Below are 57,671 nucleotides of genomic sequence, written 5' to 3'. Positions count from 1 at the left end.
CGTCTGAGCAGCGTCTGCCACTGCGAGGCGGCAGGCGGCCAGTCATGCGCCATTTCCGCTCTGACGACGGGCTGACTCAGCTTCTGATAGTAATTCATACGTGCTCCTGACAGCGCCTGCCTACAACGCGTACAGGCCGGATGACATCTCTGATATCAGTATAAGCCGCTATCCTTACAGCCACAGCGGGAGCTCACCATGTGTGGAAGATTTGCGCAGTACAGCAGCCGTGGTGAGTATTTTGACGCGTTGTGCCTGACATAGGACGAAATTACGCTCGACCCGGAGCCCATTAGCCGGTTCAACGCCGCGCCAGGCACGCGTGTGCTGCTCCTCATCGGGAGCAGGCCAGAAATGCTGAACCGGATTAAGGCCTAAGGAAAGCTGCCCGTAGTGGCTCTTAAAACCAATTATTTTAAAAGCCGATCAACAGGATTTTAAATGAGAAGTAAACAGTGTTATCAACGAAGGCCACAGCCGGGTTTCTCATTTTCAGTCATTATTCAGCTCTTTTGTATACGGGAGATCTCATGCCGTCTGAACCGGGTATCCGACACGATATTACGCTGGGGCTTTACTGCCTGCCCGCCATCATTGTTATCAGCGTTGCAGGCTATTTAACCGACCATGTTGCCGCAGCCAGTATCGCAACAGGTGGCGCGATTACCCTTGCTTTCGGAGCAAACAAAACATGGGGGGGGTCATCACTGTCATTGCTCGCAACCACTGTGGCGGGTCTTATTTTTTCTGCCTGGCTGGGTAGTCTGACTGGAAATATATTTTCCCTGTATGTGGCCGGTGCACTGCTTTTCACCGGCTTGTATGTGGTGATGGCTAACATCGATGTCAGTGCATGGTGGATGCTGCAGCAGTGGACAATTACTTACCTCGTGTCGGGCAGCTTTGCCGGAACCCCGGAGCATGCCCTTCTGCGTGCCGGCCTTGTCGGCGCAGGCGGAACACTACAGATGATAATTCTGGCAATAATCTTCCAGCGACGAAACTTTCAGCTTCGCGATTTCAGCCCGGGCACGTGGAAACGTTTTTTAATGCATTTTCTTGTTAAGTACAAACATCGTGTCCATCTGCAATGGTCAGTCATATGCGGCATGCTGGGGATGGCTGGTGCGCTGACGGCAGTTCATCTGCTAAACCTGACTAATGGCTACTGGGCGGGTATGACGCTGCTCATCTGCCTGCGAAATAATTACCGGGATACGTTATCAAGGGTGCAGGCACGTGTGCTTGGCACGCTGACAGGCTGCATTACGGCAGCCGGCCTTATCGATTATTGCAGCAGTTCGTTATTAATAATGGCTGGCTTTATTATCACCGGATTTGCTGCCTTCACCTTCTCTTATTCAATGATTAATCGCTCGTATGGCCTCTTCAGCTTTCTCATCACCACAATGGTGGTTTTCATGATCTCCGGATTCGGCATTCCTCAGACAGGTATTGCTCTGCACCGGTTTGAGTCGACTGCCCTGGGAGGGGCAACTGCTATTCTGGCGATCATACTTACCCGTATGGCCACGCGGGAACAAATTATGAAGGTTAGCCGCTCAGGGACAGGATGATTTTTTATCATTAATGCCATCCACTGGACGATGGGCGGGGCGCGTCAGCGTGACGCCCGTTACGAACGCCAGGATAAGTACCGAAAACATGCATGCCATGCAGGTCACCTGCGAGGACAAGTGCATAATGTCAGGCAGCAGAATCCTCCCGCCGATACCTTAAATGCAGGGAGCCATTCTGCAGAGCGATACCAGAGATAGCCTGTGGGCTCAGGCTATGCTCCCCCCTTAATGATCTTATCCACAAATACACAGGAGCGATCCAATAACAGTTCCACTTAGATCCCTTAAGTTCCATATAGATCCCGGCCCTCTGCAAACCCCGCCATCGCTGAAAGTACCGGCCGCTACCAGAAACGCCAGCCGGTCAGATGCAGCGCGCGGGCGATGCCCCCGAGCGCGGTGAGGATGAGCAGGCTAGCCAGCCCCGCCATGGCGCTGAAGCCAAACCGGACGAAAAGAAAATAGCCGGCCACGCACCCCGACAGGAACGAAACGATGGTCACGAGGTGCGTGCCGAGCAGCGCCCGGTGCGCGGGCGCGTCGGCCGCCTCGCGGCGGCTCACCGAAGCCCGGAGCCAGGAGCCCAGCGCCATGCCGGCATCGGTCAGGGTCCCGGTCACGTGCGTTGACCTGACCCGCCCGCCGGAAAGCTGCGTGGAGATGGCGTTATGCAGGCCCATCAGCAGCGCGAGCGTGACCAGCACCTCGCCGTTGTTGCGGATGCTGTACCAGCGGATTTCAACCAGCGAGGTGGCCAGCAGCAGCACGCCCTCACACAGCAGCACCAGGCAGAATACCGTGCGCACGTTACGCCGGAGGCCAAAGGCTACGGCGAGGCGCGCCAGCGTGGCGCCCGTCACGAAGGCCAGGATCAGCACCGCCAGAAAAAGCAGGCCGTGCAGGTCATAACTTCCCGCCTCCGCGGACAGCTGGGAGGTGTTACCCGTCATATGGGAGGGGAAGAAGCCAAATGCGCCGAAGGCCATGGCGTTGAGGACGCCAGCCGTGGTGGCAAGCGTAAGGGCGAGCAGGCGATCCTCACCGTGGGTACGGTGTTTTTTTCTCCTGAGGAGCATACGGTCAGATCCTGATGATAAACGGAGCTTTATTATGAGTAATCATGCGCCGTTAGCAATCAGACCCTTACGCCGGCCACTGCCTTTTTTCCGCCGGGCGCACGTCCCGCCTCCGTATTGGCCTGGCGGCCTAGACGACTGGCAGGAGCACGGCCAGCATCCAGACGCTGGCCAGCCCCGTCACCAGCGTCGTGAGCAGCAGCTCATGGCGAGATGCTGCTGCCATGACACTGCTTACGATACAGAGAATCAACTTTTCGGCAGGGAATCCCTTAGGTATCGTCAAGTCGATTAAAGATGTTAAATAAGGATTTTGGGGCAGCAGAGGCAACATTTTTCGGCTCGCACAATGCTATTTATGTATAATTATCAATTGATTATGAAAGTGCGCCAAATACTTATTATGTTAAATAAGGTGTCTGAAGGCGCACCAGAAGCTGTACACCATGCTCACCCGCTCTTCACTGTCTTGTCAGACTGCCTCGACTGCTAATCGACATCCTGCTGATCGTTTATGGCAATACAGGAATGGGTTATGTTCTATCTTTCAATCTTGATCAGTGATTCATAGCAACCGAATTCAGGGATTTTGTCATAATTTGTTGATATATCTGTATGTACTTCATACTTATTAATCGTTTTGTTGATGAAGTCTTCCTCTGTAATAAAGGTATGACCATCTTCTTTAAAAATGTAAGATGTGCCATTTGAGATAATATCAGTCTCTCCTATAAAATCTCGATGTACAGCCATAGTTAAAAAAACAGCATCATTTTTAATGATTTTGAATTGATAAATCAAATACTCCCTCTGAAATTTATCTAGAAAACCTACTCCTATCATCCCCTTATTTTTTATTACTTCTATAAATGAAGAAGGTTGCGACTCTGAATCTACAAGCACTGTATAAGGCTCATCAGCAAGATGTTTAGCATAAGCCATTTCTTCGCTCCAATGTTCTAAAGCTATTTTTTTAATCCTGAACCAGGATTTACAATAAAAAATTTTACTTTGCATCAATATATCTTCCCATTAGTATCACGGATTATTACGCCAGCTTTATTTGCAATATCTATAACATTTTGAGGCACTGGCTTCAACTGTGGCGGTACTTCTAAGATGTTTGAACCCTGAAGCTGTTTGCCTGACATTTCACCACTTGAAGGAACTTTCGCAATCGTTGCTCCTGCTGGATATTTTTTCATCGTTTCATTTATGTAATTTTTAGCCGTATTAATCTGTATGTCAGATAGTTGCGTGTATTTTCTAGATACTATCTCACCAGAGATCGGGTTGTAGGAATCCAATCGATAATATCCTTTTCCATCAGGTTTGTTTATATACACTTCATTATAAGGGTAATTTTTCGACTGTTCAGCATTAAACTTATTGCCTTCTTGTAGTCTCTGTAACCATGCGGGTTTGCTAGAAGCAGGTCCTTCATTCGGTTTAGTAGCGTCTTGTTTACTACTAACGGATTCTGATGTCACGCCAATCAGTCCAGCAATCGTGGCTGTAATCGCCTGCATTTGCATTGCTGTATCGTATTTTTCAGCAGTTTTGTTCCAGTCGTCCTGCGTCCAATCCTGTTTATTCGCTTGAGTTATGGCGGTGATAGCTCGGTCGCGAGATATGCTCCCTTCATCCAGGCCTTTTAAAATATCTTGAGCGTTTTTAGCATCTTCAGGATATAAGTCACTGAAAATTAGGCGATATCCAGCTGCACTTTCACCATAGCTATCAAGAGCCTTTTGCGCCTCAGCAACCAGTGCTCCGCAGGCATCTCCTCCTTTATTACCCTGAGTACAGATATCGTGAATTGCCTGGTCTCTGGCTTTATCCGTCTCACGGAGATCTGCCAGTTCTTTTGCTTCATTTTCTGAAATGCTCCCCGCTTTCTCCTTGCGTTCCAGGTTAGACTTAATTTGGGCTTCATTAGCGCTGAGATAGTTATTCTCAACCTCTGTCCTGCCAGCAGATCCCCCACTTCCCACTCCAGCACTGCCATCAACCGCACCGCCGGCAACTGCACCCGCCAGGGTCACAATATTCGCGACCAGCATCTTTTCATCAGCTGAAAGTTGATAAGCCTTTTTGCCGAACAACATTTCGCTGAGTGCATCACCAGAACTGAGCAACCCCGCCGTCAGGCCACCCGCTGCACCGCCAATTGCACTGCCGCCCTGGGCTTTAGCAATCAGCCCTGACGCCAGCGTGTGCAGCAGCACGCGCAATGGCTCATTTTCGCCAGCGGCTTGTTTCACCATCTGCGCCAGCAGTGGCGCTGCACCTGCCGCTACCGCACCGCTGACGTTACCGCCCGCCAGCCCGGCAAACAATCCGCTGATGGCCTGCGCCGCAATCTGCAGTTTTGAGCCAATGCCGTACATCTCTTCGGCCTTTGCTTTGTCCTTCTCCTGGGCCTTCAGGTAATCAAACGTCACCTGAATCGTTTGCTGTCCAAGCGCTGCTATTTCGCGCTGAATGGCCAGACTGTTTTCCGCCTTCTGCGCATCAAACTTATCCTTCAGCGCATTCTCCGCTGCGGCAGTGTCGCGGCTGATTTGCGACACGTCCTGCTTCTGGGCATGCGGGTTACGAATCTCGATCGTTCCCGGCGAGATAGCGCTGTAAGTGGTCGAGCTGGCGCTGTCTTGCGTCTGCTGCAACGTACCCATCGGCGGCGAGTTGCCGCCCGAAGGCTGGGGCTGGCCGGATTTCGGAATATTGTTGATAAAGCTGTCAGACGCCGGCGAGGTGGTTTTCCCCATGCTTCCGCTGACGGCCACGCTGAAGCCGCTGCCGCCCGAGTTGGCGTGGTTTTCAATATCGGTCCAGCCGAGCGTACCGGTGCTGAGGTGGTTTTTGTCCGGCGTCGCGGAGGAGGCGATGACCGCGCCATCCAGCTGCGTATGGTTGCCGACGTAAATGTTGTAGCCACCGTCACCTGCGCTGATGCCGCTCTGCTGCTGCACCGAGTCAAAATCGTTGTAGAGCTTGCTGCCGCTCATGCTGGCGCTGCCCTGCACCGGCACGCCCGCACAGATTGGCGGCACGCAGATGCTGGCGCTGAAGCCGGATGCGCTCTGATGGCTGTCGTAACTCGCACGGTCCTGCTGGCTGGCAATCTCCAGGTTGCGTCCCGCATCGAGGTCAACGTGATGGCCGTTGAGGTTCGCGCCGTTCAGCGTGACGTCCTGACCGGCTTTCACCGTCAGATCGCCTGCTGCGTTCACTTCACTGTTGTGGTGGGTAATGCTGCTGCCGTTGCCGTTTGCGCTGTTCTGGCTGGCGGCCAGCTCAATGGAGAAGCCGTTCTGGCTGCCGCCGAGACCAAAGCCCACGCCGACGCCATACTTGCTGCCGCCGCTGCTCGATTTCTGGCTGCTGCTGTCTGTGGCGCTGCTCAGGGCGATATCGCGGCCCGCACTCAGGGAGACGTTATCGCCGCTGATTTTGACGCCTTCGCCGGTGATGTCCTCCTTCGCCGTGACCGCTACGTCGCCGCCTGCTTTGAGCACGCTGCCGCTCTGCTGCGTGCTGCTCTGCTCCACGGACTGATGGCTGCTGCCCGCGGTGGCGCTGACGGTGACTTTGACGGCTGCGGTGTTCTGGGTATACGCCGACAGCGCGGTCATGGCCGCCTGCGCGGCATAAATCGCCTGCAGACGTGGATCGTCACTCTGTTTGTGCGACTGAGCGAACTTGTCTGCCGCCTGCGCCATGCTCACGCCGTAGCCGGAGACCTGCGCGGTGATGCCATACTGCGAGGATTTACTGCTGCTGCTGGCGTCGTGCGTATCTTTCGCCGGGTCGAGGTGGATGTTTTCGCCGTTGACGTTCAGCGCGTTTCCGGCATAAACGTCTGCGCCCTTCAGGTTGACGTCTTTACCGGCATTCACCGTTACGTTACCGAAATTACTGACGATGCCGCTGCGCACGGTGTTCTGCTGCGTGCCCGCGCTGGCGTTTTTCCAGCTGTTGTGGCCCACGCCCACCGTGCCGCTGTAGCCGTCGCCGCCCAGATCACCAATAGTATGATCCGACCCGCTGGCCGACGCCTGCTGGCGGTCTTCCCCCGCGACGACGCTGACGTTGCCCTGCTCCGCGTTCAGTGAGACGCCGGTAGTGCCGGTCAGGGTTGAACCCGTTATCCCGATATCACCCTTGTGGCTGGTGACATCGATGCTGCCGGCGGTAATCGATGACGTGTGCTGCGTGAGTATACTGCTGTCGCCGCTCATCTGGCTGTTTTTCGAGCCGTAGTTGGTGCCCGCCGAGCCGTTGTTCGGTGAACCGCCGCCGCTGCGCGCCAGCGCACCTATTGAGGCGGAGGTCGTCGCCGACCAGTTCTTACTGCTACTGCTGCTGGCCGCCTTCTGACTGTCGGCGGCGCTGGTGATGTCGATATTACGCGTGGCGTCCAGCGAGGCTTTACCGCCAGCGTTCAGGCTGCTGCCCTGCACCAGAATGTTGCCGGTGGCGGTATCCGCATCGCCACGGGCCTTCAGCGTCAGGTTGCCGGTGGCATTCAGCGTACTGCCACTCTGATAGACGCTTTCAGTGTTCTGGCTGGCTTTGCTGTCTGAACGGCCATAGGTCAGGCCCGGTGCGGGTGAATCCAGCGCGCTGGCGCCAAACTCGTTCCCCACCTGCTTGACCTGGTCGTACACTGAACTGGTGTTGCTCATGATGTCGCGCAGGTTGCGCACCGTGTCCAGCGGCCCCAGGTTCAGGCTCAGGCCAAACCCGCTGCTTTTTGACTCCTGTTTTGCGGTTTCGCGTACCTGATCCTGACCCGCCACGATGGCGATGTTCTTCGCCGTTACACTGATGTCGCCGTTCTGACCGCCCGCGACCACGTCACTGCCCTTAATCAGCGCGTTATTGCCCGCCGTCAGGGTCACCGCACCGTTGCCTGCGCCCACCAGGCTGCGCGCATCGCTCTGCGTGACCTGCTCGCCGTTGCGCTCGCTCTTCGCCGACTGTTTACCGTAGCTGAGGCCGAGTTTACCGCCCATCAGGCCGCTTTTTTTCACCTCTTTCAGGCTGTAGGTCGAATCGGTGTTGGTGGCGGTGACGATATTCAGGTCATGGCCTGCACTGAGTGCGACGCCCTTGTCACCGGCGATGGAAGAACCCTGTACGGTGAGGTCGTTACCGGCAATCACAGAGACCGTGTTGCCGCTCAGTTGTGAGGCTTTTTCACGGGTGACGCTGTCTTCCTGAATGGTGTGCGTGGTGGTTTTCTTAAGGAAGCCTTTTTTGGTTTTGGTCTCTTCGCGGTACGCATAGTCGCTTTCGGTCGCGGTGGTGAGATCCACGTTACGACCGGCTTTCAGAGACAGGTCCTGGTCAGCTGTGATGTTACTGGCCTGGCTGGTGATGTCGCGACCAGCCGTAAGGGAAGTGCTGCCCTTGCCAGTGATTTCAGTTCCCTGCTGACGCACCGTTTCGTTGATCACGGTTTTATTGCTGCCGCGTTCGCTGTTACCGGAACCCGATTCCGCGGCGTTCAGGTTAATATCGCGGCCGGCTTTCAGTCCGATATTACCTTCCGCCGCCAGCGCTGCTGCCTGGCTGGTAATGTCCTGTCCGGCTGTCAGGGTCAGGTTGCCCCCACTGGAAACGGTTGTGCTTTCAGCACCGGAGCTGTGCGTCTCCTTGTTACCGGTTTTGCGACTTTCGCTGGTGGCGATATTGTTGAGACTGAGGTCGTGCCAGGCATTGAGCAGCAAATCGCCGCCCGCGTTCAGTGAGGCGCCGGTGATGTTGATATCGTTTCCGGACTTCAGGCTGAGCGCATCAAGCGACGTAATCGCCGCCGTCTGGCCCAGCAGCGTTTTACTTGCCTGCACCGCACCATTGCCGACAATCGTCCACTGAGCACTGACGGTAGTGTTATTGATGTCGCCATTGACGCTTTCCAGCGCCACTTTTTTGCCGCTGATGGTCGAGCTGACGTTATTGATATTATTCAGCGCACCAAGCTGCAGGTCCCCGCCGGCTTTGATCAGCCCGGCACTGAGATTGTCGATATTGTTCTGGCTGTCGGCGCTGACTGCGTTCTGCGCCACGACAGTGCTGGCGCTGTTAGTGATGTTACCGCCGGAGAGTGTGACGTTGTTTCCGGCAATCACGCTGCCGTTGTTCATCGCCGCATCTTTTTCTGACAGGTACACTTTCGGCACCATCACCGTCTGGCCATTTACCGAGGTGGCTTCCCACCAGATGATGCTCTTGTCCAGTGAGGCAACCTGTTCCGCAGTAAGGGACACGCCAAACTGCAGGCCTAAAGACTGCTGAGACGCTGCGGCGTTATCCATCAGATAACGCATCTGGTCCAGATCGGAACCCACACCATTCAGATAGCGGCTGCCCGTCTGGTTCAGCACGGCGTTGCTGACATAGCGGGTATCGAATGCCGCATCGCCAAGGAAGCGGTAGTCGTTGTCAGGCTTGAGATTCAACCGGTCCAGCAGATAGGACGAGCCGAGGAAAGTATTCACGTCGGTATACTGCTGACGCGTTTCCTGCGGTGCGCTGCCCGGTTGCTTGCCCAGTAACTGATTAAGGTCACCAAACAGGCTGCTGTCCAGCTTCCCCAGACCGTTTAATTTCGGGTTAACGGTGATGAGATAGGGGCTGCTGCTGTCGCCGGGGACGAAATAACCATTGTCACTGGTGGGGAGCGGATAGGCACTGGTATCCACCGCTGTAGCACCATAGCTGCCCAGAGCCGATGGTTTGACTGCGCGGCCTGACGCCAGTTCAGCGGCTTTCCCCAGGTTCGCGTTGCTTTGTTGTTTGCCATTGTGACTGGAAAGCCCAATGGTTTCAGGCTGTGTATTTTGCAGCGACGTACCACCGTTAACCTGCTGCAGGGCATTTTGTAACTGGTCGCGCCATTCCGGCGAATTGATCGCCACTTTATCTGTGGCGGCGAGTTGCTGACGCTGCTGAGCGGCCACCTGGCTGACTGCCGCAACATGATTTAATGATGGCGCACTGACAGTGGTGCCCGCCCAACCTGCGTTGGGCGTGGTAGAGGTATTGCTGATGTCACCGCTGAAGCTGGCGTTAACGCTGCCGCCTGCCTGAATGACGGCACGAAGGCCGTCCCCGGTATACGTGGTTTCATATTCTGGTGCAGAAGACAACTGATAAGTCACTGTTGCAGATGAGTTGTTTCCCCTGAAAGGTGAGTTCTCTGAAGTCGGAGAAAAATATCGCATGTTACGGCTATCATTTAGCTTGTTTACGCCAATCCGCCCATCATATTTGTAAGTCAGGTAAGTACTGGTTACTCCATTTACCCAGGATTGATTATTGAGCGTTGTACCACTGAGTGAAATTGAATTACCTGCCAGAAGTGAGCTTGCGAGGTTATTGAGCTGGCCAGCAGTGACATCGAGATTTCGCCCTGCAGAGATACGTCCACTGCCTCCACTAGCCTGAGCCGTCACCGTGGTTGTCTCTGTTAGATAACATTTGACAGCTGCCTGTGCATTGGGAGCCAGATAGGAGTAATCATCAATTGAACCGTTGCCTTTACCAAAACTGCCGCCCGTTCGAACACTGATGATGTAATAGCCCAAATCATCTACATTCATCTTGCTCAACTGGTACTTTATCGATGCGCCTCCAATACCTGCAGGCAGTCCTGATATTTGCTGTGTATTCTGCTGGGTGGTAAGGCCCTCTCTTTGATTGAGAAGATTGGCCGTTCGCACTGTGATATCACCATTCTGCGACTCAATGGTCCCGGATGTATTCACTACCTCGCCGTTAGCATTCCCCGCCGCGTCGCGCTGCATCCACAGGCTGTTGCCCGCCAGCATATCGCCGCGCTGGTTTTGAATACTCTTAGCGTACAGGTATAAATTCTGCCCGGCATACAGCAGCGCGGTGTTCACAATGCTGCCCGGTGAAGTGATGGTGAGATTACCGCGCGTGCCGGTAAAGCCGTTGAGCGCCACGTCGCTCCGGCTGGTCAGCGCAACATTGCCGCCACCCTGCAGCGTGCCTGAACCATTCATATTGATGCGCTGACCACTCAGGCTGCTGTCGCCGGTGCCAGTGGTGAGCTGGCCATTGTTCGACAGATCGCCGCCTGCGTTCAGCGTCAGCACCTGCCCCTGTAACGTGCCCTGGTTGTCAATCGCACCATTGCTGCTGATGCTCAGACGGCCGCCTGCGGCCAGCGTGTTGCGGGCGGTAAAGCCGTTAATCAGTTTCAATGTCGCGTCGCCCAGCGCCACCACCTGTCCAAGCTGATCAAATCCCGTGCTTTCCAGCAGCAGAGTGCCGCCGCTGAACAGTTTTCCCGCGGCCTGCTGTGTCACACTTGTGGCTTTGACATTCAGCTGATTTGCGCCCAGCAGCGTACCGCTGTTGGTGAGCTGCGCGTAGTTCACCGTCAGGTTCCCACCCTGCGCGCTGCCCTGGTTCTGGAGGCTGGTGCCGGTGAGTGTCGCCTGCTGATCGGCCATCAGGGTGCCGCTGTTGCTGGCGCTGGCCGCATTAAGCGTCAGCTGAGAAGCCTGCAGCCAGCCGCTGTTGATCAGTTGGGGGGCGTTCAGCGTCAGATCCGCTGAAGAGAGCACTTTGCCGCTGTTATTGGTCAGGCCGCTGGTGGTGATGCGGCTGGTGGCGCTCTGAATCAGGCCGTAGTTATAGAGTTCGGGCGCGGTCAGCGTCAGGCCGTTCTGGCTGAGTAACGTGCCGCTGGCGTTGTTGGTGAGGCGTCCGCTGGCGTTTACCACCAGGCTGCTGTCGCCCTGCATACGCCCGCTGTTGGTGATACCGGCGCTGTTGAGTAAAAGGTCCTTACCCTGCATCCGGCCCGCGTTATTCAGGGTTGCTGCGTGCACATCCAGTGTACCGCCGCTCAGCAGTGCCGCGTTTTGCTGCTGCGTCAGCGCACCCGTCAGAGCGGTGGTAAGGCCGGTCACCCCGGAGATCTCACCGCTGTTTTCCAGCGTACCACCCTGAATCGTCAGGTTTTGCGCGATCCACTGTCCCTGATTAGTGAAGTTCAGCGCATTGAGCGTGGCTGTGCCATTCGCCGTGATTTTGCTGCCCGTGCCAGAGGCGAGCGTATCGCTCAGATCCAGCTGTAGATCGCCGGCGCTCTGAATGGCGCCACCATTGGTCAGACGAGTGGCATCCAGCAGGATCTGCTGTCCCTGCCAGGTGCCGTTATTGGTGACCGCGTCACCGCTGATGTGCAGCGTGCCCTGCGTCAGCAGCTGTCCGCCTGCATTGTTAACCAGCACGCGAGTAGGCTGGGCCTGCAAGGCAAGCAGCCGGAATCCCTGAGCAGGTGCCGGGCCAAGGGTCAGAGACTGCAACCCAATCAGGCTGCCCTGGTTAGTAACACTGGCGGGCCGGATGGCAAGCGTATCGCCCTGTATCGTCCCGCTGTTTGTCAGCGAACTGCCGCTGAGCGTGACATCTTTTTCTGCCAGCAGCTTGCCGCTGTTATTCAGATTCTGCGCATCAATCTGCGCTATGCCCTGAGCCAGCAGCTCGCCCTGATTATTCAGGTCTCCGCTGACCGATGCCGTGAGATCGGTGCTGCTCAGCAGCGATCCCTGATGCTGCCAGGTTCCCGCGCTGACATGCGCGCTTTCACCCTGCAGCGTTCCGGCGGTCTCCAGCGTGCCGGCATTCAGCTGCAGATCTCCCCCGGTCAGAGCCTGACCGCCAGAGTACTGAACCAGACGATCGGACGCCTGCGCATCCAGCGCAGTAGTTCCCTGCCACAGCCCCTGATTGCTCAGCGAATCGCCACGAAGCGTCAGGCTGTCGGCCATTATCTTCCCGCTGTTCGTCAGGCTGCTGGCCAATACGCTGGCAGATCCACCCGACAGCAGGCTGCCGCTGTTGTCCAGCAGCGTGTCAGAGGTGCCGCTCAGGGATCCAGTGCCGTTGATCGTGCCGCTGGTGGACAGTGCGGTGAAGTGATAGCCAAGGTTTTTGCCCTGCCACACGCCTGCGTTGCTGGCCGTGTCTCCCTTAAGGGAAAGCTCGCCGCCGCTGACAAGCTGTCCGTGAAGAAGGTTATCGAACTGGCCAAAATCTGCGGTCAGCAGCGCGTCTCCCTGCAGCAGGCCCTGATTCTGCAGCTTCGCGCCGGATGTTTTTACCTGCTGAGCGGCGACGGTGCCCGCGTTATTCAGAGTATTGACCTGAATGTCTGCCTGTTGCTGTGCCAGCAGCAACCCGCTGGCACTGTTGTCCAGTGATCCATCCAGACTCGCGTTCAGATTGGTTGCCGTTATGCGACCACTGTTGCTGACGTTGTGTCCGGTCAGACTCAGGTCACCCGCCACCTGCAGCAGACCTGCGTTGTTGAGCGTAACCGGCGCAAGAGAGAGCGAATCACCGGTGATCAGCTCACCCGTGGCGGTGTTCGTGACGTCCGTGCTGCTGAGCGAGAGCGCGCTGTTTCCCTGAAGCAGACCTGAATTTGTCAGCTGAGGCGCCGTGATGGTCAGACGATCTGCGGCCAGCGTACCGGTATTACTGAGCTGGCTGCTGTGCAGACTCATCGCCTGCTCGCTCATCAGCTTTCCGCTGTTATCCAGTGCGCCACTCACGCTGGCGCTGAGCTGGCTGCCCGCGCGTGCACTGCCCGCGTTCTGCCAGCTCTGCAGCGTCAGGTCAAGCTGGTCCGCCTGGATACTGCCCTGATTGTCCAGCGATGAGCCCTGCACCTCTGCCTTGCCTGCCGTCAGTAGCTGTCCGTTGCCCTGATTGACGAGCTTACCGCCCTGCAGCATCAGAGCATCGCTGCCCTGCATCAGCCCGCTGTTGACCAGATCGCCCTGCAGAGTGAGCGCCTGTGCCAGCAGCCAGCCGCTGTTGTCGGTGCTCCCTGCGTTCAATGCAATATGCTGCTGGCCCAGTATCTTGCCGCTGTTGGTGAGCGTGCTGGCGGCAATCGTGGCATCGCCGGCACTTAGCGCATTGCCGCTGTTCTGCCAGTCGCCTGCCGTCAGATCCAGCTGCTGACCCTGCAACTGACCGCGGTTATCCAGGCGGTCCTGCTTCAGCGTCAGCTGGCCACCGCTCAGCACGGTTCCGCTGTTCGTCAGCTGCTGGCCTGTTGCCTGAAGCGTCTGCTTACCCTGCAGCGTGCCGCTGTTCTCCACAATGGCACTGTTAACATCAAGCTGGCTGGCGGCTATCTGCCCGGCATTGGCAAGCGTGTCGTTGTTCAGCTGCACGGCATTATCCGCCAGCAACAGGCCACCCTGCTGATTGCTGAAGCTGTCATTGTCTGCGGTGATGCTGGCGGCGCTGATTTCTCCGGAGTTAGTGAGGCTGCCGCCGCTCAGGTTGAGGGCCGCACTGCTGGAAATCAGCCCGGCGTTGTTCAGCTCTGGAAGATCGAGTCCGAAACTGTTTTCAGAGATGACGGTGCCGTCTGCCAGGTTATTGAGGCGCTGACCGCTGAAGCGGAGCGCCGTTGTCCCCTGGATCAGGCCGTTATTGTCGGTTTCACCGCTGCTGAGTTGCAGCGTCTGCTGGCTGAAAATGCTGCCGGTGTTGTTCAGGCTGCCGGTCGTTAACGCCCCGTCCGCCAGACTCAGCACCTTTCCGCTGTTCAGCCAGCTGTCTGCACTGACATTCAGCAGTCGGCCCTGAAGTGAACCCGCGTTGCTGAGCGCGGTGGTATCCAGCGACAGCTGGTCTTCGCTGAGAAGGGTCCCGCTGTTGGTCAGCTGCTGGCTCTGTGTCTGCAGCGTCTGTTTTGCCTGCAGCGTGCCACTGTTATTGATGGTGTCACTGTTGACGCTCAGTTTGGCGGCGGCCATTTTACCGCCGTTGGTCAGCTGCTGGTTATTCAGCTGCAATGCCTGCCCGGCGAGCAGCGAGCCGCCCTCGTTATTCAGTATCACATCATTAAACGCGGTGAGATTGTCGGCGTTAATTTCGCCCGAGTTCGTCAGGCTGTGACCGCTCAGCGTCAGCGTTGTACCGCTGCTGATGAGGCCGCTGTTAGTCAGCGCCGGGAGATTCAGTGAAAAGGCATTGTTGGAACTGAGTGTGCCGCCGCTGAGATTGTTCAGGCTGCTGCCGCTGAAGCTGATCGCAGTGGTGCCCTGCAACATACCGCTGTTCTCGGTCTGTGCACTGCTGATATCCAGCACCGGCGCAGAGAACACGCCCTGATTGAGAAGACTGTTGCTCACCGTCGTCAGGCTGCGGGTTGCGGCGACGCTCGCACCCTTGCTGTTCTGTAACGTACCCGCTTTAACGCTGATGGTACTCGCGGCCAGCGCGCCGCTGTTGTTCAGTTGCCGGGTATCGACGGAAAGGTTGTCAGCCGCGGTGAACTGACCGCTGTTACTGATTTGGTTCTGAGCCTGAAGCTGAATACTGCTGCCGGCGTTGACGCGGGTGGATTGATCCGCTGCCAGGTTCGCGCCACTGAGCCGGATGTCGCGGCCCGCCGTCAGGCTGGTACCGCCGGTGGTCAGATTGCCTTTTGCTGTGACAGCGATCCCGGCATCACTGACCAGGGTTCCTTTACCCAGCGTGGCATCCTGCTGCGCATTGACAGTGATTTGTCCGGTGGCTTTGTTATCACCGTTGAGCGCAACCGATGCGCCATTCGCCGTCAGCGCGCCACTGCTCAGGCTGTTACCCAGCGTCAGCTTACCGTTCGCATCCAGCTGAATATCACCTTGCTTCGCGGCCAGATTGCCGAGGTTCACCCCCACGCCCTTCTCGCTTGACACCAGATGGATGCGGTTGGCGTACATGCCGCCCAGCGCGCCGGTATCGACCGCCACCGACGGCACCGCGCCCTCGCCGGCTATCGGTGTGACCGAACCGTTCGCGCCCACGCGGTTGGCCCCGACGGTGACGGACAGATCCTTCGCGTGGATCCCGGCGTTGATCTCGGTGGCGCGCGCGACGATCGACACCGCGTCGGCGCCGCTGCCGTCCAGCCCCTTACCTTCAACGGTGACCGAGCCCTTCGTCACTTCCAGGGAGGAGAGGTTGCCGTTTGCATCCAGCTGCGGTTTACCGGTGGTCAGCGTGACGTTCGGCGTGTTGATAAAGCCGCAGCCGTTACAGGTGATGCCGTAGGGATTGGCGACGATAACGTTAGCCGCTTTGCCCGCCACTTCGGTGTAGCCCTGCAGCTGCGAGCGGTTCGCGCCCGTCACTTCGTTGATGATCGCCTGCGCTTCGTGCCCGGCTTTCAGGTTGGGGTTGTTCTGGATCAGGCCGCCGAGCTGCGTCTGATTGAGCTGGCCGGTGGCATTGTTGAGGATCAGCCCTTCCTGGCCGACGTTGTACTGCTGGTACTGGTTGTGCGAGACGCCGGCTGCGTTCGGCGTGGCGATATTGACCACCGGCACGCCGTTGCCCGCCGCATCCATCTTCGTACCGGGCGTTACCGGCGTAATTTGGGCCGCCATGGCGGGCAGCATCGGCTGCACCGCCACCAGATAACAGATGAGATAGCTCAGCGCGCGACGGGCGAGGGAAACGGGTTGACGATCGTCCATAATCTTTGCCTCTTAGAAAACCAGCCCGACGCGGGCGTAGATGCTGACGTGATCCGGCTGCAGGTGGCCGGGATAGCTGAGCGGAATGCCGACGGTGTACTGGGTGTAGAAGTAGCGACCCCGGGTGGTGAGGCCCACCGCGCCACCCCAAATCGTGCCGGTCGATTCGCGATTCTGCGCGTCGCTCTTCAGCCAGCCGCCGTCGACGGCGGCCAGCACGCTCACTTCACCGAGCACCGGCAGCGTGAACAGGCTGTAATCCAGTTCATTACGCAGGTAGCCGCCTTCATCCCCGGAGAGGTACTGCTCCTTAAAGCCGCGCACCGAGCTTTCGCCGCCGAGCGTCAGGCGCTCGCTGCCGTAAAGCCGGTCCGGTGACCACTGGCCGTACACGCTGCTGAGCCACCACAGGTTATTCGTCAGCGGGCGCTGGAAGCTGCCGCTGAGGCTCCACTTGCGAAACTGCGCCTTTGGCAGGTCACCGGTTTTGCCGTCATCGCTTTCGGCATCAAACCACGGCATGCCCCGGCTGAAGGCCGGGTTGAGGGTGGCCACGCCGCCGAACATTTTCTGCGTGTGGTTCAGCCCGAGCTGAAGGCTGGTGATTTTGCGGCTGCTGCTGGTGAGCAGCGTGTTATTAAGGAAGTTGTGGCTGGTGTAGTGGTTCAGGCCCAGCTGCACGCCGGTTTTGATATCCCCGTTGCGGAACAGCACCCAGGAGGCGTTCAGGCGGTGCGCGACGTTGTCACCGTTGCTGAGCCAGGTGAAGCCGTTGTTGATGAAGCTGCTGTGATAGCTGCTCCAGCTGTAGCTGTAGTCGAGCAGGCCGTAGCCGTACGGCACGCTGACGCCCGCCTGCAGGCTCTGCGCGTCGCGCCATTCACTGAAGGCGCTGCTGCGCGCGCCGCTGATAAACCAGCGGTCGGCCAGTCCCAGCAGGTTGTTGCCGGTGAGCGAGGCGTTCAGCTGGCCCACGCCGGTGCTCTTCTGTCCGCTGTTATCAAAGCCCAGCGAAGCGCTGAGCGGAAACTCCGGTTTTGCCGTGAGGTTCACGGCGGAATATCCCGCTTTAGGCGACGGCTGAATTTCAATCTGTACCGGCGTGGAGCGTACGCGGTTAATCTGCTCCATGCCCTGCTCAATATCGCGCAGGTTAAGTATCTTTCCTTCAAGGCCGGGAAACGCCATTAACAGCGCGCACGGATGCTGACCGTCGAGGCGTATTTCGTCGAGCTTTCCTTCCAGCACCGGAATAACCAGCTCGCCGGAGGATAAATCCTGCTCGGTTAAAAACGCCCGGCTGGTAATATAGCCGCGCTGCAAATACCAGTCGGAAATGGCGTGAACCAGCGAATTAATTTCCGTTAAGTTCAGGCAGCGATTTATCCAGGGCGCGGTGATATTCTGCTGCTGGCTCTGCGACAGTAAAGACGCATTGCGGATGATAATATCATGGACGGGGAAACACGGTCCGGATGCGTTTAAACCCCCATCCGGTGCGGTCTGAGGGGCAACCGCGTTCCACAGCGCGTCGCGCTGATGCTGGTCCTGCTGCAGGCGCTGTTGCTGCTGATTCTGGATATAATCCCGGTCGCCCGGATTTAACGGCGCCGCGACTGCCGAAGCCGTTAATAAACTGACGCAAAGCGCCAGTAACTTCCCTGTATTTGCCATCATAAAGACTTAAGTGAAATTGATTGTAAATGTTTTGTAAGCTTGTTTGTGCAGAATATCACCTAAACAATCAGAAAGTTCCTGATGGGGCTATAAAACGAGAATGGAGTTAAGATTTTAATTAGGTCGGGATTATTTCTCAGACTAACTCAAATATAAAGCTGGTAGTTTTAGGTTGAAGACAAAAGCAAATATTTATCCGGATTATTTGCATCGTTCTTATTAGCAACAGAACTGAAATCAAGCGCGCAGCGTCTCTGATTGATTAGTAAAAGCGTAGCGTAAGCATCTCTGAGAGCAGCAGACTGAGCACCTTTCGTGCCCGTCGGACGGTATCCGTTCTTCAGACCGGCCGGATTTTGGGTTTCGGCTGAGGTGGGATTTTAGCGGTTATGCCTGTATCGAGGTGATGAATTGTCGGGGATCCCGCGAGTGCCGGTGCATCCATCAGCATACCTCTCCTTGTTCGCAACGTCATTGTTAGCTTCTTAAACAGCGTGGGGTATCAACTGGTCACTTATGGCCGGGAGGCATTCAAAATGGCGGTTGATCGCTTCGATGAAGCACGAAGTTCTGAACATCATAATTATGTTAAATTATGAATCCGAAACCGTTTTTGTCACCCAACCTTTTCCCTTCCCGGCACTTCTTCTTCAGCGACATGTACTTCATCCACAATTTTGCGCCTGAGCTGCTGAAATCCAACCTTTTCCCTTCCCGGCACTTCTTCTTCAGCGACATGTACTTCATCCACAATTTTGCGCCTGAGCTGCTGAAATTGGCCTAATTTGCTGAGAGGCAGCAATGCCCCTCAGCTTGCTCGCTATGTCCTTATTATAAGAACACTTGTAAACCACACTACATCTGCGATTCACTTCTCTCCAAAAGCCCTTTTGCTGAAGCATTAGTGGCTCTCATTAGCTCTTCCATATTTACACCCTGCAGTTTCCCATCTGCTTTGAGAATGCGACCGTCGACAATGACGGTCTCAACATTTGTCGGCTGAGCTGAGTAGACGATTAGCGCTGCCGGGTCGCCTCCGCCAAAGCCTGACATGTTCAGAGTATTGGGATTGATTATCTGAATGTCTGCCCGCTTACCTTCTTCCAAGGTACCGGTTGATGCGCCCAATCCAATCGATTCAGCAGAGCGACGTGTTGCCAGCGTCAAAAGCTCGCGCGGGTCTGGAAGTGATTCATCTTTAGCATAACCGCTTTCAGTCAGCGCAGCTGTGCGGAGCGTCTCGAACATGTTAGCCCCGCCAGACAATGCATTCCCATCTATGCCAAGCCCCTGCCTTTCAACGCCCTTAAATTCATCAAGCAGCGTCAGCCCATATCCGACGCGTTGTTCGCTGACCGGTGTTAACACCAGCCCGCCGCCCGCTTCCTGCAGCGAGTTTAATTGCTGCGGGAGCGCATCGCTTGCGTGTACGACTGTCAGCGTCGGCGATAAGTAATGACGATCTATCAGTGCATCAAACATTGCGTGAGCATCACCGCTGACATGCACCTGAATCGGCAGTTTGTGCTGAACAGCAAACCTGTATTCTTCATCCCGCATTGCCCAGTTCTGCTGGCTGGATAAATCTCGGGGGACCCTCCATCCCAACCCAAGTTGGACACGGCTGGTTGACTGCTTTTCAAGTTCAGCCAAGTGCTCCAAGTCGATCATGTTTTTCGTGGTTTTATCAGGACCGCCGTAATACATAATGGCGCGAATGCCGCTCTTTTCTAGTGCCCTGAAGCCAGCATCACCCCAGGCAGGACCATGAATATTATCAAAGAAATCGCCCGTCGTAGTGACGCCTGACTGTAACAGTTCAAGCGAACCAGAATACATTGCGTGCCAGATGTCATCCGGCTGCATCGCCTTTGCCAGCTTGTTACTGACAGGGAAAAATTTCCCCTGCTTATTTCTGAACTGGCCACGCATGGTAGTAACCCACAAGTGATTATGAGCATCGACAAAACCCGGCATAACATACTTACCGCGGGCATCAATGACCTTCGCATCGGGGGCGACGAGATTTTTGCCAATCTTCACTATCTGGTTATTGCGCACCAGAATGTCGGTAAATGGCTGGTCCTCTCCGTGAACTGTCATGGGTATAAGGTAACCCTGGCGGATGAGTAAAGTGTTATCTGGGGCGGCGGTCAGCGAAGCTGAGAAACAACTGGCGGTAAACAGCATAACTCTCAGTTTTGAGGCCATACATACTCCTTCTTGGGTTAATGGTGATAACTCAGAGTATAGGCACTGCCGTTATGCTGATGAAAAAGCTGCCCCCAAATTATTTTTGACGAAAAAAACCAACAGTTAGTTTTCATAGTCTGGCGTATCACTCCATGAAAATGTCGTTGATATCAACTCATTCAATGCGGCTCTTCGTACTGAATACAACCGTGATGATAAAAATAACTAGCAATCGGAATGGTCAGGTTAAAAATGTTAAAGTATTATCAAAGCATTTAGAATCTGACCTTGCTGTTTCTAAAAAAAAAGTATAAAATCATAATAATGGTTAATTATCCAAGAGATTTAGAAGCCCACTAGATTCAGCATTTATCTTGTTTTTCTCTGAAATGTAGACTGTGTTATAAATGTGTTGCATTGCGTTTTTTGTAATTGAATTAAATTTAGTAATGTCGGCAGTGGTAAGGAAATCACTAATCATTATTTTTAGAAGATTTTCACTTTTGGTGTTAATATTTTCAAGATTAGATTCATTTGACATTATTTCAATGAAATTTGAAATGAATTCGTTCTCGTGATTATCTATATCAAGAAAAACTTCAGGCCAAGGAAAAAGCATAGGGATTGCGAAGCCTCCTAACTCTGGGACTCCATTTTCAAATCTTACATGGATGTCGGCGTCAAGTAAAAAATCATCAACAAACTTTTTCGCCGATTTTTCGAAATCATCCCCCCAGGATTCAACACCAATACTACTTAATAGAGGTAATAGCATGTGTTTTGATGCATCTGATTCATCTATATCCATTAGAAATGAAGCAATGTTATAGTAGTTCGTATCATGTTTTATTATTTTTTCTTTCAAAAGATCATAAAATTTTGGTTTAATTTCAGTGGGTAATGATTTTATGAACTCGGCAGAGTGAAATTCTGCTATTGATTTATGTAGAAAGGAGTAAGTTTGATAGCCATCACTTTGTATTAAGCATGTAACATCTACAAAATCATCAAATAAAGATTCTGCTTCAGACTCTAAATTTTCAGTAATCCCTTTTTTCTTGAGTGTTGCTTCCATATTAGCAAGTGCGTCCAGCCTTTTAGTTGTCAACATATTTTTCTGAGTGGATATGAAGCAGAAGGTACAGAAGGAATCATAAGCTTGCTTGTGACTTAGGGATGATTTTTTCTCACGTTCATAATTTTTAATTTTATCGTGTCTTATATAAAGTGTCATAAATAGATTTTCGTAAAATTCAACTGCATTTTTTGGTATTCTATCCATATATGGGTAACATATATAAAATAGAGTTACAAGAATGGGTGATAACAAAACTGAGCAGAGTTTTCTATCTGAGTCAATTTTTTCAATGACCTGATCTGTATCTCTTTCACTAATTGCGTTGTTGTGTTTTTTTAGTTTTTTAATTATGGATTTTATTTCTTCTTTATTTAAGTTGTTAACATAGTAATTGGTTATACCAATTGTATTACACACCTCAGTGCCAGGGCGAGAGGTAATGACTAATTTTGAATTCATAGATGAATTTATATATGAAATTTCATTAAGGATGCTATTTCTTTTAGCATGTGATATTTCATCAAAACCATCTAGAAATAATGTAAATCGACCTGATTGTAAAACTTCATCAACGTGTTTTGTTTCAGCTTTAAATCCCCACTTTGCAAAAAGTCTTTTTATGTAGTTCTGAATGCCTTCATGTTCTGCTTTTTGAAGTTCAATAAATAGAGGGAAGGATTGAGCGCATTTTATGTTCTCGGAAAATATCTTTCTTAAAATTGTACTTTTTCCCTGGCCGGCGATTCCTATTATATTAGAGATTTTTTCGTTAAATTCAATAAAACCTTCGCCAATAGTGAACTCTTCTGCAGGTTCGCGTATAGTGCCATTTTTTCGTATGCGAAGTGGGTTATAGATATCATCTAAGAAGACATCACTTTCATTACTATGTATCGTTCGCATCCTTGTAGTGATAGCTACATGATCGATCAGGTATTTGATTGTTCCATCTTGGCTGTCAAAGTGCCTTAAGACTGCTCTTGCATTTAAATTGTTTTTCCCCCAGTTATTCAATAGCGTGGCTGTAAGCTGTTTAAATGCAGAAGTAATTCCTATTCTTCCAAGGTTAAGCAGTAATGATGTTTCGTCCATTTTGTTCTCATGTTTTTTGTAAGAAGCAAATTTTATTTGCTTAAAGTGTGATGTTGGCTATTAATTCCGTATAACTGGGAATATTTTATATCATACTTTTATGATAATAATCAACCAATTGTACCTTTATGGAATCTAATTATCAGTTGTTAGATTGATTAACTTTAAGGTATATATTTTTAAGCTTGAGCATATATAAATGCCTCAGAAGACGTTAGAGCTTAATTGGCCTAGTTACTCAATGAAAGCATCCCTTTACACAAAATGAGAACTATGTAGCAAGGTATCTTTTACACAGATTATTTTCGCTCTCATTAGATCCTGCCAATTAAATTATCCTGTTGCTGATACTATCCAATTAACATTTTATTAGTGAATACATTGCTTATGATCAAACGATCACTACAGGAACTGCCATGTGGTTTTGGCTTCATATAATTAGGCTTATAAAAAGTAGGTCTTACCAACGCTCTTCACAGCCTCCCCCTCGTAAGCCTGCAACTACTACTAGATCATTTTCACGATCCTAACTTCATATAATAAGGATTTTATGAAGCGGGATTGCCAAGCACTCACCTACAGATCGTAAGCTCTCCTAAATTTCTAACCTTATATAATTATACTTATATTAGGCCAGACAGGAGCTCGGAAACCCTGTATCATGCGGATCCGGGCCGGATCCTGACCTTAATGGCCATTTATACGCAACGGCGAGAAACTAAGGCTGTCCTGCCGATAGCGGGAGCGAACGCAGGCGGTTAAAAATCCGGCAGCGCTACGTAAAATCTGATGGGCATCTCCCCTGCTCTTTCCTCAGAATTTACGTAGCGTTGTTTTCTGATAAGCGGACGAATACTGAGTAAACATGAACGATATATCCGGTTTTAGCGGTCTGGCCCTCAGCGGCGGCGCCGGTGACGATCTCACGGCGAAGCTGGCGGCGTTCGTCCGGTATCGCGAGGCTTTTTCACCCAACACGTGGCGCCAGTTGCTGAGTGTGATGCGGATCTGCTGGCGCTGGGCTCAGGAAAACCGGCGATCGTTCCTGCCTATGTCACCGGAGGACATGCAGGACTACCTGTTTTATCTCGAGTCCCTTGGCCGGTCAACTTCGACCATATCGGTACACGCGGCGCTAATGTCAATGTTACACCGTAACGCCGGGCTGGTCCCGCCGACCGTTTCTCCCGACGTTGTGCGTGCAAAAAAGAAAATAAACCGTACGGCCGTCATCTCCGGCGAGCGTACCGGCCAGGCGGTACCGTTCTGCCGGCCGGATCTGAACCGTCTCGATGCAGCCTGGAAGAGCTCTCCCCGGCTCCAGCACCTGCGGGATCTGGCTTTCGTGCACGTGGCGTACAGCACATTGCTGCGTATGAGCGAGTTATCGCGACTTCGCGTACGTGACATCTCGCGCGCGGCTGATGGGCGCATCATCCTTGACGTGGGCTGGACCAAAACCATCCTTCAGTCAGGCGGCATCGTGAAGGCGCTCAGCGCGCGCTCTTCTGAGCGGCTGATGGACTGGATTAATGCGGCGGGTCTGGCTGGCGAACCCGACGCGGTTCTGTTTTGCCCCATACACCGGTCTAACAAAATTACGTCAGTCACTGAAGTGCCCATGAGTGCGCCCTGCCTGGAAGATATCTGGCGCCGCGCCAGACGCCAGGCAGGCGAGACGCACCGAGTGAAAACTAACAAAGGACGCTATTCCAGCTGGAGTGGTCACAGCGCACGCGTCGGTGCCGCGCAGGATATGGCGAGAAAGGGCATTTCGATCGCGCAAATTATGCAGGAGGGCACCTGGACGCAGACTCAGACGGTGATGCGTTATATCCGTATGGTGGAAGCACATAAAGGCGCAATGGTCGGACTAATGGAAATGGATAACTGGCCTGATTAGAAGGCATCCATCTTAATAATCAGTCTTGCAGTACCACACCACAACGCCCTGAATGTGCGGATATTCAGATTAGCGCGGCCAGAGGTCTTAACCGGGATACCGTCTCCGGAAGTTGCTGCCGTAGCAGGCAATCAAGATATTCATCTGGGGTGAAAGGCGGAGACAAGAGGCTGGCGCGCTGCCGACGGGCTGCGTCTATCACAACAGTGATGTCCAGTTCGGTGAGATCCGTGATAAAGCTGTCAGGGTGAATGGCTCGCAGATTCCATACCGACAGCACCTCATCAGGAAAATCCCTGAGGTTAAACGTCACAATCCCTTCCGCCTGAGCCACAATTGCAGCCGCGACAACATGTCTGTCGTCCTCATCAGGCAATCCCCTGATGGATTCAATCAGAGACTGATATCCGGTTACCAGCGCATCGGGCACGTGACGGTCCATTAAGGCACGGACACGCTCCAGCTGGGCCCGGTTAAGTTCGGTACGATTGAGCAATACGTTTCGGATCCACTCTTCATGGATATCTTCACTCCATCTAGCGCGAAACTGCCCTCCGGCAGCAAGGTACATCAGGAAGCTGCGCAGCGGTGCGGGGTATAGAACGCAGGCATCAAATACTACGGTATAACCTGAGCTCATTCGTAACCCAGCCCAAGTTCCTGATCGAGGGCACCCAACTCATCAAGCGCTTCATGCCTTTGATTTACCAGTTTGTTGCGGTATGCAAGCGCATCCACGTAGCGGATTTTACGGCGGTTTCCCGTACGGTGGTAAGGCAGCTCCCCATTGTCCAGAAGACGGATCAATGTAGGACGCGAAATGTTCAGGAGATCGGCTACTTCCTGTGTTGTCATTTCTGCCCCTACCGGCACAAGACGCACGGCGTTTCCTTCACCCAGCTCGGTGAGCACATCAACCAGCATGCGCAGCGCGCTGACCGGAATGCTGACATTATGGATCTGGCCACGTTTGTCAGTGAGTGAAACCTGCTGAGACTCTGCACGTGTTTCAAGTACGGCGGAGAGTTCCCGGCTACACAGGCGCGCAAGTTCCGCTTCCTGCAGAGAAGGAAGCTTATTCTGAAGTTGTGTCATATGAACACCTCCTGTATCTATTATTCGAAATTTTCGCAAATGATGGCGTCTTATGCAACAGCATTATGAAGTGATGGTGTGGCTTTACGCTCGGGGCTATAAAGCCAGGCAGCGCAGAGACAGTGGGGTCTGTTTTCCCTTTTAAGCAGTTCTCACCCTATCAGTTACAGTCAGCTATTGGTCGTAAATATGCCGTCCCTGAAGTCTGCAGGACAAAAGATCTCATCTCAGTGGATTATTTTATGAAGTCTACAGCCACGTCAGCCGATAATCGCTGATATCGCAACTGCCCCGGTGTATGACGGGTTCATTATTCCAGAAGTCGTCTGCAGTTTGATTTCTGCAGGTTTATCTACAACGCTAAGCATGGTTGCCATACCTAAAATGAAACTCTTTATCCTGGAAATAATGGACTTCAGTAACGGCGGTGACTGATAAAGGGTTTCTCTCACAATACGTATTGAGGTTAATCAGTATCGACAGTCTAAAGCGGAGTTCAAAAGAATGAGCGTTGTGATCAAACCTACGCTTTCTGCCGTTTGGTCAACTGACGCCCGTGGCATCTGTATTGCCATTCAGGAAAGCCCTGAGGACCTGCTCCCCGCACTGAAAGGCGTTACGCTGAGTGCCTGGCTTGAGTTCGCACAAGCTGATGATGATGAAACGATTGCCCAGCAACTTACTGCAGCGCTGGAAATGTTAACCCCTTTCCATATTGAAGTGCCTGTTAACTGCCTTGACGGGACAACCCGTCGGGTGCTCCTGTCTGGTCTGCCGGAATGCCACACCAGCAGTTCTCTCAGCCATTTCAATGGATTTATCCTTGATATAACCGGTCAGCGTAAAGCACTCGAGGATGCTCTGCGTACGGCAACCGAGTACCGGCTGTTGATTGAAAACAGCACCGACTTAATTGCGCATTGTGACAAGGACGGCAGATACGTTTCGATTTCGCCCTCTTACAGCGAAATGATTGGTTGGTCAGTGGATGAGATAGTCGGCAAGCGCGTGGTGGATTTCCTCCATCCTGACGATCGCGTACCCGCCGGAAATGCACTGGTGCACATCTTTGACGGTGGTGTACTGCCGGACGTCGTAGAGGTACGTAAACGACACCGGGACGGCCATTACATTACGCTTGGTACTAAAGCCTGTGGTGTCAGTGATCCCTCTACGGGCGACAATATCGGCGCCGTGCTGGTGTCACGCGACATCACGCGTGATATGGAGAAGATCAGGAAACTTGAGAAACTGGCTACCCGGGATACGTTGACCGGATTGCCTAACCGGGCCTGGATTTACGATAAAGTCAGAAGGATGCTTTCTCAGGAAGAAGATCCTTCTTTCACCACAGTGCTTTTTATCGATCTTAACGGGTTCAAGCCGGTTAACGATACCCTGGGGCACGCAGCGGGTGACTTATTGCTGCAGCAGGTGAGTGAGCGATTAAAACATAGTATGCGCCCGGGGGACTCAGTGGCGCGCCTCGGGGGAGATGAATTTGTCGTAGCCGCGAAATGCCGCAATCGCAAGGCGGCTTCAGCGGTTGCGCAGCGTCTTATTGACTGCCTTCAGAAGCCATTCGTTATCAACAAAATGGAGGTAAAGATCGGGGCGTCCATAGGAATCAGTCTTGCGGGACTCGGTTCTGCATCCGTTGATCAGTTATTTGATAGCGCTGACAGGGCGATGTATAAGGCGAAAGCGAAACGTACAAGTTCTTATCAGTTCTTTGATGACTGGACCGCATTCCATTTTGAATAACTCAGCAGGATTGCGTGAAGCATATATCTTCAGGATTTGCGTTATGGCACGTGTGTTATGGTTCAGTCCGGTGCAAACCGGCTTGCATTAATAAATAGCAGTCCCTGCTGATGACGTCATGGGCTTTTAATTCCTAAAAGCTATCAGGAGGTCCGCCTGGTAGCATAGTTCGCTTAAACAAGGAAAATCATTAACGCCTCCTGACCCTGATATGAGAGCCGGACCCTCTCACGAAAAAACCGGCACGTGGCCGGTTTATGGGTGAGACTTAATGGCTACCACTTATAGTGGTTGGAATCTTCCCAGTCCTTTAACTCTTTTTCAGCCTGATCCTTGCCGTAACCGTAACGTTCCTGGATGCGGCCGACCAGCTGGTCGCGCTTTCCTTCCGCGACGTCCATATCGTCATCGGTGAGTTTGCCCCACTGTTCTTTAACTTTGCCTTTGAACTGCTTCCAGTTACCGCTGATGCGATCTTCGTTCATATCGGTCTCCTTCGTTAATTCCCGGGTTGCCGCCTGGCAATCCCTGTGCAGAACTTAATGCTAATCAGTATGGTTCATGCAGGGCATTTTTCCTGTCATACATCACACTCTCGGAATTTTCCTGAGATAAGACCAGCATAGACGTGCACTGTCTGAAAACGGTAACGCTCCCACTGATAGCTGCTTTTTAAGGACGGCCCCCGCTCCCTAACCGCAACTCTACACTGCCCTGAGAATGAGTTATGTAACGCACACAGTTTATTCAGATAATGATCCCCTTAAGTGCTGTATGGGAATCTATAGACGGACCAGGGCCCGTGCGTTGCATCGTTACCCTTATTGTTATCTGCCAGATGCTCAATCTGGGGCGCAGGCACGTAGATCCATCCGTCAGTAATGACAAGCGCGTCAGGTGTTATCAGCCTCTCATCCTGTATCAGCGTCTTTAGTGTGCCGTCAGGCTGCAGTAAGTCGACAGAGCGTTTCTCCACATTGGAGAGGTAAATGTTTCCGGCAGCATCGATGGCAGATCCCCCTATCGACGGTATATCCGCGACTTTCTCAATATGCCTTTCCAGTGCCTCATCGCTTAAACGGTTATCTTTTAATGATGCCGTGGGGATGCGGTAGAGTGGCCCCGTAGGCGTCGCATAGTAGAACCACTGGCCGTCAGGGCTGACCTCAATGACATCACTGTGGACGGTGGGTCGTTTTCCGGCTTTATCCTCAAGAATTCGTCCGTTATAGCCTTTCTGAGCGAGTCCTTCTGGTTTACGCAGCAAGGCACTTCCGGACAGTCTTCTTATGGTTTCACCGGTATTCAGGTCATGGATGATGACGCCGCCGAGCCCGGAATCGGTGACATACACTAAGTTATCCTGTATACGCAGGTCGTTAGGTGCGCCACCCTGCGGTAACGCTTTCTCATCAAACCGGATAACTTTTACCGCTTTGCCTGTTGCGATGTCGAATGCGACGAGTTTTGCCGCACCCTTTGACGGACTTTTACCCTGAGGAGCCCCCTGATCGACAACCCACAGTAAGCCGTCGCCGAAGTTGTGACAGGCGTTTACGTTGACAAGGCTGTCCAGTCCTTCATTACCCGGCTTCCATTCATTCCAGTGATTCCCCGGGAAAGGCGCCGGGCCAGATGGTGTCACGCGCGCAAGCGCCGGCGACTTCTCATGTCCTCTGAAGCGCGGGAAATTGAGGAACAAATCGCCCCCGGGTGTGACTGCGATACCATTGGCAAGCCAGGGAGAAGTCGCCGCAACCTGCAGTCGCGGGCTAACCATGGACTCAGCCACGGCAAAGGCTGTGCGCGACAGGCATAGTGTGGCGATCCCGCCTGCAATAAATTCACGTCTCTGCATCGTCTGGTCTCCGGTAAGTGGTATCAGGCTTCTGGTATCCAGCGCTGCTGAGTGGCTTCTGCGTCGTACCGTATGCCTGAAGGCAGAGTGATGAGCTCAATGAGGACACCAAAGGGTGTCATGCCAAACCACGTCTGATTGCCTGTTCCCTCCTCCTGAGCGAAACAGTCGGAAGGGCCTTCAAGCATCTCAGCGCCATGTGCCCGCATTCTTTCTGCTGCCTGGTGAATGTCATCTACATACACAGATAAGTGGTTAATACCCGGTAAGCCCGGATGAGCAGAACGATCCTTTGCGGGAGGCTCTGTCTGAAATAATTCAACGTTGCAGCCATTCTTCAGCCGCAGCATGGACAGTCCGGTAAGCCTGAGTTCTGCCGGGAAACCATTGAGAGGCGCCATTTTTTTGCCCGGAACAAACTTCTCGGCGTCAGAGGGCGGAACGATGCGATAGAGCACTGAGGCATCCAGCGCGCCGGTGAAGAAATTTTCTGCCTGCTTCAGGTCTGAAACGGTAATGCCAATGTGTTCAATTCCGCGGATCATCAGTTTTATCCTTTTAGGGTAAATTATGAGGGACTGCCGGCCCTTATCCGTTGAGCCGGCGCCTTGCCCTCAGTAACAAGGGTTAAGGTCAGGCGTGGTCAGTCAGCGCCTGTGCCGCACAGATGAGGGCCAGGTGGCTTAACCCCTGCGGCATGTTGCCGCGCCACTCGCCGCTGCGGACATCAAACATTTCATTAAAGGTTTCCACATTGCCGCGCTGGCAGAGCTTATCCAGAATCTCATCCATAGCGGTTTCGGCTGAGTGCGCTTCACCCATGGCCGCCAGCGCCTCGACCAGCCAGAAAGAACAGGCAATAAACGTGCTCTCCTCCTGCTCGGCGCCGCTGTAGCGGTAAAGCATCGCGCTGCTGTAGCCCAGGTCCTCCCTGATGGCACGATAAGTGGCGCGCATGCGTTCCGGGTTAACCGTGTTGCCATAGTGATGTACCAGCGCCAGCGCGGCATCGAGCCTGCCTTCGCTGTGGGGATAGAAGAGATAGGCCTGTTTTCCCTCAGACCAGCATTGCAACTCAATCCATTCACTGATGCGGTCCCGCTCCCGCTCCCAGCGCTTCACCCAGGTGGGTTCAATATGCTTCGCGTTGGCCAGTGAAACCGCTCTGTCGAGCGCCAGCCAGCAGGCCATTTTGGAGTGGGTATAATGCTGTTCTTCTGGCAACTCCCAGATCCCGCTGTCTTTCTGGCGCCACTGATCGGCGCAGTAATTTGCCAGTTCTCCCAGCATGCGTGACGTTTCAAGATCCAGAATATGGCCGGCACGAATGAAGAGTTCTGCCGTGGCCAGCATGTCGCCGTACATACTCAGTTGAACCTGATCGCGTGCGTTATTGCCGATACGAACCGGAAGCGAATGCTGATAACCGCGTAAGGGGGGGTAACTTTCTGCGGGCACTTCCCCGCCTTCCAGCGTGTAGCAGGCGCGAAGCTGAGTGCCGTGGCGTATGATGGTTTTGGACAACCAGGAGAATGCGGCTTTACAGTCCTCAAGCGCGCCCAGGAAGACGAACGATTTGATAATCAAACAGGCGTCGCGCACCCAGGCGTAGCGATAGTCGTAATTCTTCTCACCGCCAATGCCCTCAGGCAGCGAGGTCGTCGCCGCAGCGGCCAGAGCACCGGTTGGCGAATACCAGAGGAATTTAAGAGAGAGGGCTGAGCGACGTACATGATCGGCATAGCGCCCCGCATAGCTCAGGCTGTGCGTCCAGTCGCGCCATGCCGTATGGCTGGTTTCAATACGGGCATCAATGGCCGATAAGTCAGGAACAGCCAGCGGTTCCCGCTCCGTCACCAGCAGGGCGACCAGAGAGTGACTTTCAGGACGTGTGCGAAGCGTCGCGCAAATCATTCCATCGTCGCGCTTTGTAATCAGCCAGTCCTCAGATGTCCGCAGCATCGCCATCAGGTCAGCAAGATGATAAACGTCCCCCTGTTCGGTATTGTCCCGCCAGGGAGAGCGTGTTTCGGCAACGGTGCCGAACCGCAGCGTCAGGTTCAGTTCAACTTCACCCTCAATCCCTTCAATTCGTCTTGCCAGTTCGCTCCAGGGCAGCCGACCGGCCAGCGTGCTGTTAATCGACTCCGTGATGAGTACGCTGCCATCCGGCGTAATAAACCGGGTTTCAAGCACGTTGCTGTCGGGGCGGTAGGCACGCTCCGTACGATATTCTGCTGAGGGTTCTATCTGGAAAAAACCGCCGATTACCGGATCAAGCAGGCGGTCAAACAGTGGCGGTGAGTCAAGGTTAGGCGCGCACCACCAGTCAATGGCGCCATCCGGGGCGATGAGTGCCACAGAGCGACCTTCGCCAATGGCCGCATAGTCCCCAAGACGCGCAAATCCGTCCTCGCGCATCGGCGATCGTAATACCTGATTATTCATTGCTTTTCCCTGCATGCTGAGACGACAACGTGGCCTCGAGCGGCCACGTTCTTCAAAAAATCCTGCTGACAGTCAGACCGTGCCGGTGCCGCCGTCGGAGCACCAGACCTGACCCGAGGTAAAGCTGTTGGTGGTTTCGGCAAAGGTGACATAAAGGGGCGCAATTTCTGCCGGCTGGCCGGGACGGCCCAGCGGTGCGGTTGCACCAAACTGCTCAACTTTTTCCTGAGGCTGCCCCCCGCATATCTGCAGGGGAGTCCAGTAGGGGCCCGGTGCGACGGCATTAACGCGGATCTGCTGTTCACCCAGCTGTTTAGCGAGGGCTTTGGTGAAAGCCGCTATCGAGGCTTTTGTCTGGGCGTAATCCAGTAATATGGCACTGGGTTCATAAGCCTGTACCGACGTGGTGTTAATGATGGATGAACCGGCAGGCAGATATTCCAGTGCCGCTTTGGTTATCCAGAACATGGCATAGACGTTGGTCTTAAAGGTGGCGTCAAAATCTTCCGTGGAGAGCGTGCGAATGGATTCATTAAATTGCTGACGACCGGCATTGTTTACCAGAATATCCAGGCCGTCTAACTGGCTGGCTGCTTCTTTAACCAGTTTCTGACAGAATTCTTCCGACCGAATATCGCCGGGAATAGCAACGGCTTTTCGCCCTTCCGCTTCGATTAATTTAATAACTTCTGCCGCATCCTGTTCTTCATCCGGCAGATAATTAATTGCGACATCAGCACCTTCCCGTGCATAAGCGATGGCAACGGCACGGCCAATACCGGAATCTCCACCAGTAATCAGTGCCTTACGGCCGGTAAGGCGTCCTGTTCCCCGGTAACTGGTTTCACCGTGATCGGGGCGCGGTTCCATTTTACTCGCCAGTCCAGGTACAGGCTGATGCTGTTTTTTAAAGGGTGGCTTAGGATATTCCTGCGTGATGAGCGTCTTGTTGGTAAATGAGTTCATCTTTATCTCCTTTTTGGTAAGTAAATTAAGCCTGGCAAAAATGTGATATTTGTCACGCAGGAAAGGAAAAAACAGCGAAATATTTAAGCGTAGCGATTCATGCTGGTGAATAAATACCCATCATGAAGGTGTGAAATATTAAATTAAAAAAGGGAAAAAAGATCCGATATAAATTCCTGACTGAGACGTCTACGCTGAGGTGCGCTAACCAGTAAAAGGCCGGTAAACCACCTGTGCGCAGGCGTGATTCTGTGAGCAGGCTCGCATTTTTAAAATCCTGACTATACTCATACCTTTCTTTACACAGCTTTCCACTGTGTTTTTAGCAACCATGGATGCCCAAGTGCAAAACCCTTCTCAGCCCTCATCGGATGATGGCGGCGCTCTCACATTATCAGTGTAACAACGTCTGTTCTTTATCGTCTTAGTAGCCACCATGGGCGCACTGGCGTTCGGCTACGACACCGGGATCATTTCCGGAGCTCTGCCCTATATGACATTGCCCACCTCCCAGGGCGGGCTTAATCTCACTCCTTTCACCGAGGGGCTGGTAACTTCCGCCCTTACCTTCGGCTCAGCCATCGGGGCCTTTGTCAGCGGCTACGTCTCTGACCGCTTCGGTCGTCGGATTACGCTCCGCAGTCTTGCCGTGCTGTTCGTTGCCGGTGCATTAGGCACAACTATTGCCCCTAATCTTGAAATCATGGTGGTGATGCGATTTATTCTGGGTTTCGCGGTGGGTGGGGGATCCTCAACGGTTCCGGTATTTATCGCTGAAATCGCGGGACCAAAACGCCGTGCGCCACTGGTCAGCCGCAATGAACTGATGATCGTGTCCGGCCAGTTACTGGCTTACATTGTCAGTGCGGCCATGAGCCTGTTGCTGAAAGACTCTGGCATGTGGCGTTATATGCTTTCGCTGGCAATGATCCCGGGCGTTCTCCTGTTTATCGGCACCTTTTTTGTGCCGGCTTCACCACACTGGATGGTGGCTGAAAGACGCTTTAACGAGGCGCTGCGTATCATGCGTAAATTGCGTGAGAACCCACGCGAAATTAAAAAAGAAATGGCAGAGATGCGCCAGAACGCGCGTGAAGCCCGCCAGGGGCCGCCTGCGCGTGAACTTTTAAAAGAGAGATGGATTGTGCGCTTGTTGCTGCTGGGTTGCGGCATGGGGATCGTGGCCCAGTTCACGGGCGTAAATGCCTTCATGTATTATACGCCCATTATTCTTAAAAGTACGGGGCTTGGCACGAGCGCGTCAATTGCGGCTACGATAGGAAACGGTCTCGTATCAGTGATCGCAACCTTCGCAGGGATAAAAGCCATCAGCCATTTCGGCCGCCGTCCGATGCTGCTGACGGGCCTGTCGGTCGTGATTGCCATGCAGCTGGCGCTGGGAGCTGTGCTGGTGCTGATGCCACAGAGCCTGGCGCAGAGCCTGCTGGCGCTGGGCTGTATCCTCGTCTTCCTTTTCTTTATGCAGATGTGCATTTCACCCGTGTACTGGTTGCTCATGTCTGAACTGTTCCCGATGAAAGTCCGCGGCGTGTTAACCGGTTCAGCAGTGGCTTTTCAGTGGATCAGCAACGCCACCGTGGAGCTGGCTTTCCCGCCATTACTCGCGATGGGGGGGAATAATGCGTTCTTTATCTTCGCCGCAGTCAACGTGGCATCGCTGGCATTTGTCGCGGTGATGCTGCCTGAAACACGAGGAAAGTCCCTGGAAGAGATAGAAACGCTCATGCGTGAACGTTTTGGTGAAAACGCAACTGAAGCACCGACAACAACCTGACAGTCAGAGTTAGTATTACCTATCATTCCGTGTGGCTTTGCCGCACGGAACTGTCATTTTCTGAGCCAACCAGACTTATAAAAATTTGGAAGCTCTGAATCACTCTGAACACTGTTGAGAAACCTATACGGCTGAAATCACTTGGAGTTATCTTCCTGAGTCTTTTGTGCAGGAACATTCAGATAGTGTAAAAACGGATTCGTCATATCACAAGTTCGCTCCCAGCCAGCCCGGGACAGCAGATCATCAACAGCACCAATGTTGGCAGTGATGCGTGCCGCAATGGGCCTGACCTGCCCACCCTGCTCATCGAAGCCCGTTTGCAAATCGCTTTTTCTCAGGAATATGCCCGGGATTTTAGGACTGAGTACAGTGGCATGACGCCCTTCCCATTCCGTTTCACTGAGGACGCCATAATTAATGCCGGTCAGTGTAATCGCATGCAGAATATGCTGCAGTCTGAAAAGGTCATTCTGCGCCAGGAGATCACCGCTGCTGGCGCGCCAGAGATATTCCAGCTTACCGGGTAGGTCTGCCCGCATTCCCTTTTCTCTGCCTTCTTTCAGCAGCCAGCGAATATCGTTAGCGAGTTCACGGCGAAAGAGGCGCCTTTTTTCAGCCGTGGCCAGCCAGCGGCAAAGGAACAGATTTTCCTGCGCGGGCGAATTCACCGCACCAGCCGTGCGCGCCATATGTAAGGCAACCAGCCCAGGTGTTCAACATAAAGGTTAGAGGTATTCATTAAAAAATAAAATCGCACGTCATTTAATGTGTCACAACAAACGGAACATCAGCCGCTTCGCATGCTTTTCAGCAACCATAGCCTATCATCATAAAGACAGGATACCTGCCTGTAATAGCTACCAATCTCCGAATGGCTTCATTTTCGCAATCGTTATTGCAAACCGGGCACTAGCAAGGCCCGGTTTTTTTAATCCGCGTAGCCTGATAACGCAACGGCGTTGTTCAGAAGACAAGCGTGGGTGAGCGAAGGAGTTTGTCGGAAGGGTAATACACTGACTCCCTTTCCCTGCCGGACTGCAGGTAATCGTTTTCTGCCATCCAGCGCACCATATCGGCAATGTCCGCAAACAAGGCTTCCCTGTCCGGGTCACAGATAATGAACCTGTCGAATTCAGAGATGACGTCGTCGGTACGGTGGCTGAAGTTCAGGCCGGGGGCCGGAGCATGCAGCGACGATCCCGCGTTTTTAAGGTATGCGTTAACAGTAATCTGAGGGTGGCAGTCAGCCTGTTGTGGAAATCTCAGCAGGCAATGCTGACGCACCATTCTGTAGACCTCGTCATAGCTGAGCAGTTTATTTTTCATAAGCCCTCCGGTTGCGGATTAATTCAACAGGGTCGCAGCATACGGTCCGGTTTAGTGACACATATCATACAAACAGAGTCTGCACCGCCGACCGTTTTACGCTGCGCCTGAAATACTATAGTCAGAAAATATAGCATAAATTCAGTCTGTTGCTGCCGAGATGTGACATCCTGTCTTTAAACCGTATATAGCAAGGTAACTTGCCGAAAGCAGGAATGAATTCAGCTAACACAATTTATGAGGGAGATTGTGAGTGACGAAAAATAAAGCAGCCCGATCGCCGACTGAGCATGTAAGCAGGAAAAAAGGGAGGCTTAAAACATTGTCACTTTAACCGAGGTAACTTGTGAAAGTTCAGGCCAGGGCGCGTATGACGTGTCAGCCGTCGTCGAGCGTATAGCCAACAACTACTTCAAGCGTCCGTCGCAGTATATTGGCCTGATGAGCGTCGTGCGCTGATTCCAGCGCGCCAAGCAGGCTGAGAATGATTGCCTTGTTACTGACCCTGCCTTCTGTAGCCATCAGGCTGTGGATGACGAGCTCCGGCACAGCTGCCTCTTCCTTCTGATTGGCACCAGCATTACGGAAATGTTCGGCCAGTTCACGATCAGAAATGGGGCTGAAGTTATCTTCCGGCATCTGCATGTTGAATGTCCGTCTTTTTGAGTTCGGTTGATTATAATTCATACAGCAAAAGCTGCGCTCAGCAGGAATGACTGTCATTGCTTAAACAACGTCAGTTTTTAACGTAGCAGGTTGGCATTAAGGATTCGTCCTGGAAATAGCACACAGGTTTACAGGACTGAAATAAATGCCAGGCTGAAAGTTTCAATGGGAATCTGGAGTGTCAAAAGTGAAAAATTATACGCTTGCAGCTGCTACTGTATCCGTCATCCTGTGCTGCGTCTGCTCTTTCGGGGCTTATGCCGGCGTTTTCGGATAAAAGACTGGATGAAGGCGGGCTCGAGGCTGATGTTTTTACATCCTCAATTCGCTGATAATATTGAGGTTTGCCCTGCTATCTGTCAGATACGGGTAACCTCTTCCCCTGAGTGACAGCTGAATAATTTGATTCAGTTGACGTTAACAGAGGCAATTTACACGTAAGCTGGTCTGCTCTTTTTCTTCAAATATGAGCACCTGTGTTGAGACTGAGCTTAAAAGGTCGCCAGCCTCCCGGTGGATCCCACTCTCCCTGACCGGGCACCATATCATTCTCTATTGATGAAATGACCACGCCATCGATGGCGCACCGGCTCGATTTCCAGAGAATGCCCGCCTGAATATCAATGAGCAAAACGTGGGTGTAGGTGGCGACCAGAACCCGTTCGTATAGCCTGGCAGAATTGATGTCAGGAACTGAATAAATGTGGCCGACGTAATTTTCCAGTGGATGGCTTCTGAACGAGTGTGTGACCAAATCAAAAACATGAAAGTGGTCGCCACCGATGATGGCCACGTGCATATCATTCAGGAGAAATTCAGAGAAGGCGCTGCTAATAAGCCAGCCATCATCATCAGCACGAATATATAGCTGTAAGAGAAGAACGGGCTCACCGTTCTTACGGATCAGCAACAGCCAGTCCTTTTCTCCCTTAAGGCCAAAAGGATTGAGGTCGATGACGGTAACATCTTCAGTTTCATCAACGGGTATGAACTGTTCAAGATAGGCCGCTTCTAAAGTCACTGAGCATCCAAAAGTTTTAAAAGGTGGACTTATACTACTTTACGGGCTGGTGCTATGACAGCATCGTACGTTGCCCTGATTCCACGGCTGGACACCTTCCTGCCTGACCGCCGTTTAAGCAGCGGCCATTCAGGCGCACTGAAGTCAGACGGTCGGAGACGAAAGAAAGAACCCGCGGTTTAACCAGACCCACAGCAACGAAGAACCCAGTAGTTACAGCATCCATTCTTACAGCCACTGCAGTTCCGGCCCTCCGGGCCGGGCGGCCGGGGCTGGTCAGTGGGGGCAACCGGGCTTCAGGTACGCCGCAGGTCTGGGCTGAGAGGGGCGAGGGATCTTAGGTTAGGCTCGGTGGGGGTTAACATGAGCGCTATTGTGTGTTGTAACTACAAAAATCCCATTTCAACTCAATGTGCAATTCTGGTTAACTTTAGGTATCGTCAGGTTAAGGCAAATTCAAATGAGGTGCGTATGAGCTCAACCGCATATGCTCGCGGAACAAAAGCTGCGTCTGTCTGGAAGCGCTTATCTCGTGTCTACTTTGATGCCGATGATCGCTTTGTTGCCTGGGCGGAAAGGAATAAGATTCCGGCATCGATAGGAAAATATTTTGTGCCCTTTTCTGTTCTTTTACTAATGACGCTGACCATCATTGCAGGATTCGCTCTGGGCGCGACTATGTTGTTGGTATCTGGGATTGTGTATATGGTTCGCTACATACAACTCAATTACTTAGTTTCCAATAATTCTGATGAATCGTCCTCTTCAACCGGCCCAGAATACAGAAATGGCCGGGAGGGTTACGGATATTATTATGGTGCTGATGATTCTATTTTTTCATCAGCTTGCTTAAATGATAATGAAGAGGATAAAGCCTGAGAACTAATCCGTCCCCAAGCTAATCATATCGTTACATTTTTACTGTGCTTTTCATTTTATTAATTGCTTCTCCCCCACTCTGCTCGACTTTTGCGGTGCCATTTCTAAATGCCCCATCAAGAGCGCCTCCAACTCTAATCCCCGCCCATGACAGCGCCCCCATCCACACTGCAGGTAATACGAGAAACATTGTCGCCATAACAAAATTCATAATCAGGTCATCTGAACTGTTCTGAAAACCTGCCATGTTAAAGCTGCTGTGAGTGTCAGAACTGTATAGCGCTGTCATTAGCCAGCTGTCCAGCCAGCGTGCCAGCTCCCACCAAAACGTCAGGAAGTTAAGGGCGAATTCCACAAACGTCAGCGTGATAACCGTCTTAATCTCATATGCTGAAAAAGCCAGAATAAGCGGAAGAACTACCACCACGGCCATGAGCAAAACAGCCTGGATCATTGGCAGCGCCTGGCGCATGGCATCGAACGCCGGGAACGCTGCCAGACTGCCTAAAGCGGTACCGCCGATTGTAGCCACACGTGAAACAGAGTTATCAAGCGTAAAATCGGCGTTACCTCCGTAACCGGCATAGACGTGTCCCCCCTGTGATACCGTCAGACTCTCAGGGCTGACCAGGCGGCGGATAATGGCTTCCTTATAGTCAGCCGTATTACCACCAATCATGCTCATTGCGGCTGATAAGCGGGTCCAGAGTCCCGGGTCAGCCTGATCAACGACGCGGGCCTGCAGTCCGGTGTCAGCATTATTCCACCACTCGCTGCAGGTAGGGTAGCCACCCCGGCCGGTATCCGGCCTTCCGCTGTCACGACTTTCGTTCCAGGCGAATTCCGCCCGCGGTGTTTTCGATTGCAGGCTGCCGTAATAATTACTGAGGAAGGTTTTGCTGCCTATCCACTCGATATCACGTAACGTGGCTTTGTCTTTCGTCTGCCCCTGATCCTGCCGTTTCCACATATAAAGCGCGAGTGAATAGCAGTCGTTAGTAAAATCCTGCAGCTCCTCCGCCAGAGATTTGTTGTTAATCCGCGTGTGCTGTACCTCAAAGCGGAGCTGACGCATGTCCGGGCGGCAGGGTATAGTGGCAACAGACGCCTGAGTGATGCCCTTTGCCAGCTTGTGAATCAGATACCACCAGACCGGCGCCGCAGCAGTCTGATCGTTAATGCTCGATATGACCGGTGAATATCCCGTGTCATCGGGCGCTTTTGGCGTCCACGTTCCGCAGCTTTGCGCACGTGACGTGTCATATTTTATCGTGCTCATATCAACATTCATCAGTGGCATACAGCAGGCAATCATCACCAGAAAAGAGGTATAAACCGCATGTTCCATGCGGGGTATGGACAGGGCCCCTTTATTCCCTTCATCTTCACCCTCCTCACGTACTTTCAGCCAGATGCCTATAAGCCGGAAAGCCACAGGTGCGGCAAACAGGCCGGTTGTGATGAGAATATTCCAGAGCCCGTTGTTAACGACCCATCCGAGCAGGGTAAGGAAATATTCCAGGTAACTGTTAGTCAGCATCAGGACGCTCCCGTGCCGCCGAGCAGCACCAGTTCACAGACAACAGCAAAAATAAGGCTGACAGCCGCAATGCGGATTAGCGGCTGGCGGTGTTGCGGACCGAAGCCCGGCGCACGGAAAACTTTTACAAAACCCCACGCCAGTGCACCATAAATTGCCAGACGCCATATCAGCCAGCCATAGCGGGCGTGCTCCATCCAGTCACGGAACGCAGCGGCCTGCGCAGGGTTCCTTGAAGTCCGGTCTGCGAGAATGAGCCCGGCCAGCAGCAATGCCAGCAGAGCGCCGACAGTACACAGAACGCGAAACAGCACGGGGTGCCGGCGGAAAAATGAGGCGCGTTGTGCCCCGTTTTCGGTTTTCATAGGCTGCGCTCTCATCAGTTGCTTTCCGTCTCAGGAACGGCCAGACGGTTAATACGGCTGTCGGTGCTGTCATCGCTTTGCGTCTGAGGGTTACTGTTAACGCGCCCGTTTTCCCGATCGATAATGGTGAGCACAGAATTACGGGAAAGCTCGCGCTTGAGCTCCATTTCGTTGCGTAATGAGGTGATTTCGCGATCGATGGCCGCAACTCGACGATCGCCCTCCTCAATGGCCGCATTCTGTGCGGCAGCATTAGGCTCTGACATGCCGGTAACAATCATGCGGCGCATAATCAGAGCGGTTTCAACCGTATCCGCCATCGCCAGCTCGCCGGCGAGGCGGGCGGTCAGGGCGGCATTGTCAGGATCCCTCTGAAGTGCTCTGATAACGCCTGCAGTGATGGGTAAACTGCCAGTTTTAAGTTTTGCCAGGTTCGTCGCGTTGGGCTGCTCGGTGCCGTTGACGAGTTTGACCAGCTGTTCAGTATTCTCTTTTGTAGACTCTTCCAGGATAGGCGCAAAGCCGGTGCCGGCCTGAGTGGCACCCGGCTGCTGTTCGTCATCGCCGCTGGTACATTGTGATGCGTCACTGCAGGTGCGCAGGGAGCTGTCTCCAACAACCTGAACTACGGCTTTGGCCGCTTCTTTGGCACTTGCATATTTTCCGCAGGCACCTCCGTTGCAGCTGTTGCTGCTGACTGAGTCAGAACTCAGTACCGGCAGGCTGTTCATCATGTTGAACCCCGCAGCGGTTAAGTCATGTGTGGGCCGGATAGCCTGCTGGCCCTGACCGCCGCGTTTTTGTCCGCCAATCCAGTTCTGGCCTGAGTTGCCCTGCAACTTGTCCGCTGAATTATTCACGCGGACAGCATCAGGGTCTCCGCTGTTAACAAGCGAACGGTACTCATCCATTACCGCGCCCTGCGTCCATTTGTTGTTGCCGGCAAAATCCATCATGCGTTTGGACATGTTCTGGCAGTTGAGCTGGGCTTTATCAAAAGAGACGTTTGCCTGCAGCACACCGTTTGTGAGCATGTCGTACAGACCGGGATTGGCACGCTGAATAATCATTGCCGGCAGGCTTGCTACAGCACCGGTGGCGTTCTGCACCACGTCGCCCATGAGATTTTTAAAACCGTTTGTTACCCCGTTGAGCTGATTGCCAACGGTCGTTTTCAGGTCGAAGTTGCCGCACATCAGGTCACTGCTCCAGCCTGCGCTCATACCAATTTTACGCATGCTGCTGCGCGTTGCCGGCTGCGAAATCACAGAGCCGCCGCCGAGCGTGTAGTAAAGCTTGTCAGAAACTGCGCCGCTGACGTCCTTGCCGTAGCCTATGGCGCTGTTGTTCACGGAGGGCAGTGAAATACCGAAAGCGCCGGACTGATTATCATCAGCCGCCTGCGTGGATGACACTGCGGACGCAATGCACAGGGCAAGCGCGGCCGATCTAAATTTAACTGGTGACATTGTGCCTCTCAGAAGTCAGTTGAATAGAGGAAGGTCTGGCCGCGTCGCTTGCAGCAGCTGTAGGGCTGCCAGAGCGCATACGCTTCGTTACCGTCCTGAGCAATGGGATACGCGCCGTCAGGAAAGACGGCGCAGGAAGCGGAAAGCGTGGGTGACAGGCGCTGCCATTTATGATTCGCCGTTCCCGTGTTTTCTTTCACCTCTCCGGGCGGCCAGTAGCCCGCTTTGTGCGAGCCCTTCAGTACCTGGTAAACGTGAGGCTGCCCGGAGCGGGTGATAATGTCTGCTACCCGCTGCGCGACCACGGCGGAGGCTTTATCATCGTCTGTCTGGCTGACGAAGCCGGAGCGGGGGTAAATATTGCCCCACATGTTAGCGCTGACCTGGCTGCCCAGTTCGCGCTGGCCGGGGATCAGCGCCTCGGGATACAGCGACTCAGGCAACCCCGATCGCCAGACAAGTGAATCAAGCGTACTCAGAAAGTAGGGATTGAATGGCGTGGCGGCGGTATCGCACGAATAACCGGCAATACTGCCGCCGATGACGGAGGTGGCAGGGTGACCAATCGCATCGGCGTATTTGAATTTGATGTTCGACTTGCGCTTCCCGGGCGTCTTGATATCTGCGGCATTACCGCCGCCGGCTGGCGCACCGCTGGTTAGCGCGTTATCGATTGTACCGGACACGCCACTCATAGACGCCATCTCTGTCCAGGGATTCCCGCCCGGGCCGGTGTAGGTGGACACCACCACTTCAGGAATGAAGTGCGTCACCTTGACGGAGGTTTTCACCGAACAGCCAAAGGGCGTACACATCAGCCAGTAACAGATGCCGCTGACGCGCCAGCTGATGCAGTCCTGGGTGATGGCGCTGGCAATAATGCCGGCAGTATTAATGGCAGAAACCGTGGCCGGCGTCGCAGCTGCTACCAGCACGGTGGCAACACCGGCGGCGTTTAAGTGTGTTCCAGGGGTGAAGCGCATTATTTACCCCCCTGACTGCGAAGCGTGGCTGCCCGGGCAACGTCGGCCGTGCCATAAACCACATCCCGGTCATCGAAAACGACTGCAGGGAACTTATGTAGTCCGATCTCCCACGCATGCACAACCTGCCGGTACGCCTGAGCAATCTGCTCCTGCTGTCCGGGCCACTGAGGTAATTGTATTATTTCGCGGGCCTGCTGAGCGGCCAGCTGCGGATCGGCAGCCAGCTGGCCGAAAATAGAGTCCTGCAGGCGGTCGGGGCCATCAAGCCAGACAACCGAGCTTTCTTCGGTCAGATTCTGAGGGGGGTGTTCGGCATCGGTATATACAACGGTGCCGGCCATCAGCTGAAACGGTATAAACAGCAAAAGTGAGTGTATTAGCCTGAGTCGCATAGCGGATCTCCGTTACGGTAACAGGCCGTCAGAGTGGCAGCGCGTGGTCAGGCTTTCAGCAGTAAACTCTTTTTCCGATTTTGAAAATTTTTAGCGAATAGGGAATTCTATGTGCAGAACCATTTTGCCGGCGGTAGGGGCGAGGAAGAGGACAGCTGAAGACAGCATGTTGTGCGACTTTGATCTGAGGCAGACACTTTACTTTTAAAAATCGGCTCAAAGAGCCGGGAAAAGATAATATTTTGCTCAATCTCTGAATAACTCATTGATCCACAGAGTTAGAAAAATCATGTCGGCGGCATCTGGTACGTTTACGTGCCAGCGAGGAGAATCAAATTCGTGATCCAGCGGGAGTCCGGCGCGACCTTCCTGCGTCAGCAGAATGTCCGCACGCTTGCCCCTGTTGTCTTCAAGATGGACCGACACGCAGCTGCTCTTACCAATACGATGCGGGTTACAGGTGATCGTTACCGGTGGTTGCAGCCTCAATCTCAGCGCGTTCTCCATTGCTTTCAGTCGCTCTGCCGTCGTTGCCGTCATCGCTGGTTCCCCCTGCGGATGCAGGCTGAACATAGCAGGGGTTGGCGTTTCGTCCGGCGCAGGGCGCTGGGTCAGAGGTTGCGCATACTTGAGCTTAATCATGCGGTCAGCATCTCTCTCTTATCATTGTGTTCGGGCATCCCGGCCGCATCTTCCGTCATCAATCCACGCAGACGATCCAGTTTTTTCGCTACGAGAATAGCAGCATCCAGCTCAGAACAGTTATGTTTACGCATTAGCGCTTTACGTTCGGCTTTTTCTTCTTTCTCTGTCATCCCTAGCGCGAGGTAAAGGCTGGGCGGAACAGCGCGAAACAGCGCTTCAATTTTCTTCGAGAGCACCACGCCTTCGGTATAGCACCGCGACAGCTTGCTGGCGGAAAGCAGTACGGCTTTTTGCTCTTCTGAAAGCGTCCGGAATCGGGCAATATCCTCCACCTCTTTTTTCGGCATCGTCAGGCAGATCCACCACTCCGCCATATTCAGCATCTTGCCGGCAGCGTTCGGGTAATCCTCAAGGTTCTGTGTGGCAAGCCATAGCCATGCGCCAAGCTTACGCCACATCTTGACCACTTTGGTCATATAGGGGGCGAGAAGTGGGTTAACCGTCACAACGTGCGCCTCATCGACGGTAAAAACGATGTCGCGTTCAAGGTACTGGTCACGTTCGGCAATGTTGTTGATGGTGTTGGTCAGTGACACCATCGTCAGCGCCATCTGCGCCTCGTACCCTTCACGGGCAAGGTGCGCGAGGTCAATCAGCGTAACGTCAGCCTCCGGCCACAGAGAACCTTCCTGATTAAAGAGCTCTGCCTCAAAGCTCCCCTGTTGCGTGAACATGCCCAGGGATTCGGCCATTTCAGCCGCTTTTGCCCGCCGGGTTTCGTTACGCACCTGTCCGTTGCCGCTTTCAGTCTCCAGTGAAATGGCGTTAAGCGCTTTCTGCAGGTCGCCCGGCAGCATCTGACGGCCTTCATCCATAGTTTTACGCGCGGCCATAATCAGCGCTTCGCGGATCATAGCGCGGTCGGCACGTTTCAGCGCGGCGTCTTCTTTCGGGTCGCCGCCGGTGATCATCATTCGGGCAGAAATCTCCATTTCGCCCAGAATGTCGCGCTTGCCATCTTCTTCATCATCATCCGGATCGTCCTCAATGTCCGGAAGATCACTCTCATCAATTGCCGGAGCGGGCGCATCGCCGTCAAATAGCTTATGTGCATCAGCGAAGGGGGGCAGCGATACGCCGCTGCCGGGTTTGACGCTGACCTTGTTAACCGTAAGACCCAGACTTTCAAAGTAGTCTGCAGTAAGCCCAAAACTGTTACCGGCTTCTGCAATGAACAGGCGCGGGCGGTGCACTGCCACCAGCTGACAGAGCATTGAGCAGAGCGTGGCGGATTTACCCGCGCCGGTCGGGCCGAACAACAGCATATGCGCGTTCTGGGAGCGGTCATCTTTGTTCAGTGGATCAAAGTCCAGCACATCGCCGCCACGGTTGAAAAAGCTGAATCCGGCATTACCGGTCCCGGTTTCCCGGCCGGTAACGGGCAGCAGCCCGGCAATGTGCTGGACCCATGTCAGGCGGGTATACCAGTTTTTCCTGTCATGCTGCGGGTTAAAGCACATGGGCAGCGCTCGTAGCCAGGTGTTAAGCGGGCCGGTTTCATGCTCAGCACGTACCGGCTGCAGCCCTTCGTTCAGCAGTACTGTGCTGAGTTCGATGCGCTTGCGATGCATTTCGGGCATGTCTTTTGCGCGGAGGATAAAGGTGATGGCCGCGCGATAGAGTTTGTGGCGGTTTCCCAGCAGTTCCTTGACGGCGGCGACGTCCTGGCGGACGCGGCCGGACTCGGTATTCTCGCCGATGGCGTTTTTCGCCAGGCGGTTAAACTTCTCTTCCAGCGTGTCCTGCGGCTCTGCAACGACCGTTATGCAAAGCATGGTGCCTTCGGGGAAAGTGTCCATTAGCGCGTTGATTTTCTTTTCCCCCCGGCTCTTTTCGCCGGTGAGCGTGCCTGGCTCAGGGGGTTTACGCAGGCGCTCCACTGAAATGGCTGAGTGGGCGATGTTATCAAGCCACCACACGCCGTTTTCGACATCTGAGCGTGGTGGCGTGAATAGCAGGGTTTCGGCAAAATCATTCTCTACAGGTATCATGCCTGCAGGCGTGTCGCGGCTGTCTTCATAGGCCGCCGCGCGGTAAAATGCTTCTTTATTCATGCCCTCTGGCGCGGGATTGAACATCCGCAGCAGCCAGGCGTGAACCTGCAGGCCATTCTGGCGTGTGCAGTTAATATTAACACTGGAATAAGCGCTGCAGAGGCGCTCGCACGCCTGGTTCAGCATGCCGATAGGTGACATCAAATCAACGCTGTTTTTAGTCGCCCAGCGGTAGATAACCATCCGCGTGCGTCGCTGTTGCCCTCGCCATGGCTGGCCGGTGATCAGTTTGTCTTCAAACAGACCTTCAGGACGCGCAATCCCGCGCATATGCTGCTCGGTTTCTTTAAGCCACGCCTCGGTAAACTCGCTGTCCTGCGCGTGCGGCCTCACGTAACCGCGCAGACGGTCAAGGTAGGCATCAACGTTATTCTCGTCCTGACAGTAGAACTGAACGATCCACGGGTTGCTCGCCAGATCGTCAAAGCTGTCCTGCAGCGCATCTTCAACCACATCACGGATCTGCTCCAGACGCTCGTCAGGTCGCCCTTCGGTTGCCGCCGGCGTCACTTCATAGACGGCCCCCACGGAGATACCATCGTCAAGCAGCAGGCACTGCTCCTCATCCAGAAACTCTGCCCACGGCAGATAATCAACGATGGACGGATTATGTGAATAAACGCGTTTTTCATCAGCCTGTGACATTTTACCGGGACGGACAATGGGCTCCGGACCGGTCTGCTCAGAAGCGTCAGATAAGTGATGGCTTTTTTTAGAGGATTTCCCTTTAAAGAGTCCGAACATTACAGCGCCTCCGTACGTTCGCCAGGCATGGCATACTGTGTCTGGTCATAGAAGGGGAAAACAGTGCTGTAACCCGGCACGGGGGTGTTACCCTGTGCGAGATGAGGAAACACGTACATCACCATGTCAGGATTAGGCAGGCGAGGGAACTGCTGGCTGATTTCGGACTCCTGCGTGCGGCTGTAGCTACGATCGTCGTGGAGTGCGGCCTGCTGTTCGCTGTCAGTTAGACCACGGCGCAGCGTGCTGCGTGCTTCACTGCCGCGCGATACACCTGATTCACCGTCGGTGCCTTTCCACAGCTCCAGCATGTTGCTGTTGCCCGGCGGCAGCATTTCATCTTTGTTTGTGGAGCAGCCGGCAAGCGTGCTGCCTGCAATAATCATGAAAATCCCGAATTTTGCAGTAATACCCATGGTCATTCTCCTCAGTCCAGTCCGCCGGTGGTGCCGTCTTCGCCGGGCAGGGTAAAGTCATAACGCACCCTGCGGCCTTTATCTTCGTAATCGATCGCCAGCTCGCGGGTAATATGCACAGCGAGATGCGCTCCGGGCTGAACATAAATTGCATCGAATGTTTGCCCGTAACGCTGCTTAACCCAATCAGTGGTTTCAGACATGCCGCCTGACAGGGCTTTACCCAGGACCGCTTGTCCTGCATCTCCTGTCATGGTTGAAGAGATACCATTCACATTGTTTTGAGTTGTGTACTGCCCCTGACTTAAGCCTTCGCCAGCTGCACCGGCTGCAGATAACCCAAAAATAGTTGGCAGATAGGTAGAAGCATTTGACTTACGTTCTCCACCAATACAGGGGATCCCGTTTTCATCAGAAATCCAGCCGATGCCGCCACTGGTGCCGGTATCTTTCCCGCCGTTCTGGTTGCTGTTATTGCTGCCCTTGCCGCTGCGGTCCGGTTTCGGCAGAGTACGTACAGTGCCGTCGGTGAATACAAACGTGACACTGTTGACCTGACCGCGCACGCAGGACAGGGTCCAGTCGCCGGAGGCGGTGCCGGAGACGATAGCACCCTCAACGTCTGGCAACTCGATGCCGTTGGCCGTAAGGTTATCCTTACCAATGAGTACCTTAAAGGGATACGGGTCAGTTACGGTGCCGTTGATTGGCACGCGGCCGAGCAGCGCAGTCATCGCTCGGCTGCCAATCAGCGTGGAGTTCTCCGGCAGCGTATATACCGGCTCGGCCTCCTCTTCTGCGCCTTTCTCAGCGGTTGAACCCTTTACCTGCTGCTCATAACTGGATTTTTGCTTTGTCAGTGCGTTTTCACTGAGAAATGACGTCGGGAAGCTGGATTCGCCGGTGCTGCTGCCTGATGCGCCATTTTTCTGCGCTAAGGCAGTGGAGGGACTGTCCTGAGGCGAGACCCACATCAGGCCATCACTACCGGAGGACGGAGGATTGCTATCGCCGGCACCCATGCCATCAAGACCCAGACCCAGAGGGATATCGCTGTCAGCACCTTTTGCCTTTTCTGCAATACCCTTACCGGCATTCTGCAGTTTATTTGTGAGCTCGTTGATTTTTGACGTCAGGACGTTCTGCTGCTGGCGCATCTGATTTTCACGATCGTGATAGCTTTTCTCCACGCCCTGAACCGCTTCATTAACCTGGCCGGAAACGTTGTTATTGCGCTCGCGTAGCTTTTTGTTTTCGTCTAATAGCTGTGCATTCTGCTTGTTGAGAGAATCCTGCTGCTGACGAACGGCGTTAAGTGAACCTACGATCGTCTTAAGCGTATCCTGTGGCGTATCCCCCTCAATGCCGAGCGCCTTCAACTCTTGCGGTGAGAGGTTTTTCAGAGCGTCGCTTGTCTGAACATTCTGAGTGGCAGGTTCTTGTGACTTGCTGTTATGACTTTTTACAGCAATAAATCCGCCGCCAACCAGAATGGCGGGGACCAGCACTTTAACCAGCCCATTTGACTTAATTTTCATAGCGGATCACCTTCTGGGCTGGGAGGTTAGTAGCCTTATTCACGACAGAGGGCTCACGTACAAAAGCGCCATCAGGACGACCGGCGGTAACCAGGTACAGCGTGGTGGTGTCTTCCGGCGTGCCGGCGGCACCCACCCAGCGGTGCTGGAAGGTGGCCGTGACAAACTGGCCCTGCAGTTCACGCGGATCGAGCACAACCTTCTGTGAAGAGTTGTTGCGGATCCTCAGCGCGATAACGGTGCGACCTGCCACGCCCCAGCCTGCTACTGGTGACACGGTCACGGGAGCTGAGGGATACAGGGTAGTAATGCGGGATGGCAGATGTGGATTAACGGGGTGAATGCCCGGCACGGGTTCAACGGTTCGCACCGGCGCATACAGATTCTGAGCTGCGTAGCGTGTCAGCAGCACCGGAACGGGAGCTTTAAAGCTGACTTTTTTACGCTTCGTCTGTGAACTGTTGCTATCGCCGGCGGCTTTCTGTCCGGTGTCAGAGTCTGCACTGCTGATGGTACTGACGTCACCGCTGTAAACGATTTTAACCGGTTCGGCTGATGCGGTGGCAGTCGTACGGACGTCCAGCAGAATTACCTCACCGCTTTCCATGTCCTGCAGCTGAAGGCGCGTTTGAGGGAAATCACTGTTTGCTTTGAGATAGACTGCGCCGCCGGTGCTCTGCACGCGCAGCTTGCCGTTAAGTGACGGCGGAAAACCTACGCGCACGTTTTTATCAGCGAAAATCACGCGTTCCTGACCCGTTTTGAGAGGTATCTGCAGCGGCACGCGCTCCCATTTCATCAGCTCGTCAGCATGCGCTGGCCCGGAAATCATCGTTACGGGCAGCAGGGATAGTGACAGCGCAATAAGGCATGCACGTGATCCTGAGGTAAAAGATGGATTCAACATCAGAACATCCCCTTTCTTTCTTTTATCGGCTGTTCAGGCGCAGCGGAAAGACGCTGCGGGATGCCTTCATAGCAGTCCAGCGCCAAACCAAATGGATTGGACTCAGAGTCACCGTCCCAGCGCACAACTTTCAGCGGATAGCGCACCATGGCGCGTTTAACCGGCTCTGTGAGATAGTATTCATCGGCCACAAGGTCGAGCTTCACTACCCAGTTATCACGATCGATGACTTTCACGCTGTCACCTGAATAACCACGGCCGGGAATTTCGTAAACCACTCTCACTCGATCGGTAAGCTCATTTTTCTCACCGCGCACCTTTGAATCCTCCTCAAGAAACGCTTTGCACTGTGGCGTCAGGTAAGCAGAAAGCGACTGAATGCGAGCCGGGTAGTCCACTCTTCCGTTTTTAGGCCAGGCATTAAGTTGCTGAAAAATGTAATACGTGAAGCCGTACACGGTCGGAGGCGGGATTTCCCACCACGGGCGCGTGCTGCCCTTACGCAAATCAGGTGGGTTATGGATGGTCAGCTTTTCAGGCGCTCTCATCCAGCCGCCCATAGCAGTAACCAGTAACAGCAGCAACACTACGCAGGCCGCCCGCAGGGTAAAAATATGCTGATCGCGGCCCTTAACCGCGTGGCGAAAACGACTCATTTAGTACTCCTGAGGTTTTTGCTGCGTCGCAGGGACCAGCCCTGCGAGTCAATGATCAATTTAGGATCGCCCAGCCCCATGCAGCGCTTTTTTAAAGCAAACCGCTGCCAGAGAAAGTTCTCGGGTTTGCCGCGCTTTTTGCTGCTAAGCCACCGTCCGCCGAAAGCAATGAGGACGAGAGGAAAAAGCAGCGTTACCGTGGGAACAATCAGCCAGCTGAAAAAAAGGAGTAAGGCCAGGGAAAGGATGAAGCCAGCCGCAACACCGATTAGAGCCGCAAGACCTAACTCGGGGGTGGTAAACCCCCGAAAAACTACTGGCTCAGAGTTCAGGCGATCCGGTAAAAATCTGATGGTCGCCATAGTGAAGTTCCTTAGTTGATGATGTCTGCAGACTTGCCCAGCAGCCAGATGATGGCAACGAGAAGCGCGACGCCAACGACTACAATCGAACCGAACTTCACCCAAGTCGCGCGTTCATTACGCACTTCGTTAAAAGTTACCAGGCAGTTCTGAGCAACCATGAAAAATGCGATCGCGCAGAGAACCAGTCCACCCAGAACTAATCCATCCTGTATATAACCAGTCAGCTGACCATTAAGGCCTGTACCGGAACCACTTGAAGAGGGCGATTCAACAGTTGGCAGGTCTGCAAAGGCCGGTTTAGCGGATAACCAACCGGACAAGCCGATTGCCAGAGAGCGTGCGTAAAAGCTTTTAGCTTTGATAACTGAGTTGGACACAACAGAAGCAAATTTAGACATGATTTCACCTGTAAAAGGGTTGATTAGGGATTAACTGCCAAACATCCAGATACTTACAATTAACAATAAAACTGAGCGAACAACGGCTCTGCCTAGCGCGCCTTCCTTAAGGCGCTGATTTGCCCAGCCTGAGTAAACATCAACAATTGCCCAGGCAGCCCACCAGAACATGAAACCGAACAAAAGCCCCAGGCAAAGAAGATGCAGGCCTGACGGCTCAAGATTTCCTGACGCAGATTTAAATGCAGTCATCTGGGCTGAAGTCATCGCCATCAGGGACGCTCCCGGCGATAATTTCCAGCTACGCCAGACAAATCGCGGGGCTGGGCACGCGTTGGCTCCAGATAACGATCAATGCCGGCGCTGATGGTTTTCAAATCGCCATTAGCCCGCTGGTAATCGAAGAAGTAGCGGCCACGCTCCGACGGATCAGCCTGTGCTGCGGCAACCCGCGCCCGTTCCAGAGAAGCCTGAACCTGAAAGATCATTCGCTGAGCGGATGCCAGCTCGTCTTTCTCAGATGCAGACGCCGGAGAGGACGCGAGAAAGGTCAGGCCCAGCACACCGCCACATAAAAGAAGTTGTGTTGCCGGACGAAGAGATTTCATATGCACCTCCAGTGGTTTTTTTGGTGCGGTAAGCATGCGAAATCTGGCTGCCGGGTTCAGCCGTTAACTCTTTTTGGGAAAATAAAAATTTAGAAAGCAGCGCAGATGCTGAAAGAAGTAGATTTAAGGTTTAATGTTTGTTGTAACTAAACGATTGTTCTGACGCGGCGCGATGCGCCTTGCCTGCTGACGGCCGGCATCTGAAACAAGTTTCAGGTACCTCCGTCCAGCTCTGATAGGGAAAACCAGCATGTAACATTAAATTAATTCCCCGAACGCAAAATTTAATCAGCGTTTCGCCGACTAATATCGAATGATTACGATTACTATGATCAGGCACAGCGTGCGTTAACAGATATCCTGCAGAAAGGGGGAAACACTATGTGCGGAAGGTTTGCGCAGTATCAGAGCCGGGACGTTTACCTTGATGCCCTTGGCGCAGCCGACAGCGATTACGTGCACGATCCAGAACCCATTGGGCGTTACAACGTTGCTCCTGGCACTAACGTGCTGCTGCTGAGTGAGCGCGACGACGAACTGAAAATTGACCCGGTGTACTGGGGCTACGGACCTGAATGGTGGGACAAGCAGCCGCTCATCAATGCGCGCGGGGAGACCGCCGCATCGAGCCGTATGTTTAAGCCGCTATGGAACCACGGCCGCGCCGTGGTGTTTGCCGATGGATGGTTTGAGTGGGTGAAGAAAGATGAAAGTAAACAGCCCTACTTCATCTATCACAAAAAGCATGAGCCGTTGTTTCTTGCCGCCATCGGCAAAGCGCCCTATAACGATCCGCACGGGCATGAAGGCTTTCTGATTGTCACTTCAGCTAGTAACAAGGGCATGGTAGACATTCACGATCGCAGGCCTCTGGTGCTAAAGGCTTCAGCGGTAAGGGAGTGGCTCAATGGTGATACCACGCCCGAACGCGCGAGAGAAATCGCGCATAACGCAGCCTTACCGGAAAGCGCATTCAAATGGCACCCAGTATCAACGAAGGTGAATACGACTCGTCATCAGGGCAAAGAGCTGATTGAAATGATATAGGTAAGCTGTTTTTCGCTAACACCTATTATCGGGGTAAGATCAGTCCGCTTTGTGCCAAGAGCGGAAGTTGAAGTGTCAGGGACTTTATAAACGTGAATGATTAATTTTCAGGTATACATAGAGAAACTGCACTTAGCCAGTTGAAATTATGTATTGAGCGAAATCGTAGCACTTTGACGATAAGTAACTCAGATACTTTGCTCTTCGATGAAGAACCAGAGTAACTCCCCCGAAAAACAGCGCATCAAAATTGCATCTTCAGCGGTAGCTTATCGGCTATAGGAAGTAAAGGTGTGGATTCAAGGTGAATGGATTTGATGATAAATGATTAATACGAAAAAGCCGGATTAATCATTTATTAGCTTTTATTAGACCATAACTTATTTCGTTTTTAATATCATAGTAGTCGATTGGAGAATATAATTTATGGGGGTGTACTCCTCAAAGTGTTCGCCCTTTTTAAATACATGAACTACATTTGGGAATAATTTATAGTCAACAGGGTGTATAGCGTTTGGATTATGGTACATATATATGGCTGTGCACCATGGTTCTTGATAGTTAGGGTCACTTACATCGGCTGTAAATGGATGTGGGTCTGCATCCTGATCTGTTTTAACACCACTAACGTACACTTTAAATCCACTCGCCTCCACACCTGCAAGAATTCCCATCCGGTTAAACTTAGGTATGGTTGCTTGAGTAGTGAGTAAAACGGCAGAAACATAATTGTTTTGTTCTGAGCCAAAAAAGTTCGACTTGATACTTCTATTTTCATCTGTATGTCTTTCAATAGGAATGCCTGAATCAATATCAATCCCGTACAAATAACTATACAAGGCTTCGCTTGAAAAGGACATGGACATTCTTTTCGAATAATCCTGCATTGCTATGATAAATGGTTTTTTTTGTGTATGGTTCAGTTCCCAGTAATGAACTTTCTCTGGTTCAGGGCAATGCCGGACTTTTTTTAATAAACTTCTTGCGAACTTAAAAGGCATGGCTTTTAGAATGTGTTTTCTTAATTCATCCATCTGCTCATCGTTAATGACTTTTCTTTCAAGAGGGTCTTCTATTTCAGCAATACTTACAGCCTCTACAGCAATTTCCACACCGAATTTAGATAGTAGAAAATCTGGTTGATTGTATTCCCTATTCATTTCAAAGTCGAGTTCGTAAAATACAACACTCAAATACAACTCAAATAACCTTGAATTAAATGCGTCGCTATGGAAATCCCTGATAAATATCCCATCAGGATCTTTGAACCAGTATGCTAATTCCTCAAGAACAATATAAGCAGGAAAATGAAGAGGGTCTTCGAGGAGCATTTTTATATAAATATTTCTTTTTTCCTCTGGAACCTTACTCAAGAATAAGGAAAAAGGCTTGGTTGATTCATCACCTTGCATGAATGTACCGTTCTGGTGCTGCGCTAGCATCTTTGGTATGCAATCGTTTAAATCATTAAGCAAGACATCCATTGAATCAAATGAAGCCAAGACGTTTATTGCTCTGAATTTTTTATCTAAATCTCTACCCAATACTATTGCGTTAAAATCTTTATCAATATTGCATAGAATGATTGTGGATAATAATGTTATCCCATCATTTTCATGTTTAAACCAGCGTATTTCTTCAGAGAATGTCTTGAGGTAAGGTGAGCGGCCGTAAAAATAAATATCAAATTGTTCTTTACTGATCTCGCTGAAGTGTAATCCTGCGTTCATACCAATTCCTTTTCAATAAACAGTTAGCCTTTAGGAGTGATTCCCTTTTTCTTTAATTCAGATCTAACTATTTCTTTAATCCAATTGCCTAAGCTCATCATGCAGTTGAATCATAATACAACTCCCTATAGTGCTCGCAACCCTATAGGGCGTCTGACCGCACCGTTAACTGGAGTAACCACTATGGCAGGAACACAGCATACCCAAACTCACCCTAAACTTACATGGGCTGTTAGCAATGTCCGTTCCTTGCTCAGGCTGTGTGAAAACCCTAACCTATAACTGAAGTGCGCGCATCTACGCAAAATCTGGAATTGATCGACTGATTAGCTGAGCCAAATTTTACGTATGAGCGGAGTTTTCAGCCCTGTTATAAGGCAGTGTAAGCGACCAAAACAGTTTTCACAAAGCCTGCGCTCACAGCAGACCTTCTGCTCAGTTAGTTCGGCCGCTTAGTGCTAGCCTTAGCTCAGTGATAACAAGAAGCAAAGTAAGAATCCGAGTGCCCTCATGGTCTTACCTTGAAGTGTAAATTTTAATCCCATTAGAGTTAAAAGCTGCGCCACCATTAAAGACAATCGCAACACTTTTAATTGGCCTAGTTAGACCAACATACAACTTGGCTCGTGAATCATTAGTGAGTGCAGCGCTATTATCTTGGAACCACTTCAACATAGGTTCAGTAGGAAAGATGATCACACGTTCAAATGTCAGGCCTTTAGATGTACCAAAGGTAAAAACAGGATAACGTTCATCAACGGTACGCCTTTTATCCCAGCGCAACTGCACGGGAGTATACGTTTCTAGGTAGTGACTCAGTAATTTTTCAGGCAGCAGGAAGACTCCATCGTGATCGGAGATTTCACGAACGTTAGAGGCTGAAGGGGTAAAGGCAGGATAAAGTTTGTTGGCAAAATCATTGATTTCATGAAAGCACCGAAAGTTCTCATTCAACATTTTATCATCAACTGTGACCCCTGCCGCCTTGTCATCAAAGAAATTCACAATGGCAGCTTTTTTGTACTTCGCATTTTTCTCGGTATTGACGGTACTGTAAGTGGCCTGACGCGGGTCGCCGACCAGCGTGATTTTAATGGGTGACCTGAACAGTGTTTGAAGAATTTCAAGATCGTAACCAGCAAGATCCTGAACCTCATCCACATAAATTTCATCAAAGCACGACGCCAACCGTGCGATGACTTTTCCGCTCGACTTCTCATTACAGCGAAGAGAAAGTTTGGCCATTTTATCGGAGTAAAGCTTAAAATCAGGACTGAAATAGTGCTGCCTGAAATCTTTCTCCCCCCAGTAGATGGGTCTCCCCGCGACCTTATAAGGCTTTACACCGGATTTGCTGCTGCAAAGGAGCATTCCTTTGACGTCATAGTCAAATAAACACCCCTGATAGGGTTTTATCCAATGTTTAATCAGAAAGGAAAACCAGGTGATCACATACAAATTAGGCGGGACACACCCATTCTCTTTAATGATTTTGACATTTATTTCATCCCGGCATGCTTCGGTGAACGTGGTAATCAGAATACGCTTTCCTGAAGTGACAGCCTTTAATGCTTCACTGACTACAAAGGTACTTTTACCTGCTCCAGCAGATGCGATGATGACTTTGTTCATTTGATCGCATCCAGAATGTACTGCGGATACTGTATGCTGAGCGTCGCAGTATTCGTATAGTTAAATATCTTCAATGCGCAATCTGTTTTATTCGCATGCATGTAAATGCGTAAGTCATCATCAGAAGTATGTGTAGTACCTAAAATGGCATTAAGGCTTGCCCTACTGTTCGCCTTAAGCAATTTGGGCTCAAGAGTATTGTAATTGTATTTTTTCGTGCCCACCATCAGCGTACCGGTATCAACAATCGGGTCAACACAGATATCAATGTGTGGTTTTATATTCTCGCCCATATAGGCACTGTATTTTTTCTGAATTGCGGCAATATCGCCATCATTGTCCGTTACGACGCGGGTAGGTTTGTCGATAATCGCTGCTATTTCCAGAAATCTCAGAAAAGAAATCCCTACTGAAATAACTTCGATCCCGTCCTCAATGGGTACTCGTCCCTGGTTCGCATCCATGTAGGCCTTCTGAACCACAAGTTCGTCTGAATCGCCTTCAACCAGAATAGCTTTCTTACACAAAACCATTCGAAGCGTGTCGTAACCCGCAATCTTTTCGAAGAATTCTTTCGTGCTAGGTGTTAACGAAGCCAACTTGGTCGTCTTGTGGTTCGAGAGAAAAATCAGATCACCAAGACCGAGTTTATTTGCAACGAAACTACTGTGAGTCGTAATGATGATCTGTTTACCTTTACAGTTATCTTTGATTGTCTTAATGAGCAGATTAAGCTTGGTGTGCGATAGGTTATTTTCAGGCTCTTCAATGAGAATGACATTCGACTCTTTGGCTTTATTGTGCGATAGAGCCAAATTTGTCTTCACAATGCTTTGCTCGCCCTTTCCAATGTAGTTAAACGGAACATCATCCAGGCAGGTAATCAGGCTTGATTCCCATGCTTTTTGAGAGGAAAGTTCAACTGAGATAGTGACCTTTTTACTGGTGATCTTGCTTGCACTGATAATTTTCTTATTGATGGTTTCGATAGACTTGTCTGATATGAAGGCTTCTTTCATCTTACGGTGCGACTGAGAAACGCTAATGACCTCATCATCCGTCAGCAAATCTTTGATTATTCTGCCAATGTAAACATCTGACCCATTGCTGCCTCTGGCCGAGGATGAATCAATAAATGCGGACTTGAGGGGGATGTTACGTGATAAAAGTGCGTCCCTGCTGAAGCTTTTCCACTCAATATCGTAATACTCTATAGGTAACGTTCTGATATCACCTACTTTCAAGAGTGCTTCATAGGCAGCCTTATAGTCCTCGTTAAACTTGATTTTAAATACAACTCCCACTGAGGATGACTTCAGGCAATTACCATCCCCCTCCAGAAAAACAGTGTCAGGCGTTTTTTGGAAGTGGAGCTCAACGAATAGCGCTGGCGGTGGCAATATAGCTGCGGTTGCGAGACTGGCTAGATACTCCTTCACCAATTGGTCATTAAAGAGATATTGGCTGATGTTGTTCTTGACAGGTTTCCCTGCATACAAACCCGTCAAACCTAAATTGATAGCCTCAAGGATGGTACTTTTTCCTGCTTCATTATCGCCTACAATAATGTTCACTGACTCATTGAACTCGATGCAGAACCGGTCTTTAAATCCCTTAAAACCATCAATAATTAACTTTGTAATAACCATTAACATCTCCATTACATGTTATGCGCAATCAATTCAGGAAAAAATACTTGATGAAAAGTGGATTGGGGTTAGTGGCAGCAGGTTAAATATCTACCGAGCAATTGACCTGTCCCTTTCAATACAATACTCCAAAGTTAGTAATACCACTATCGACTGTAGGAACAGTTGAGCCTTCCGCTCCTCGCTCATAAGGGACTACCATACTCAAATCTCCCACATTGTAGGAGGTTTGAGTATGAATACGTCACCTTGTAACAAAGGCCGTATCATCGGCCAAAAAAGACCACTTCAGATATCTCATATCTGGTGGATCCGGATCCGGCTTGAACTGGAAGGTAAAACACGCGACTTGGCTCTATTCAATATGGCCTTGGACATTAAGCTTCGGGGCTGTGATCTGGTCAAACTCAAAGTATCTGATGTTGCATATGATAGCTCTGTTGACCTGCTCCCCATTGATTGACACAGAATGATGTTAGCAATGTCCGCTTTTCGCTGTGAGTTCAACTGATGGACGC

General features: G+C 52.2%; 41 protein-coding genes and 2 pseudogenes. 7 read left to right on the top strand and 36 right to left on the bottom strand.

Features of this window, described 5'->3' with window-relative positions; translation table 11 throughout:
* Window positions 1-530: 530 nt before the first annotated feature.
* Complete coding sequence (locus tag VI01_RS06760; RefSeq protein WP_052696969.1) at window positions 531-1,577, top strand: FUSC family protein; 1,047 nt, start codon at window positions 531-533, stop codon at window positions 1,575-1,577.
* A gap of 347 nt (window positions 1,578-1,924) precedes the next feature.
* Here VI01_RS06760 and VI01_RS06755 read toward each other — a convergent pair whose 3' ends face one another.
* The 7 genes from VI01_RS06755 to VI01_RS06730 form a co-directional block, all read right to left on the bottom strand.
* Window positions 1,925-2,656 (bottom strand): YoaK family protein, encoded by a 732-nt coding sequence (locus VI01_RS06755; RefSeq protein ID WP_045814495.1) that lies wholly within the window; start codon window positions 2,654-2,656, stop codon window positions 1,925-1,927.
* A gap of 540 nt (window positions 2,657-3,196) precedes the next feature.
* Complete coding sequence (locus VI01_RS06750) at window positions 3,197-3,673, bottom strand: hypothetical protein (RefSeq protein ID WP_045814494.1); 477 nt, start codon at window positions 3,671-3,673, stop codon at window positions 3,197-3,199.
* Window positions 3,673-16,188 carry a hemagglutinin repeat-containing protein gene (locus tag VI01_RS06745; protein WP_052696968.1) on the bottom strand — a complete coding sequence of 4,172 codons (12,516 nt, stop codon included), beginning with the start codon at window positions 16,186-16,188 and terminating at the stop codon, window positions 3,673-3,675. Before VI01_RS06745 ends, VI01_RS06750 begins: the two co-directional genes overlap by 1 nt.
* A gap of 12 nt (window positions 16,189-16,200) precedes the next feature.
* A complete protein-coding gene (locus VI01_RS06740; protein ID WP_045814493.1) occupies window positions 16,201-17,865 on the bottom strand; it encodes a ShlB/FhaC/HecB family hemolysin secretion/activation protein in 1,665 nt (554 codons plus the stop codon).
* A 616-nt stretch (window positions 17,866-18,481) separates the two neighbouring features.
* Entirely contained in the window at window positions 18,482-18,616 is a 135-nt protein-coding gene (locus VI01_RS25810) for a hypothetical protein (RefSeq protein ID WP_255353395.1), read from the bottom strand.
* A gap of 104 nt (window positions 18,617-18,720) precedes the next feature.
* Complete coding sequence (locus VI01_RS06735) at window positions 18,721-20,076, bottom strand: amidohydrolase family protein (RefSeq protein WP_156149338.1); 1,356 nt, start codon at window positions 20,074-20,076, stop codon at window positions 18,721-18,723.
* 310 nt (window positions 20,077-20,386) lie between these two features.
* Complete coding sequence (locus VI01_RS06730) at window positions 20,387-22,228, bottom strand: NACHT domain-containing NTPase (RefSeq protein WP_045814492.1); 1,842 nt, start codon at window positions 22,226-22,228, stop codon at window positions 20,387-20,389.
* Window positions 22,229-23,093: 865 nt separating this feature from the next.
* Between VI01_RS06730 and VI01_RS06725 the strand changes: the two genes are divergently transcribed.
* A complete protein-coding gene (locus VI01_RS06725) occupies window positions 23,094-24,131 on the top strand; it encodes a tyrosine-type recombinase/integrase (RefSeq protein ID WP_045814491.1) in 1,038 nt (345 codons plus the stop codon).
* Between the two features lie 64 nt (window positions 24,132-24,195).
* Here the strand turns inward: VI01_RS06725 and VI01_RS06720 are convergent, their stop codons facing one another.
* Complete coding sequence (locus VI01_RS06720; protein WP_045814490.1) at window positions 24,196-24,771, bottom strand: PIN domain-containing protein; 576 nt, start codon at window positions 24,769-24,771, stop codon at window positions 24,196-24,198.
* The gene (locus VI01_RS06715; protein WP_045814489.1) at window positions 24,768-25,226 is read right to left on the bottom strand and encodes a helix-turn-helix domain-containing protein; all 459 of its coding nucleotides are present in this window, start codon (window positions 25,224-25,226) and stop codon (window positions 24,768-24,770) included. The genes VI01_RS06720 and VI01_RS06715 overlap by 4 nt, the downstream gene beginning before the upstream one ends.
* 504 nt (window positions 25,227-25,730) lie before the next feature.
* On the opposite strand from VI01_RS06715, the gene VI01_RS06710 reads away from it, so the two are divergent.
* On the top strand, window positions 25,731-26,990 hold the full coding sequence (locus VI01_RS06710; RefSeq protein WP_045814488.1) for a sensor domain-containing diguanylate cyclase: 1,260 nt from the start codon (window positions 25,731-25,733) through the stop codon (window positions 26,988-26,990).
* 275 nt (window positions 26,991-27,265) lie between these two features.
* Here the strand turns inward: VI01_RS06710 and VI01_RS06705 are convergent, their stop codons facing one another.
* The 5 genes from VI01_RS06705 to VI01_RS06685 all read right to left on the bottom strand — a co-directional run bounded on the left by VI01_RS06705 (window position 27,266) and on the right by VI01_RS06685 (window position 32,262).
* Window positions 27,266-27,475, bottom strand: coding sequence for a CsbD family protein (locus tag VI01_RS06705; protein ID WP_045814487.1), 210 nt, complete (start codon window positions 27,473-27,475; stop codon window positions 27,266-27,268).
* Between the two features lie 278 nt (window positions 27,476-27,753).
* Window positions 27,754-28,848 (bottom strand): SMP-30/gluconolactonase/LRE family protein, encoded by a 1,095-nt coding sequence (locus VI01_RS06700; RefSeq protein WP_045814486.1) that lies wholly within the window; start codon window positions 28,846-28,848, stop codon window positions 27,754-27,756.
* A 23-nt stretch (window positions 28,849-28,871) separates the two neighbouring features.
* Window positions 28,872-29,393: a VOC family protein gene (locus VI01_RS06695; protein ID WP_045814485.1), complete on the bottom strand. Its 522-nt coding sequence runs from the start codon at window positions 29,391-29,393 to the stop codon at window positions 28,872-28,874.
* Between the two features lie 88 nt (window positions 29,394-29,481).
* Window positions 29,482-31,296: a glycoside hydrolase family 15 protein gene (locus VI01_RS06690; RefSeq protein ID WP_045814484.1), complete on the bottom strand. Its 1,815-nt coding sequence runs from the start codon at window positions 31,294-31,296 to the stop codon at window positions 29,482-29,484.
* A 72-nt stretch (window positions 31,297-31,368) separates the two neighbouring features.
* Window positions 31,369-32,262 carry an SDR family oxidoreductase gene (locus VI01_RS06685; protein ID WP_045814483.1) on the bottom strand — a complete coding sequence of 298 codons (894 nt, stop codon included), beginning with the start codon at window positions 32,260-32,262 and terminating at the stop codon, window positions 31,369-31,371.
* A gap of 331 nt (window positions 32,263-32,593) precedes the next feature.
* On the opposite strand from VI01_RS06685, the pseudogene VI01_RS06680 reads away from it, so the two are divergent.
* Window positions 32,594-34,057: pseudogene (locus VI01_RS06680) on the top strand (sugar porter family MFS transporter).
* Between the two features lie 137 nt (window positions 34,058-34,194).
* Here VI01_RS06680 and VI01_RS06675 read toward each other — a convergent pair.
* The 4 genes from VI01_RS06675 to VI01_RS06660 all read right to left on the bottom strand — a co-directional run bounded on the left by VI01_RS06675 (window position 34,195) and on the right by VI01_RS06660 (window position 37,073).
* The gene (locus VI01_RS06675) at window positions 34,195-34,749 is read right to left on the bottom strand and encodes a DUF2913 family protein (protein ID WP_045814482.1); all 555 of its coding nucleotides are present in this window, start codon (window positions 34,747-34,749) and stop codon (window positions 34,195-34,197) included.
* Between the two features lie 274 nt (window positions 34,750-35,023).
* Window positions 35,024-35,386 carry a hypothetical protein gene (locus tag VI01_RS06670; RefSeq protein WP_045814481.1) on the bottom strand — a complete coding sequence of 121 codons (363 nt, stop codon included), beginning with the start codon at window positions 35,384-35,386 and terminating at the stop codon, window positions 35,024-35,026.
* Between the two features lie 378 nt (window positions 35,387-35,764).
* Window positions 35,765-36,031: a biofilm development regulator YmgB/AriR family protein gene (locus tag VI01_RS06665; RefSeq protein WP_045814480.1), complete on the bottom strand. Its 267-nt coding sequence runs from the start codon at window positions 36,029-36,031 to the stop codon at window positions 35,765-35,767.
* A 481-nt stretch (window positions 36,032-36,512) separates the two neighbouring features.
* Complete coding sequence (locus VI01_RS06660; RefSeq protein ID WP_045814479.1) at window positions 36,513-37,073, bottom strand: hypothetical protein; 561 nt, start codon at window positions 37,071-37,073, stop codon at window positions 36,513-36,515.
* 471 nt (window positions 37,074-37,544) lie between these two features.
* Between VI01_RS06660 and VI01_RS06655 the strand changes: the two genes are divergently transcribed.
* Entirely contained in the window at window positions 37,545-37,952 is a 408-nt protein-coding gene (locus tag VI01_RS06655) for a DUF3742 family protein (RefSeq protein ID WP_045814478.1), read from the top strand.
* Window positions 37,953-37,983: 31 nt separating this feature from the next.
* Here VI01_RS06655 and VI01_RS06650 read toward each other — a convergent pair whose 3' ends face one another.
* The 15 genes from VI01_RS06650 to VI01_RS06580 all read right to left on the bottom strand — a co-directional run bounded on the left by VI01_RS06650 (window position 37,984) and on the right by VI01_RS06580 (window position 51,095).
* Window positions 37,984-39,492 carry a conjugal transfer protein TraG N-terminal domain-containing protein gene (locus VI01_RS06650; RefSeq protein ID WP_045814477.1) on the bottom strand — a complete coding sequence of 503 codons (1,509 nt, stop codon included), beginning with the start codon at window positions 39,490-39,492 and terminating at the stop codon, window positions 37,984-37,986.
* Window positions 39,492-39,857 (bottom strand): hypothetical protein, encoded by a 366-nt coding sequence (locus VI01_RS06645; protein WP_231638471.1) that lies wholly within the window; start codon window positions 39,855-39,857, stop codon window positions 39,492-39,494. The genes VI01_RS06650 and VI01_RS06645 overlap by 1 nt, the downstream gene beginning before the upstream one ends.
* Window positions 39,858-39,871: 14 nt before the next feature.
* A complete protein-coding gene (locus tag VI01_RS06640; RefSeq protein ID WP_045814476.1) occupies window positions 39,872-41,326 on the bottom strand; it encodes an integrating conjugative element protein in 1,455 nt (484 codons plus the stop codon).
* An 8-nt stretch (window positions 41,327-41,334) separates the two neighbouring features.
* Window positions 41,335-42,309, bottom strand: coding sequence for a TIGR03756 family integrating conjugative element protein (locus VI01_RS06635; RefSeq protein WP_045814475.1), 975 nt, complete (start codon window positions 42,307-42,309; stop codon window positions 41,335-41,337).
* The gene (locus tag VI01_RS06630; protein ID WP_045814474.1) at window positions 42,309-42,704 is read right to left on the bottom strand and encodes a TIGR03757 family integrating conjugative element protein; all 396 of its coding nucleotides are present in this window, start codon (window positions 42,702-42,704) and stop codon (window positions 42,309-42,311) included. The genes VI01_RS06635 and VI01_RS06630 overlap by 1 nt, the downstream gene beginning before the upstream one ends.
* Before the next feature lie 246 nt (window positions 42,705-42,950).
* The gene (locus VI01_RS06625; RefSeq protein ID WP_045814473.1) at window positions 42,951-43,346 is read right to left on the bottom strand and encodes a hypothetical protein; all 396 of its coding nucleotides are present in this window, start codon (window positions 43,344-43,346) and stop codon (window positions 42,951-42,953) included.
* On the bottom strand, window positions 43,343-46,207 hold the full coding sequence (locus tag VI01_RS06620) for a conjugative transfer ATPase (protein WP_045814472.1): 2,865 nt from the start codon (window positions 46,205-46,207) through the stop codon (window positions 43,343-43,345). The genes VI01_RS06625 and VI01_RS06620 overlap by 4 nt, the downstream gene beginning before the upstream one ends.
* Window positions 46,207-46,623, bottom strand: a complete 417-nt coding sequence (locus VI01_RS06615) for a TIGR03751 family conjugal transfer lipoprotein (RefSeq protein ID WP_045814471.1) — start codon at window positions 46,621-46,623, stop codon at window positions 46,207-46,209. Before VI01_RS06615 ends, VI01_RS06620 begins: the two co-directional genes overlap by 1 nt.
* Window positions 46,624-46,634: 11 nt before the next feature.
* Window positions 46,635-48,161, bottom strand: a complete 1,527-nt coding sequence (locus VI01_RS06610) for a TIGR03752 family integrating conjugative element protein (protein WP_045814470.1) — start codon at window positions 48,159-48,161, stop codon at window positions 46,635-46,637.
* Window positions 48,151-49,068, bottom strand: coding sequence for a TIGR03749 family integrating conjugative element protein (locus VI01_RS06605; protein ID WP_045814469.1), 918 nt, complete (start codon window positions 49,066-49,068; stop codon window positions 48,151-48,153). The genes VI01_RS06610 and VI01_RS06605 overlap by 11 nt, the downstream gene beginning before the upstream one ends.
* Entirely contained in the window at window positions 49,068-49,724 is a 657-nt protein-coding gene (locus VI01_RS06600; protein WP_045814468.1) for a PFL_4703 family integrating conjugative element protein, read from the bottom strand. Before VI01_RS06600 ends, VI01_RS06605 begins: the two co-directional genes overlap by 1 nt.
* Window positions 49,721-50,086: a TIGR03750 family conjugal transfer protein gene (locus VI01_RS06595; protein ID WP_045814467.1), complete on the bottom strand. Its 366-nt coding sequence runs from the start codon at window positions 50,084-50,086 to the stop codon at window positions 49,721-49,723. Before VI01_RS06595 ends, VI01_RS06600 begins: the two co-directional genes overlap by 4 nt.
* A gap of 11 nt (window positions 50,087-50,097) precedes the next feature.
* Window positions 50,098-50,487: a TIGR03745 family integrating conjugative element membrane protein gene (locus VI01_RS06590; RefSeq protein WP_052696966.1), complete on the bottom strand. Its 390-nt coding sequence runs from the start codon at window positions 50,485-50,487 to the stop codon at window positions 50,098-50,100.
* Between the two features lie 30 nt (window positions 50,488-50,517).
* On the bottom strand, window positions 50,518-50,760 hold the full coding sequence (locus VI01_RS06585) for a TIGR03758 family integrating conjugative element protein (protein ID WP_045814466.1): 243 nt from the start codon (window positions 50,758-50,760) through the stop codon (window positions 50,518-50,520).
* Entirely contained in the window at window positions 50,760-51,095 is a 336-nt protein-coding gene (locus tag VI01_RS06580; protein ID WP_045814465.1) for an RAQPRD family integrative conjugative element protein, read from the bottom strand. The genes VI01_RS06585 and VI01_RS06580 overlap by 1 nt, the downstream gene beginning before the upstream one ends.
* Window positions 51,096-51,476: 381 nt before the next feature.
* Between VI01_RS06580 and VI01_RS06575 the strand changes: the two genes are divergently transcribed.
* On the top strand, window positions 51,477-52,142 hold the full coding sequence (locus VI01_RS06575; protein ID WP_045814464.1) for an SOS response-associated peptidase family protein: 666 nt from the start codon (window positions 51,477-51,479) through the stop codon (window positions 52,140-52,142).
* A 380-nt stretch (window positions 52,143-52,522) separates the two neighbouring features.
* On the opposite strand, the gene VI01_RS06570 is transcribed toward VI01_RS06575, so the two are convergent.
* From VI01_RS06570 to VI01_RS06560, 3 genes are all read right to left on the bottom strand, one after another.
* Window positions 52,523-53,872 carry a hypothetical protein gene (locus tag VI01_RS06570; protein WP_045814463.1) on the bottom strand — a complete coding sequence of 450 codons (1,350 nt, stop codon included), beginning with the start codon at window positions 53,870-53,872 and terminating at the stop codon, window positions 52,523-52,525.
* Window positions 53,873-54,388: 516 nt separating this feature from the next.
* Window positions 54,389-55,504, bottom strand: coding sequence for a UvrD-helicase domain-containing protein (locus VI01_RS06565; RefSeq protein WP_045814462.1), 1,116 nt, complete (start codon window positions 55,502-55,504; stop codon window positions 54,389-54,391).
* Window positions 55,501-57,153, bottom strand: a complete 1,653-nt coding sequence (locus VI01_RS06560; RefSeq protein WP_045814461.1) for an ATP-dependent endonuclease — start codon at window positions 57,151-57,153, stop codon at window positions 55,501-55,503. Before VI01_RS06560 ends, VI01_RS06565 begins: the two co-directional genes overlap by 4 nt.
* 235 nt (window positions 57,154-57,388) lie before the next feature.
* Here VI01_RS06560 and VI01_RS06555 point away from each other — a divergent pair.
* Window positions 57,389-57,595: pseudogene (locus VI01_RS06555) on the top strand (integrase); the annotation flags it as partial.
* Window positions 57,596-57,671: the final 76 nt, after the last annotated feature.

The sequence above is a fragment of the Pantoea sp. SM3 genome, from assembly GCF_000963995.1.
Lineage (GTDB): Bacteria > Pseudomonadota > Gammaproteobacteria > Enterobacterales > Enterobacteriaceae > Pantoea > Pantoea rwandensis_B.
The sequence above is the reverse complement of the archived record's forward strand: the minus strand, read 5'-3'. Positions and strand labels throughout refer to the sequence as shown.

Coding starts and splice junctions, on each gene's coding strand:
- VI01_RS06690 (WP_045814484.1), bottom strand. CDS start 31,296: ATGAATAATCAGGTATTACGATCGCCGATGCGCGAGGACGGATTTGCG.
- VI01_RS06635 (WP_045814475.1), bottom strand. CDS start 42,309: ATGCGCTTCACCCCTGGAACACACTTAAACGCCGCCGGTGTTGCCACC.
- VI01_RS06585 (WP_045814466.1), bottom strand. CDS start 50,760: ATGGCGATGACTTCAGCCCAGATGACTGCATTTAAATCTGCGTCAGGA.
- VI01_RS06645 (WP_231638471.1), bottom strand. CDS start 39,857: ATGAAAACCGAAAACGGGGCACAACGCGCCTCATTTTTCCGCCGGCAC.
- VI01_RS06655 (WP_045814478.1), top strand. CDS start 37,545: ATGAGCTCAACCGCATATGCTCGCGGAACAAAAGCTGCGTCTGTCTGG.
- VI01_RS06600 (WP_045814468.1), bottom strand. CDS start 49,724: ATGAGTCGTTTTCGCCACGCGGTTAAGGGCCGCGATCAGCATATTTTT.
- VI01_RS06620 (WP_045814472.1), bottom strand. CDS start 46,207: ATGTTCGGACTCTTTAAAGGGAAATCCTCTAAAAAAAGCCATCACTTA.
- VI01_RS06745 (WP_052696968.1), bottom strand. CDS start 16,188: ATGGACGATCGTCAACCCGTTTCCCTCGCCCGTCGCGCGCTGAGCTAT.
- VI01_RS06720 (WP_045814490.1), bottom strand. CDS start 24,771: ATGAGCTCAGGTTATACCGTAGTATTTGATGCCTGCGTTCTATACCCC.
- VI01_RS06590 (WP_052696966.1), bottom strand. CDS start 50,487: ATGTCTAAATTTGCTTCTGTTGTGTCCAACTCAGTTATCAAAGCTAAA.
- VI01_RS06630 (WP_045814474.1), bottom strand. CDS start 42,704: ATGCGACTCAGGCTAATACACTCACTTTTGCTGTTTATACCGTTTCAG.
- VI01_RS06705 (WP_045814487.1), bottom strand. CDS start 27,475: ATGAACGAAGATCGCATCAGCGGTAACTGGAAGCAGTTCAAAGGCAAA.
- VI01_RS06580 (WP_045814465.1), bottom strand. CDS start 51,095: ATGAAATCTCTTCGTCCGGCAACACAACTTCTTTTATGTGGCGGTGTG.
- VI01_RS06675 (WP_045814482.1), bottom strand. CDS start 34,749: ATGGCGCGCACGGCTGGTGCGGTGAATTCGCCCGCGCAGGAAAATCTG.
- VI01_RS06565 (WP_045814462.1), bottom strand. CDS start 55,504: ATGAACAAAGTCATCATCGCATCTGCTGGAGCAGGTAAAAGTACCTTT.
- VI01_RS06750 (WP_045814494.1), bottom strand. CDS start 3,673: ATGCAAAGTAAAATTTTTTATTGTAAATCCTGGTTCAGGATTAAAAAA.
- VI01_RS06715 (WP_045814489.1), bottom strand. CDS start 25,226: ATGACACAACTTCAGAATAAGCTTCCTTCTCTGCAGGAAGCGGAACTT.
- VI01_RS06615 (WP_045814471.1), bottom strand. CDS start 46,623: ATGGGTATTACTGCAAAATTCGGGATTTTCATGATTATTGCAGGCAGC.
- VI01_RS06605 (WP_045814469.1), bottom strand. CDS start 49,068: ATGTTGAATCCATCTTTTACCTCAGGATCACGTGCATGCCTTATTGCG.
- VI01_RS06650 (WP_045814477.1), bottom strand. CDS start 39,492: ATGCTGACTAACAGTTACCTGGAATATTTCCTTACCCTGCTCGGATGG.
- VI01_RS06610 (WP_045814470.1), bottom strand. CDS start 48,161: ATGAAAATTAAGTCAAATGGGCTGGTTAAAGTGCTGGTCCCCGCCATT.
- VI01_RS06710 (WP_045814488.1), top strand. CDS start 25,731: ATGAGCGTTGTGATCAAACCTACGCTTTCTGCCGTTTGGTCAACTGAC.
- VI01_RS06755 (WP_045814495.1), bottom strand. CDS start 2,656: ATGCTCCTCAGGAGAAAAAAACACCGTACCCACGGTGAGGATCGCCTG.
- VI01_RS06560 (WP_045814461.1), bottom strand. CDS start 57,153: ATGGTTATTACAAAGTTAATTATTGATGGTTTTAAGGGATTTAAAGAC.
- VI01_RS06670 (WP_045814481.1), bottom strand. CDS start 35,386: ATGAAAAATAAACTGCTCAGCTATGACGAGGTCTACAGAATGGTGCGT.
- VI01_RS06570 (WP_045814463.1), bottom strand. CDS start 53,872: ATGAACGCAGGATTACACTTCAGCGAGATCAGTAAAGAACAATTTGAT.
- VI01_RS06740 (WP_045814493.1), bottom strand. CDS start 17,865: ATGATGGCAAATACAGGGAAGTTACTGGCGCTTTGCGTCAGTTTATTA.
- VI01_RS06730 (WP_045814492.1), bottom strand. CDS start 22,228: ATGGACGAAACATCATTACTGCTTAACCTTGGAAGAATAGGAATTACT.
- VI01_RS06575 (WP_045814464.1), top strand. CDS start 51,477: ATGTGCGGAAGGTTTGCGCAGTATCAGAGCCGGGACGTTTACCTTGAT.
- VI01_RS06595 (WP_045814467.1), bottom strand. CDS start 50,086: ATGGCGACCATCAGATTTTTACCGGATCGCCTGAACTCTGAGCCAGTA.
- VI01_RS06695 (WP_045814485.1), bottom strand. CDS start 29,393: ATGATCCGCGGAATTGAACACATTGGCATTACCGTTTCAGACCTGAAG.
- VI01_RS06625 (WP_045814473.1), bottom strand. CDS start 43,346: ATGATTAAGCTCAAGTATGCGCAACCTCTGACCCAGCGCCCTGCGCCG.
- VI01_RS06665 (WP_045814480.1), bottom strand. CDS start 36,031: ATGCAGATGCCGGAAGATAACTTCAGCCCCATTTCTGATCGTGAACTG.
- VI01_RS06760 (WP_052696969.1), top strand. CDS start 531: ATGCCGTCTGAACCGGGTATCCGACACGATATTACGCTGGGGCTTTAC.
- VI01_RS06685 (WP_045814483.1), bottom strand. CDS start 32,262: ATGAACTCATTTACCAACAAGACGCTCATCACGCAGGAATATCCTAAG.
- VI01_RS06725 (WP_045814491.1), top strand. CDS start 23,094: ATGAACGATATATCCGGTTTTAGCGGTCTGGCCCTCAGCGGCGGCGCC.
- VI01_RS06735 (WP_156149338.1), bottom strand. CDS start 20,076: ATGGCCTCAAAACTGAGAGTTATGCTGTTTACCGCCAGTTGTTTCTCA.
- VI01_RS06640 (WP_045814476.1), bottom strand. CDS start 41,326: ATGTCACCAGTTAAATTTAGATCGGCCGCGCTTGCCCTGTGCATTGCG.
- VI01_RS06700 (WP_045814486.1), bottom strand. CDS start 28,848: ATGCAGAGACGTGAATTTATTGCAGGCGGGATCGCCACACTATGCCTG.